38 protein-coding genes and 1 riboswitch are annotated in these 41,330 nt (G+C 54.3%); of the genes, 18 read left to right on the top strand and 20 right to left on the bottom strand.

Annotation, left to right across the window (positions count from 1 at the left end; translation table 11 throughout):
- Positions 1 to 351 precede the first annotated feature (351 nt).
- Together Q7J88_RS03180 and Q7J88_RS03185 are read left to right on the top strand one after the other, a co-directional pair.
- On the top strand, positions 352 to 1,041 hold the full coding sequence (locus Q7J88_RS03180) for a carbonic anhydrase (RefSeq protein ID WP_303720705.1): 690 nt from the start codon (positions 352 to 354) through the stop codon (positions 1,039 to 1,041).
- A 57-nt stretch (positions 1,042 to 1,098) separates the two neighbouring features.
- Positions 1,099 to 2,154 carry a hypothetical protein gene (locus Q7J88_RS03185; protein WP_303720706.1) on the top strand — a complete coding sequence of 352 codons (1,056 nt, stop codon included), beginning with the start codon at positions 1,099 to 1,101 and terminating at the stop codon, positions 2,152 to 2,154.
- Positions 2,155 to 2,159: 5 nt separating this feature from the next.
- On the opposite strand, the gene Q7J88_RS03190 is transcribed toward Q7J88_RS03185, so the two are convergent.
- The 7 genes from Q7J88_RS03190 to nhaD all read right to left on the bottom strand — a co-directional run bounded on the left by Q7J88_RS03190 (position 2,160) and on the right by nhaD (position 11,761).
- Complete coding sequence (locus Q7J88_RS03190) at positions 2,160 to 4,049, bottom strand: penicillin-binding protein activator (RefSeq protein ID WP_303720707.1); 1,890 nt, start codon at positions 4,047 to 4,049, stop codon at positions 2,160 to 2,162.
- A gap of 37 nt (positions 4,050 to 4,086) precedes the next feature.
- Entirely contained in the window at positions 4,087 to 5,208 is a 1,122-nt protein-coding gene (dnaJ, locus tag Q7J88_RS03195; RefSeq protein ID WP_369681957.1) for a molecular chaperone DnaJ, read from the bottom strand.
- 67 nt (positions 5,209 to 5,275) lie between these two features.
- Positions 5,276 to 7,183: a molecular chaperone DnaK gene (dnaK, locus tag Q7J88_RS03200; RefSeq protein WP_303720709.1), complete on the bottom strand. Its 1,908-nt coding sequence runs from the start codon at positions 7,181 to 7,183 to the stop codon at positions 5,276 to 5,278.
- A 46-nt stretch (positions 7,184 to 7,229) separates the two neighbouring features.
- Positions 7,230 to 7,844, bottom strand: a complete 615-nt coding sequence (gene grpE / locus Q7J88_RS03205; RefSeq protein WP_303720710.1) for a nucleotide exchange factor GrpE — start codon at positions 7,842 to 7,844, stop codon at positions 7,230 to 7,232.
- Between the two features lie 19 nt (positions 7,845 to 7,863).
- Entirely contained in the window at positions 7,864 to 8,904 is a 1,041-nt protein-coding gene (gene hrcA / locus Q7J88_RS03210; RefSeq protein WP_303720711.1) for a heat-inducible transcriptional repressor HrcA, read from the bottom strand.
- Between the two features lie 185 nt (positions 8,905 to 9,089).
- Positions 9,090 to 10,226, bottom strand: coding sequence for a radical SAM family heme chaperone HemW (gene hemW / locus Q7J88_RS03215; protein WP_303720712.1), 1,137 nt, complete (start codon positions 10,224 to 10,226; stop codon positions 9,090 to 9,092).
- A gap of 68 nt (positions 10,227 to 10,294) precedes the next feature.
- Positions 10,295 to 11,761 carry a sodium:proton antiporter NhaD gene (gene nhaD, locus Q7J88_RS03220; protein WP_303720713.1) on the bottom strand — a complete coding sequence of 489 codons (1,467 nt, stop codon included), beginning with the start codon at positions 11,759 to 11,761 and terminating at the stop codon, positions 10,295 to 10,297.
- Positions 11,762 to 12,038: 277 nt separating this feature from the next.
- Between nhaD and Q7J88_RS03225 the strand changes: the two genes are divergently transcribed.
- Positions 12,039 to 12,827 carry a carbon-nitrogen family hydrolase gene (locus Q7J88_RS03225; protein ID WP_303720714.1) on the top strand — a complete coding sequence of 263 codons (789 nt, stop codon included), beginning with the start codon at positions 12,039 to 12,041 and terminating at the stop codon, positions 12,825 to 12,827.
- Between the two features lie 493 nt (positions 12,828 to 13,320).
- Here the strand turns inward: Q7J88_RS03225 and Q7J88_RS03230 are convergent, their stop codons facing one another.
- Complete coding sequence (locus tag Q7J88_RS03230; protein WP_303720715.1) at positions 13,321 to 14,652, bottom strand: MFS transporter; 1,332 nt, start codon at positions 14,650 to 14,652, stop codon at positions 13,321 to 13,323.
- A 4-nt stretch (positions 14,653 to 14,656) separates the two neighbouring features.
- A complete protein-coding gene (locus tag Q7J88_RS03235) occupies positions 14,657 to 15,016 on the bottom strand; it encodes a hypothetical protein (protein WP_303720716.1) in 360 nt (119 codons plus the stop codon).
- A gap of 142 nt (positions 15,017 to 15,158) precedes the next feature.
- Between Q7J88_RS03235 and trxB the strand changes: the two genes are divergently transcribed.
- From trxB to Q7J88_RS03285, 10 genes are all read left to right on the top strand, one after another.
- Positions 15,159 to 16,094 (top strand): thioredoxin-disulfide reductase, encoded by a 936-nt coding sequence (gene trxB / locus Q7J88_RS03240; RefSeq protein ID WP_303720717.1) that lies wholly within the window; start codon positions 15,159 to 15,161, stop codon positions 16,092 to 16,094.
- Positions 16,095 to 16,354: 260 nt separating this feature from the next.
- Positions 16,355 to 16,972: an ATP-binding protein gene (locus Q7J88_RS03245; protein WP_303720742.1), complete on the top strand. Its 618-nt coding sequence runs from the start codon at positions 16,355 to 16,357 to the stop codon at positions 16,970 to 16,972.
- Between the two features lie 145 nt (positions 16,973 to 17,117).
- Positions 17,118 to 17,636: a nitrous oxide reductase accessory protein NosL gene (locus Q7J88_RS03250; RefSeq protein WP_303720718.1), complete on the top strand. Its 519-nt coding sequence runs from the start codon at positions 17,118 to 17,120 to the stop codon at positions 17,634 to 17,636.
- A gap of 5 nt (positions 17,637 to 17,641) precedes the next feature.
- Positions 17,642 to 18,106: a nitrous oxide reductase accessory protein NosL gene (locus Q7J88_RS03255; protein WP_303720719.1), complete on the top strand. Its 465-nt coding sequence runs from the start codon at positions 17,642 to 17,644 to the stop codon at positions 18,104 to 18,106.
- Entirely contained in the window at positions 18,106 to 18,432 is a 327-nt protein-coding gene (locus Q7J88_RS03260; protein ID WP_303720720.1) for a hypothetical protein, read from the top strand. The genes Q7J88_RS03255 and Q7J88_RS03260 overlap by 1 nt, the downstream gene beginning before the upstream one ends.
- A complete protein-coding gene (locus tag Q7J88_RS03265; protein ID WP_303720721.1) occupies positions 18,432 to 19,586 on the top strand; it encodes an ABC transporter permease in 1,155 nt (384 codons plus the stop codon). Before Q7J88_RS03260 ends, Q7J88_RS03265 begins: the two co-directional genes overlap by 1 nt.
- A gap of 4 nt (positions 19,587 to 19,590) precedes the next feature.
- Complete coding sequence (locus tag Q7J88_RS03270; protein ID WP_303720722.1) at positions 19,591 to 20,277, top strand: ABC transporter ATP-binding protein; 687 nt, start codon at positions 19,591 to 19,593, stop codon at positions 20,275 to 20,277.
- A 2-nt stretch (positions 20,278 to 20,279) separates the two neighbouring features.
- Positions 20,280 to 21,287, top strand: coding sequence for a hypothetical protein (locus tag Q7J88_RS03275; RefSeq protein ID WP_303720723.1), 1,008 nt, complete (start codon positions 20,280 to 20,282; stop codon positions 21,285 to 21,287).
- 4 nt (positions 21,288 to 21,291) lie between these two features.
- Positions 21,292 to 21,858 carry an SCO family protein gene (locus tag Q7J88_RS03280; protein WP_303720724.1) on the top strand — a complete coding sequence of 189 codons (567 nt, stop codon included), beginning with the start codon at positions 21,292 to 21,294 and terminating at the stop codon, positions 21,856 to 21,858.
- 107 nt (positions 21,859 to 21,965) lie between these two features.
- Complete coding sequence (locus Q7J88_RS03285) at positions 21,966 to 23,411, top strand: DUF294 nucleotidyltransferase-like domain-containing protein (protein ID WP_303720725.1); 1,446 nt, start codon at positions 21,966 to 21,968, stop codon at positions 23,409 to 23,411.
- 60 nt (positions 23,412 to 23,471) lie between these two features.
- On the opposite strand, the gene Q7J88_RS03290 is transcribed toward Q7J88_RS03285, so the two are convergent.
- Complete coding sequence (locus Q7J88_RS03290) at positions 23,472 to 23,657, bottom strand: hypothetical protein (protein ID WP_303720726.1); 186 nt, start codon at positions 23,655 to 23,657, stop codon at positions 23,472 to 23,474.
- A gap of 154 nt (positions 23,658 to 23,811) precedes the next feature.
- On the opposite strand from Q7J88_RS03290, the gene nhaA reads away from it, so the two are divergent.
- The 3 genes from nhaA to Q7J88_RS03305 all read left to right on the top strand — a co-directional run bounded on the left by nhaA (position 23,812) and on the right by Q7J88_RS03305 (position 26,472).
- A complete protein-coding gene (gene nhaA, locus Q7J88_RS03295) occupies positions 23,812 to 24,978 on the top strand; it encodes a Na+/H+ antiporter NhaA (RefSeq protein WP_303720727.1) in 1,167 nt (388 codons plus the stop codon).
- A gap of 149 nt (positions 24,979 to 25,127) precedes the next feature.
- Entirely contained in the window at positions 25,128 to 25,874 is a 747-nt protein-coding gene (locus Q7J88_RS03300) for a C40 family peptidase (protein ID WP_303720728.1), read from the top strand.
- Positions 25,875 to 25,890: 16 nt separating this feature from the next.
- Positions 25,891 to 26,472, top strand: coding sequence for a flavodoxin family protein (locus tag Q7J88_RS03305; protein ID WP_303720729.1), 582 nt, complete (start codon positions 25,891 to 25,893; stop codon positions 26,470 to 26,472).
- 57 nt (positions 26,473 to 26,529) lie between these two features.
- On the opposite strand, the gene phoU is transcribed toward Q7J88_RS03305, so the two are convergent.
- The 7 genes from phoU to Q7J88_RS03340 form a co-directional block, all read right to left on the bottom strand.
- Positions 26,530 to 27,198 (bottom strand): phosphate signaling complex protein PhoU, encoded by a 669-nt coding sequence (gene phoU, locus Q7J88_RS03310; RefSeq protein ID WP_303720730.1) that lies wholly within the window; start codon positions 27,196 to 27,198, stop codon positions 26,530 to 26,532.
- Positions 27,199 to 27,215: 17 nt separating this feature from the next.
- Complete coding sequence (pstB, locus tag Q7J88_RS03315) at positions 27,216 to 27,989, bottom strand: phosphate ABC transporter ATP-binding protein PstB (RefSeq protein ID WP_303720731.1); 774 nt, start codon at positions 27,987 to 27,989, stop codon at positions 27,216 to 27,218.
- 16 nt (positions 27,990 to 28,005) lie between these two features.
- A complete protein-coding gene (pstA, locus tag Q7J88_RS03320; RefSeq protein WP_303720732.1) occupies positions 28,006 to 29,607 on the bottom strand; it encodes a phosphate ABC transporter permease PstA in 1,602 nt (533 codons plus the stop codon).
- Between the two features lie 11 nt (positions 29,608 to 29,618).
- A complete protein-coding gene (locus Q7J88_RS03325) occupies positions 29,619 to 31,844 on the bottom strand; it encodes an ABC transporter permease subunit (RefSeq protein ID WP_303720733.1) in 2,226 nt (741 codons plus the stop codon).
- A 95-nt stretch (positions 31,845 to 31,939) separates the two neighbouring features.
- Positions 31,940 to 32,917: a PstS family phosphate ABC transporter substrate-binding protein gene (locus Q7J88_RS03330; RefSeq protein ID WP_303720734.1), complete on the bottom strand. Its 978-nt coding sequence runs from the start codon at positions 32,915 to 32,917 to the stop codon at positions 31,940 to 31,942.
- Between the two features lie 130 nt (positions 32,918 to 33,047).
- The gene (locus Q7J88_RS03335) at positions 33,048 to 34,844 is read right to left on the bottom strand and encodes an ATP-binding protein (RefSeq protein ID WP_303720735.1); all 1,797 of its coding nucleotides are present in this window, start codon (positions 34,842 to 34,844) and stop codon (positions 33,048 to 33,050) included.
- Positions 34,841 to 35,539 carry a response regulator gene (locus Q7J88_RS03340; RefSeq protein WP_303720736.1) on the bottom strand — a complete coding sequence of 233 codons (699 nt, stop codon included), beginning with the start codon at positions 35,537 to 35,539 and terminating at the stop codon, positions 34,841 to 34,843. Before Q7J88_RS03340 ends, Q7J88_RS03335 begins: the two co-directional genes overlap by 4 nt.
- A 399-nt stretch (positions 35,540 to 35,938) precedes the next feature.
- Between Q7J88_RS03340 and Q7J88_RS03345 the strand changes: the two genes are divergently transcribed.
- The gene (locus Q7J88_RS03345; protein WP_303720737.1) at positions 35,939 to 36,151 is read left to right on the top strand and encodes a GSU3473 family protein; all 213 of its coding nucleotides are present in this window, start codon (positions 35,939 to 35,941) and stop codon (positions 36,149 to 36,151) included.
- 258 nt (positions 36,152 to 36,409) lie between these two features.
- Positions 36,410 to 36,491, top strand: a riboswitch (cyclic di-GMP riboswitch).
- 81 nt (positions 36,492 to 36,572) lie between these two features.
- Positions 36,573 to 37,076 carry a cytochrome c3 family protein gene (locus Q7J88_RS03350; protein WP_303720738.1) on the top strand — a complete coding sequence of 168 codons (504 nt, stop codon included), beginning with the start codon at positions 36,573 to 36,575 and terminating at the stop codon, positions 37,074 to 37,076.
- Between the two features lie 174 nt (positions 37,077 to 37,250).
- Here Q7J88_RS03350 and Q7J88_RS03355 read toward each other — a convergent pair whose 3' ends face one another.
- From Q7J88_RS03355 to Q7J88_RS03365, 3 genes are all read right to left on the bottom strand, one after another.
- Positions 37,251 to 37,652: a tetratricopeptide repeat protein gene (locus Q7J88_RS03355; protein ID WP_303720739.1), complete on the bottom strand. Its 402-nt coding sequence runs from the start codon at positions 37,650 to 37,652 to the stop codon at positions 37,251 to 37,253.
- Positions 37,649 to 39,940 carry a penicillin-binding protein 1B gene (mrcB, locus tag Q7J88_RS03360; RefSeq protein WP_303720740.1) on the bottom strand — a complete coding sequence of 764 codons (2,292 nt, stop codon included), beginning with the start codon at positions 39,938 to 39,940 and terminating at the stop codon, positions 37,649 to 37,651. Before mrcB ends, Q7J88_RS03355 begins: the two co-directional genes overlap by 4 nt.
- Positions 39,941 to 40,263: 323 nt before the next feature.
- Positions 40,264 to 40,833 carry a class I SAM-dependent methyltransferase gene (locus tag Q7J88_RS03365; protein ID WP_303720741.1) on the bottom strand — a complete coding sequence of 190 codons (570 nt, stop codon included), beginning with the start codon at positions 40,831 to 40,833 and terminating at the stop codon, positions 40,264 to 40,266.
- Between the last annotated feature and the right edge of the window lie 497 nt (positions 40,834 to 41,330).

The raw sequence follows: 41,330 nt of genomic DNA on the forward strand, positions 1-41,330 counted from the left end.
TCACCAGCGCCGAAAGGCCTACGTTCCTCCGGACAGTCGCAGACACTCAAATAAGTTTTTACCGGGCAAAGCGAGGCCGAGTATCGACAGTAGATAGAAATGTGCTCGTAAGGTTGGAGCGATCAACTTCTTCTTTTAGGCCGGAATGTTAGCTTGCTGAATCCAGCTATTAATTCGTCTTTTTTGAGAGGTTCGAACTGCACCGCATCTTTCATCTTCGTTCCAATTTGGACATCTATGGACACGTCATAAGAAATGGACACAATTGTCACCAGCTATGCGCTGCCAAATGCGTATTTTAAAACAGTTTTTTTATGTTAGAATGCCGGACGTCAAAGCGAAGGAGAAGTTATGGCTGATGTCACAAAATTCATTTCCGGGATCGCCAACTTTCAGCAGCAGCACTTCGGGGAAAACCCGGAGTTGGCCAGCACTCTGCTTTCCGGACAAAAACCGCAGGCGCTTCTGATTGGCTGCTGTGACTCGCGGGTAGATCCGGCCCTGCTGACCGACAGCGCACCCGGCGACCTGTTTATTCTGCGCAACATTGCCAACCTGGTCCCCCCCTACAGCAAGAGTGACGACTACCACGGAGTCAGTTCGTCAATCGAATACGCCGTCTGCTTCCTCGAAGTCTCCGACATAATCGTGCTCGGCCACTCCAACTGTGGCGGCATCGGCGCGCTGATGGATTCGGCCAAAGGCGAAAAAGTTGGCGAATTCATCGGGAAATGGGTCAGTATTGCCGCTTCGGCGCGGGACAAGGTTCTGACCGAGATGCCGCAAGAAGAGAAGGAAAAGCAGACCCGGGCTTGCGAGAAAGAAGCAATCTTGGTTTCGTTGAAAAACTTGATGACCTTCCCCTGGGTCAAAGAGCGAGTTGCCAAAGGTCAATTGAGCGTGCATGGCTGGTACTACAACATGGGCACCGGCCAGTTACGCTATTACAACCCATTGACCGGAGAGTTTGAGATTCTCGTCGAACGCTATTCGCCCGGGCAAAAAACCACAGAAGAGGAACAAGCCATAACGGAAAAATAATTCTTCCCCTTATCGCCGCCGTCAATTGCCTGAAAACGGAAGACATCGGAGTCATCCATGCCTATTGCACCTCCCGCTGAAAGCCTGCTCGACCAAGCTCCAATGAACCCGATGGAACTTTATGGACGGCTGCGCAACCTGACCGACCGGGCCGGTTTCAGCGAGACATTGCCGGCGATCTGGCAGTGCTCAGATGAAAGCCAAGCAATAAAAAAGGCGCTGTTCGGCTACATCTATAACTGCCCCACCTTCAACCTCGGCCGGGTCGGAGCCCTGCTCGATCCAGCCCGCATGACAACTGCCGCCCACCACGGCAAAGACCTGGTTATTTTCGGTGGCAGTCATATCGGGGCGAACGAGATAGGCGGTATCGGCTATATCCAGCGGATAACCGGTCAACAAGCTATCTGCTGCGGCATGCTGGGGCGGGTCTTGGATGATTATCTGCCAGTTTATCGGCGGGCAGCGAAGCTGATCAAGATCTTCTGCGATGGCAACAGCGTCAAAATAGAAATTCCGTACAAATATCTTTTTTCCAAACCGGCCACCAATGCGGTACGGATCCAGATCGATATCAACCGGTTAAAAGAGGGGGATGCCTTAGGAGAGGGGACCCTTGGAAAAATCTACAGTTTGCATCCGGAACTGATCAGGGTACTGCAGAAACGAACGACCGTTCCACAGGTTCCCGAACCGATCGGTTCGCTGTTGAAACAGGACTACTTCAGCTTCAAAAAGAAGCTTGATTTCGACAGCCACGAGCACAAAACAATGCTGGAGGTCTCGGTGTTTGACTTTCTTCCCGAAATCGTCACTTCAGAGCATCCGCACCGACGCCTGTGTAACATTAACACCTGGCGCGAGTTTCATCGCATCGCCGCCTTTATCACCGACGAATTCGACGGCCGTGGCCGGAATATCTTCATGCTGGCCGGTCTGACCATCGACCACTCAATCCGTCACAACACAATCATTCCACAATTCGGTTTCTGGATGGAAGGTGGCAACGCTCTGGAAGCGAAGTATTTCGGCCCAAATGAAATCAATCGCCTGCTATCGGAACAACAGATTTACAAGCCCCCGGTGACGTTTCTGGAATACGCAGGACTTTAGGCCAACTAACGCACCTCGACTATTTTTCTACCTTGGACCCCCAACAGGAAAGGCTGCTTGATCGCCTCGCCAAGGGCATCGAAACCAAGTGTTCCGGTCACACCGCGGAAACCGTGCAGCCCTGACAATTCCTGCCGCAGATCGTCACGGTTTTCAATCTGCGGATCGTCCATCCCCCGCAGCAGCATGTTGGCCACATCGAAGGCCTGGGCACTGAGAATGGTCGGCTCCTCCTGGTAGGTCTGCTGGAATAGTTCGACAAAGCGCTGCACTTCCGGCCTCCGGCTGTCACTGAAAAAACCGTCTATGAACACCGCGTCACCAAGGAAACGACCGGCCCGCTCTACTAACTCCGGCGAGTTCCAGCCATTGATCCCGAGCAGTGTGACATCCTTGATTCCGTAAAACATCAGCTGTGGCGCCAACATGCCGATCCGTTCAGCATAATCGGGGATGAACAGAGCATGGAAGGGAGCCAGTGGGTATTCCAACTCCGGCAACTCCTCCGACTCTTTGTCCGATTTGGGACCGACCGGTTTTGGCGGGATCTTCACCACGTGGTCTTCCCATAGCAGCGTCTGGATCTGCTTCTGGAAATCAGTGCCATCTTCCGGGTAGCTGACGGTATCGACAATCTCACCACCCAGTCTGCGGACCTCATCGACAAACAGGCGGGTCATCTCTTCACCGAGCCGATTTTCCGGATAGAGGACCGAATAGGATATATGCTGAGTGTCGATAGCGTAACGGACCAGGCTGCTGATCTGCTGTTCCGGCGTCAGGGAATCGCGGAAGACATATTCGCCAAGCTGCGGCAGCCCAGCCCGTTGCGACAACGTCAGCAACGGCACCATCTCCAGCTGGGCTCTGGAAGCCGCCTGTTCGGCACCGGCACCCAGCAGCGGACCAATAATCGCCATCACCTTATCGTCATCGGTCAAGCTGCTCACCAACTGGTCCGTGGAATTTCCTTCGACAGCCGTGTCTCGAAAAATCAGCCGAACCGGCAGCCGGGTCTGGTTATGCTCCTCTACCGCGAGCTCCAAACCCTTTTTGACCAGCTCCCCGTAGGAGGCATAACGACCGCTAAGCGGCAACAATACACCGATACTGTCACGGTTAACCCAGCTGTCAATGCTGGTCCGCTGCAATAGCATTTCCGCTTCCTGCCAGTAGGGGAAGGTGACCGTCGAACCAAGTACCTGCTGCAACAGCTGCTTGGCACGCTCCGGTTGTTGCCCCATAAATCGCCGAGCCAGCTGCAGGCGGGCATCCTGCCCGATCGCGGTCCCCTGCCACATGAATGCGGCTTCTTCAAGCTCGACAACACTTAAACGAGTCTGTAACAGGCTGTGAACCTGTTCAAGAATGCTGGCCTGATTTTCAACCAGCGGCAGAGCTTTCTGTAGAAAAACCAAGCCATTGAGCGGCTGCTGCAGATGAATCTCCGCATTGGCTAAGGCCAGCAACAGCAGCGCGGTATCGCCACTGGTGAAGGAGATTTCCAGCAGCGGCTGAAGTTGTGCCTGTCCGGATGCATAGTCACCTGTCTGAATCAGGCAGTAACCGCGTAGCAGGCTGGCCTCCGGTCCACGCAACTGCAGCGGAATCCGCTCCAGATAGAGCAGGGCATCCGAGTAACGTTTCTGTTCAGTAAAAATCCGGCCGATCAGCGTATACGCCTGGGCAGCATGTGGGTTCTGCGGGTAGCGCTGGACAAACGTGCGCAGTGTTGCCAAAGCGTGCTGCTGATTTCCGGCATGAAAAAGCTGCTGGCCTCGCTCGAACTCGGCAGTGGCTTCAGCAGCTAAATCTTCAGCGGCGAAGGAGGGGAGAGTCATAGGCAGAGCCAAAAAGAAAAAACACAACAAGAGCAGGCAGACGATCCGCTTCATTCGCAATCCATTCAGTCTGTTTGGGGAAAGATGAAGGTCAGTCGAACAATTCCTTCATCTTATCAAAGAATCCACGTCCTTGGGGATGAATATCTTCACCGCCCTCCCGGGCAAACTCCTCCAGCAGTTCTTTTTGGCGAACATTCAGCTTGGTCGGCACCTCAACCCGCAGCACGACCAGTTGATCGCCACGCCCATAGCCCTGCAGCGAAACAATCCCTTTTCCGGAAAGCTTGAAAACTTTGCCGGTCTGGGTACCAGGTGGGATCTTGAGGGTTAGCTTACCCTCCAAGGTCGGCACCTCCAGATCGCAACCAAGAGCCGCCTGAACAAAAGAAATCGGCACCTCACAGAGTACATCCTGCCCTTCACGCTGGAAGATCGGATGTTCGGAGACGCTGATCACCACGTAGAGATCGCCTGGCGGGCCACCGTTGGCTCCGGCCTCTCCTTCCCCCGACATCTTCAGGCGGGTACCGGTCTCGACACCGGCCGGAACCTTGAGTGAAACGGTCCTCTTCTGCTTGACTAAGCCAGTCCCGCGACAATCGGGGCAAGGGTCGGTGATGACCTTCCCCTCGCCACGGCAATCGGGGCAGGGCCGGGTCATGGTGAAAAAGCCCTGCTGGTAACGCACCTGACCGGCACCCCGACAGGTGCTGCAGGTCTGAACCTCAGTACCGGGGCGGGCCCCGGAGCCACTACAAGTGTCACAGCGCTGTTTGCGCGGCAGCTGCAGCTTTTTCTCGGCCCCAAAGGCCGCTTCTTCAAAATCGATAGTCAGGTTGTAACGCAGGTCGTCGCCACGGTGCCCCCGACTTCCACGACGCGAACCACCGCCGAAGATATCACCGAAAATATCGCCAAAGATGTCCTCGAAAGGGGTACCGCCGAAATCAAAACCACCGCCGGAGAAACCACCGCCGCCATTCACCCCGGCATGACCGAATTGATCGTAGGTGGCCCGTTTCTGCGAATCGGAAAGAACGGCATAGGCCTCGGATAGTTCCTTGAATTTGTTCTCGGCCTCTTTATCACCCGGATTCTTGTCAGGGTGATACTGGATTGCCAGTCGCCGGTAGGCTTTTTTGATTTCCGCCTCACTGGCATTCCTGTTGACCCCGAGAATCTCGTAGTAGTCGCGTTTTGACAAAACGATTATCCTGCGAATATAGGGAGCCGCCAGCAATAAAACCTGACCGGCGGCTCAACATGCAATAGAAAGATTACTTCTTCTCTTTGTCGTCGACGTCTTCAAATTCGGCATCAACGACATCGTTATCCGCTGCACCGGCTGCGGAGGTATCACCGGCAGCTTCACCCTCCTGCTGCGCCTTGGCGTACATCATTTCAGCCAGTTTGTGCGACGCCTGGGCCAGAGCTTCGCTCTTGGTTTTGATCTCTTCCGGATCATTCCCTTCCATGGCGGTCTTCAGCGCGGCCAGAGCATCCTCGATCTTCTTCTTGGTGTCACTATCAATCTTTTCGCTATGCTCGGCCAACGATTTCTCTGTGGTGTAGGCTAAACCGTCTGCCTGATTACGCGCTTCGATCAGCTCACGCTTCTTCTTATCTTCTCCGGCATGGGACTCGGCATCCTTGACCATGCGATTAATCTCTTCTTCGGAGAGACCAGATGATGCGGTGATCTGAATCGACTGTTCCTTCCCAGTACCAAGATCCTTGGCGCCTACATGTAGGATACCGTTGGCGTCGATATCGAAGGTAACCTCGATCTGCGGTACACCGCGCGGTGCCGCCGGGATTCCGACCAACTCAAAGTTACCGATGGTCTTGTTATCGCCAGCCATTTCCCGCTCCCCTTGCAACACGTGAACCGAAACCGCCGGCTGGTTGTCAGCCGCAGTGGAAAAAACCTGGCTCTTTTTGCAGGGAACAGTGGTGTTCTTCTCGATTAGCTTGGTCATCACGCCGCCGAGGGTTTCGATGCCGAGCGAGAGGGGGGTAACATCGAGCAGCAACACGTCTTTGACGTCACCAGTCAGAACACCACCCTGGATAGCAGCACCGATAGCAACCACCTCGTCGGGATTGACCCCCTTGCTCGGGTCCTTGCCGAAGATCTCCTTGACCTTCTCCTGCACCGCTGGCATCCGGGTCATGCCACCTACCAGAATGACTTCAGTAATCTCATTGGCTGCCAAACCGGCATCCTTCAGAGCCGTTTTACAAGGGGCCTCCAACTTACCGAGCAATTCGGAGCATATGCTTTCCAGCTTGGCACGGGAAAGTTTAATGTTCAGGTGTTTGGGGCCGGTGGCATCAGCAGTGATGAACGGCAGATTAACGTCGGTTTCCATCGAGCTGGAGAGTTCGCACTTGGCCTTCTCGGCCGCTTCCTTAAGCCTTTGCAGCGCCATCTTGTCGCCACGAAGGTCAATCCCCTGGTCCTTCTTGAACTCGCCGGCGACGTAGTCGATAATCATCTGGTCAAAATCCTCCCCACCGAGGAAGGTATCACCGTTGGTCGATTTGACCTCGAAAACACCGTCACCCAGGTCGAGGATCGAAACGTCGAAGGTTCCACCACCCAGGTCGAAGACGGCAATGGTCATCTCATCCTTCTTATCGAGACCGTAGGCGAGCGACGCAGCGGTCGGCTCGTTGATGATTCGCAGCACGTTGAGACCGGAAATCTTGCCGGCGTCCTTGGTTGCCTGACGTTGGGAGTCATTGAAATAGGCCGGCACAGTGATGACGGCATCGGTAACGGTTTCGCCAAGATAATCTTCGGCGGTCTGCTTCATCTTCTGCAGGATCATCGCCGAAATCTCGGGAGAGCTGTACTGTTTGTCTCGTGCCTCAACCCAGGCGTCGCCATTGTCAGCTTCGACAATCTTGAACGGACTGATCTCGATGTCCTTTTTGACCGCATCCGAGTTGAACTTGCGGCCGATCAGGCGCTTGATGGCGAACAGGGTGTTCTCCGGGTTGGTCACCGCCTGCCGCTTTGCCTGCTGGCCGACCAGCCGCTCACCACTCTCCGTGAAAGCGACCATCGACGGCGTGGTACGCGAACCTTCCGAGTTGGCGATAACAACCGGCTCGCCACCTTCCATGACTGCGACACAGGAGTTGGTGGTCCCCAGGTCGATTCCGATAACTTTACCCATCTTTATATCCTCCTTCTTGGATTCTTAAAACTATAAGCAGAGCGATTTATTTTTCGTCTGTTTCGGTTGACTCTTGATCCGCTTCCGGCTCCTTCACTTCGGGAGCTTTGGCAACCATCACCATCGCCGGTCGCAACAGGCGCTCGTTGAGCTGATACCCCTTCTGCATCTGCTGGGCAACTGTATTGACCGGATAATCTTCTGTTTCCAGCTGTCCCATCGCTTGGTGCAGAGCCGGATCGAAAGGCTGCCCGAGCGATTCGACCGGGGTCACCCCAAAACGGGTCAGCACCTGACTGAACTGGTCGAGAGTCATCTGCACCCCTTCCATCAACCCCTCACTGCTGTGGGCCTGCTCGGCATGTTCGACAGCGCGCTCAAGATTATCGATGACCGGCAAAATCTCGCGCAATATATTCTCGTTGGCAAACTTGGCCAGTTCTTCTTTTTCGCGCTGCGTCCGCTTGCGCAAATTTTCCATGTCGGCCAGCGTCCTGAGGTATTGTTCCTGATGCGACTTGGCCTCGCTGCGCACCTGCTCCAGTTCGAACAGCATCAGTTCTTCTTGACTCAGTTCTTCTTCGGCAACATCCTGCTCCTGTTTCTCCTGTTTGTTAGCATCAACCGCTTCCGGCTGTTCTTCTGGCTTTTTCTTGCCCACCTTGACAACTCCTTCTTTCTTATTCTACTTCCCGCTCCAAAATCCGACTGACCAACTGGGCGGTAAAATCGACGATCGGGATGACCTTGGAATAAGCCATCCGCACGGGACCGATCACACCGAGGGTGCCGATCGCCCCTTTCTTATTGGAAAAATTCGAGGTTACCAAGCTGCAACCCTCTATTTCGGCATGCTGGCTCTGGCTGCCGATGAAAATCTGGACCCCATCTGCCGCCTGCCCTCGATCGAGCAGTTCGATCAAGGTTTTTTTGCTTTCCAAAGTCTGAATGATCCGCTTCAGCCTCTCCGGAGCGTAAAATTCCGGTTGGTTCAGCATCAGCGAGGTCCCGGAAACGAAAACCAAGTTTTCCGCTTCGTCCTGCAAGGCCGCGCTCGACAAGCTCAACGCCTGCTTGCGCATCTGATCGTATCGGCTACGTTCATCGCGCAGATCTTGAACGATCTTCTCCCGAACTTCGGCGATACTCATGCCGTTTAATTCGCGGTTCAGATAATTGCTGATCTGCTCCAAGTCATGCTGGCTTAACTCTGGTGCCCCTTCGATCACCTTGTTCTGCACTAACCCAGTTTCAGAGACGTAGATTACCAACAGGCGACTGTGCGACAACCGAACAAACTCGATCTGCCTAAAAACCGTTGATGAAAACTTGGGTGCCATCACCAAACCAGTATAGTTGGACAGCCCCGACATAACCCGTCCCACTTCCTGCATGATGTCTTCCATTTTCATGCCTTTGAAGCGGTAATTTTTGCGTAGTCGGCTTTCTTCTTCCTTGCTCAGGTCGCGAACCTGCAACAGCGAATCGATATAGTAGTGAAAACCTTTTTCCGTCGGAACCCGTCCGGCAGAGGTGTGCGGCGAACAAAGAAATCCCATCTCTTCCAGATCGGCCATCACGTTGCGCACCGACGCTGGCGACAGATTGAAACTGTGTCGTTTGGTAATCGCGCGACTGCCGACCGGCTCAGCCGAGGAGATATAGTCTTCGACAATCGCCTCGAGAATATTTTGGCTGCGCTCGTTCAGCTCTTGGGCCATTGACTATCGCTCCGAAAAAAAGTGCCATACAAAAAATATGGCAGCAGCTTGCACATGTTAGCACTCAGTCAAGCCGAGTGCTAACATCACACATTATCAACGGGCCTTCTCTTTGTCAAGACGAATAGGGGAGGAAAAGCACGCCCAAAGGAGTGGTTCTTACCGGGCTCGACCAACAAACTAATTTACAGAAAATCGCTGATCAGATGATCATACAAAAGCCAGCCCTGCAGGTCGAAACACCAGCGATCGTCCTGTAGCGTCAAACGCTCGCCATGGCGGCGAAAAGCAGTCGGGAATGCGGCTTCCGGATAAACACCGAACTGCCGTTGGAAATCGGTCCGCGAAAGACCGTCAACCATCCGAAGCGCAAGATAAACCGTTTCCGCCATCGCGGTTTGCCGATCGAAGTCTTCCAGACGCTCCATCGGCAATTCTAAATGCTCCAGGCGTTCGCAGTAATTGGGCAGTGACGTATCGACCATCCAGCGCTCGCCCCAGCCATTCGAAAAAAAACTGTGGGCACCGCAGCCCGCCGCCAGACAGGTTTGGCGCCTCCAATATGCCTGATTATGCCGACAGCGAAAACCGGGGCGGGCGAAATTGGAGATCTCGTAATGTTCAAACCCGGCAGCGGTCAGCAAACGGTCAATCAGCAGATAGCTGTCGACATAAAACTGTTCGTCCGGCTCCGTGAGCTGCCCTAGGCTTTGCCGCTTGGCGAGCGGCGTTCTCGGCTCAAAGCTCAAACCATAGAGCGACAGGTGTTCCGGCTGCAACTTAAGCAGTTCGGCGACATCCTGCTCCAACTGAGGAAGGGTTTGTTCCGGCAGAGCGAAGATCAGGTCGAGATTCAGATTAGTGAAGCCTGCCTGCCGGGCCATTGCGACCGCTTGCTTGGCCTCAGCTGCCGAATGAATTCGCCCTAGTAAGCGCAACTGCACATCGTTCAGGGTCTGCACTCCGAGCGACAGGCGATTTACCCCGACACGACAATATCCCCGTAGCTTTTCTGCGGTAACCGTTCCAGGGTTTGCCTCAAGTGAGATTTCGCATCGTGATGCAATACCGAATCTGGCGTCCAGCTGACACAGAATAGAGTCGACCTGCTCGGCGGACAATAGCGAGGGAGTGCCACCGCCGAAGAAAACTGTTTCCAGCGGCCCGCGCATCGCCCATCGTTTGGCCAGCAGATCGATCTCCCGCAACAGCAGCTCGACATACCGTTGCAGTTCAATGTCGTTCTCCAGCGGTAGCGAGTAAAAATCGCAGTAGTCGCATTTTCGCTGACAAAAAGGAATGTGCAGGTAGAAACCGCTCATAAACAACACATAAAAAGGGCGAGGACCTTACCGCCTCGCCCTGCTCGTCTCTGCTTCGCTAAACTTAACTAGTGGAAATCGGTAAAATGGCTGGCATTAATCCACAGGTGCACAATGATGCTGACCGCATAACCGAGCGCGACCGCCCAAGTCCACTTCAAGTGATTGCCGAAGGTGTAAATGCCCCGGGCGGTCCCCATCAGGGCAACTCCAGCCGCCGAGCCGATCGACAGCAGGCTACCACCGACCCCGGCAGTCAAGGTGACTAGCAGCCACTGCCCATGAGACATGTGCGGATCCATGGTCAGCACCGCAAACATGACCGGAATATTGTCAACGATTGCCGAAAGAATACCGACTAGCACGTTGGCCCAAGTTGCTCCTAGCTGAGTGTACATGGCGTGAGATGCCACCGCCAGGTAGCCGAACTGCCCGAGTCCGCCAACGCAGAGTATGACGCCGTAGAAGAACAGCAAGGTATCCCATTCTGCCCGAGCGATCTTGCGGAACAGATCGAAGCCGGCAGTGTACACGTGACCATGAGCTTCCGGCGGCGGAACCTCACGGTGCTCATCCGGGTTGTGGCCGGTCATATCGAGCGGCTGATCACCAGTTCCAGAACGATGCTCAGCCTTCTTCAGCCAGTAACTGAAGAAGCCAAGATAGCCAAGCCCCAGCATCATCCCGGTCGCTGGTGGCAGGTGCAGAAAATTATGAAAAGAGACCGCAGTGACAATGGTACAGAGAAACAGAACCATGATCCGCTTGGCCCCCAGCTTCATCCCAACCATTTCTCCCAGCGCTTCCGGTCGTTCTTTGGCCACGGCCAGACTCATGAGAGCTGCAGGAATCACCCAGTTGAGGAGCGAAGGGACAAAGATGGCAAAAAACTCAGCGAAATCAACCTTGCCCTTCTGCCATACCATCAAAGTGGTAATATCTCCAAAAGGCGAAAAAGCCCCCCCAGCGTTAGCTCCAACAACGATGTTGATACAGGCAACCACCAAAAATTTACGGTTATCACCAGCAACCGCCATCGCGACAGCCCCCATCAGCAAGGCGGTGGTCAGGTTATCGGCGACCGGTGAAATGATAAAAGCCAGGAAACCAGTGACCCAGAAAACTGTGCGCAAGGTGAAGCCGCGGCTGACCAACCAAGAACGTAGTGCCTGAAAAACGTTCCGCTCGTCCATGGCATTGATGTAGGTCATGGCCGCCAGCAGAAAGAGGAATAGTTCGGCATATTCGATCAAGTTATGCTTGATCGCCTCGTGCGGGGTATGAGTATCGCCAACGGCGGAATAGGCAATAGCGACCAACACCCAGATGATCCCGGCGGCGAAGATGACCGGCTTGCTTTTGCGCATATGCAACTGCTCTTCAAAAATAACCAGGCTATACGCAGCGACGAACAGGACCAAAGCAAAGACCCCCAAACCGGTACCGGTCAGGTCAACAGCTTCCTCCCCACCACTAGCCAGAGCTGGCGCTGCCCCCAAAAGCAACAACAAGAATGTACAGAGTAGATTTTTCAACGGGTCACCTTCTTTGCAATAAAATTGGTTTTTATGCCAGCGGGTTTGCTGGCTGCTAAAAAATGTGAGATAAAAGTCCAAACGACATATAATTTTGATATAAAAGTCAAAACGCCATGATTTTTACCATTTCTGTTGTAATAGTGTCAAGAAAAACAGAACAGTGTAAAGTCCTTTACAGAACAGTGAATCCTATTAAAATATTTGATATTTTTTTAAAAATAATAACCATTCAACAATCAAACAAGAACGCTGTTTTATAATAATCGGGGGCAATATGAACAAACTCCTTCGCGCGGCGGCCATCCAATTCAATATTGAACTCGGCTACATCGATGCCAACCTTGACCAAGCGATTGCAGCTCTGCGGCGAGTATCTTCACAGGGCGCAAAATTAGCCGTGCTGCCAGAAATGTGGAGTTGTGGATACGATTATCGCAACCTGACAGAACTGGCCAAAGAGACGCCCCGCGTCCTCAAAGAAATCCAAACAGAATGCCGAAAGCTGGGCCTAGTGACGGTTGGCAGCCTTCCCGAACTGGAAAATGGATCGATCTACAACACTGCCTACATTATCGATAATGGCGAACAGGTCGATAGCTACCGTAAGTTGCACCTGTTTTCGACCATGCGCGAAGATCAGTTTCTCGGCCCTGGCAACCGGTCATTGGTGGTAAAAACTTCTCTTGGGCGACTAGGAATAGCCATCTGCTACGACTTACGTTTCCCCGAACTGTTTCGCAAGCTGGCCCTGGAAGGAGCGGAAATCATCTGCTTGCCCGCCGAATGGCCGAAACCGCGCCAAGAACACTGGAAAACCCTCCTGAGAGCCCGCGCGATAGAAAATCAGGTCTTTGTCGTCGCCGCCAACTGCTGCCGCGTACAGGGCAAGCTCGATTTTTTCGGCTTGAGCCAACTGGTCTCCCCCTTGGGCAATATTCTAGCGATTGCCGGAGAGGAAGACACCGAACTGGTTGCCGATTTCGACTTCACTGAAATGGAAAAATACCGTGCCCAGATCAATATTCTGGCCGATCGGCGGGCAGATATCTACGGTACCCCCTGAGCCAAAAACTAAAAAGTCTCCAGCAAACCAAATACCTTCAGGTGTTCACGCAGCCTACTCTTATCGATCAGCTAGACCAGCCAGGCTTCACACTGTGACTTGAATGCCTGCATGATGTTCTTTTTGTCGTTCAATGGTGAAATCATTATCACCTTGACAGCATCTTACCCATGATGGTTTTCCAAACCTTCTAGGACACGAATCTTCTTCAGCACCTGCTGCCCGTCTATATCCGGCATCATGATATCGAAACAAATCATATTTCTGACTAGTACCATTCCGACTGCTAACTCATCAATGTGCAACAACGCCATAAAACCAAATTCATCACAGAAAAAATTGTTCTGTTTTGTCCGCAGAAAGATATCTCACGCGTGGATTTCTTAAAACTCTGCAACCATTCAAGGCTATCTGAATTGCAAACATGGAATAAAGAACCTAACAATCAATTTTTTTGACCACCGCAAAGTCCAAGTGTTACTGGAGCCAGCGGCTAACGGTCGGGGCCTTTCAGCATCGCCCCTGCTTCCGGCATCCGCCCACAAGCGCGGATTCCGGCCAGCATGAGCAAACTGATAACCAGCAACATCGCCGTCGCCCCAAACCACTGGGCAATTAACCCGGCCAGCCCGCTTAAGATGGCGAGCAGGCCGATCAGGCTGTTGCTGAATGCCGTGTAGGTAGCCCTCTTTTCTGCTGGTGTGGCATCGACCAGATAGGTTTTGCGCCCCAGGCGCACGCCGGCTTCCGCCAAGCCGATCAGCATAAAGACAATCAGGTAGCCCAGATACTGCAGCGACCGGTTCGGCAAAATCGCCAGCAGCAGCGTCAGAAATACCGCTCCGGCAGCAATTTGCACACTGCGCAGCATCACCTGCCGGCTGGTGCTGTCGGCCATCCGCCCCCAAAAAGGGCTGCTGACAATCTGCGACAGGCCAACAGCAACCACCAATGACCCTACATTCTGTACGTTAAGCTGCAACAGCTGTCCGGCATGCAGTACCAGAAACGGAGCAACCAACTCGACAGTCAACAGCAGCCCTCTGGCGACAAGGAAACGTCTGAAACCGGGATAACGCCGGTAAAAATCGATCCCTTCGCGCGCCTCCGCCAGCGCATTGCGACCGCTCTGGACCGCTCCGGGCTTTTCACGGATCAAAGCAAAGCAGCCCGCCGCCAGCAGCCAAAGCAAAGCGGCAAAAAACAGCAGGAAGATCACCGCCGCCAAACTGTTTGAGCTGCCCTTCAGGCCACTGAGCAAAACTCCGGCCAGACCGGTCAGGATACCGCCGACAAAAGCGCGCTGAGCCAGCAATTTCCCCCTGTGCCCTTTATTGATGGTTTTGCCCAACACATCCTGAAACGCTACCGAGGCAGTACCGCTGGCGGCGCTGAACATCAGCAGCAGAAGCAACAGAAGAATTCCGGCAAGACTCGGCGAAAACCAAAGGGCAACCGGAATCATCAGTAACAGACAGAGACACTGCGACAGACCGGCCCCAGCCCAGACCCATTTGCGTACTGTCAGGCGACGGATCTGGCCAGCCACCAGCATCTGTGGCAACAAAGAAAAGGTCTGCTTGATCGGCAGCAGAAAGCCGAGCATCCAGACCGGGGTACCGATCAACTGAAATAACCAGGGAAGGATCAGGTTAGGGCCTGCAATCTGTTCGGCTAGCTTGGAGACCGCGCCGTTGCCGACGTTAACCCGGAAGTTCCAGCCGACCTCGCTGCAGGCTTCTTCCGGAATCGACATGCAGGCCCTGTCGAGAGCATCGTCCCCAGCCAGCACACCGAGCAGATGTTTTTTCAGGGCACGAATCATTCAGTTACTCCGCCAGTGGCTGAGCGTGCTCTCGATATCTTGCCGGTACCTGCTGCAGGCTGTCGGCGAACTGCAACGCTCCGGACTCGTCGACATATAGATAGCGCTGCGGCTTGGAGGACTTATCCGGGACTTGCTGTTGGGTCGCCTCGATCATCTGTTCGATCGATTGCCCCGACTTTTTGGCTGTCGTTTCAAAACCAAACAGATTGAGCAACCGCCCCCGGAAATCGATATAAAAGGTCTGTGCCTGCGTTACCCCCGGGATCTCAATCGGCACCAGCACCAGCAACCGATCAACAGCAGTAAGCAGCGCAACACTCAATAAAAACCAGGCAAATAATTTTAACAACTTAAGCTTCAAGGGTGTCTCCATCCAGCACGTGATCCGGCAAGTGTACCGCCGCACACGGGCAAACTCAACACCTGCCTTACAGTTGCACTTTCGCATAGCGATGTGCAAGAATAGCTAGCTTTGAATATTAATGAATCAAGGAGCTCGAAGAATGAGTGAATCACAATATGACGTCATCATCATTGGCGGCGGCCCGGCAGGTATGACCGCCGGCCTATATGCCTCCCGTGCCATGCTGAAAACCCTGATGCTAGAAAAAATGATCATGGGCGGTCAAATGATGACCACCACCAAGGTGGAAAACTGGCCCGGCTATCCTGGAGGAATCGACGGCCCGGAGTTGATGATGAAGTTCCAAGAACACTGTGTCGAGTTCGGCCTGGAAACCGGTTACGGCGTGGTAGAAAAAATCATCGACAACGGCGACAGCAAAACGCTGATCGTCGATGGAAAGGAGCTTACCTGCCAAGCTGTGATCATCGCCACTGGGGTCATTCCGCGTAAACTAGGCCTCGATGGTGAAGAAGGGCTGGTCGGTCGCGGTGTATCCTACTGTGCCACCTGCGACGGAGCCTTTTTCCGCGACGTGCCGATCGCGGTGATCGGCGGCGGCGACACCGCTGCAGAAGAGGCCCTGTTTTTGACCAAGTTCGCCAGCAAGGTGATCATGGTCCACCGCCGTGACGAGTTACGCGCCACCAAGATTCTGCGCGACCGGATCGCCAAAAACGAGAAGATAGAAATAGCCTGGAACTCGGTGGTCGACAAGTTGCTCTTCGACAACACCGGTCTGACCGGTGTGGTGCTGAAAGATACCCAAACCGGTGAAATTCGCGAAGTCACCTTGAGCGGAATATTCGTCGCCGTTGGCGTTAGCCCGACAACCAGCTTTCTCAATGGCCTGATCGAACTCAACGAAGCAGGCTACATCAAAGCTGGCGAGGACACCCACACCAACGCGCCCGGCATCTACGCCGCTGGCGATTGCCGGACCAACATCCTCAAACAGGTTTCAACCGCAGTCGGCGACGGTGCTGTCGCCGCGATCATGGCGGAAAAGTATATTGAAGAACTGAAACATGCCTGACATCGTCAGCTAACTTAACACCTTGATGAAAGGGGCTCTGCAATGAGCCCTTCATCTGTTCAGGAGGGGGACAGATGCTCTCTCACCTGCATTAAGTTAGAACGATAATAGGCCAAAACATCTGGTGTATAGCTTCGCTCTTTTGCCTCGGAATCTAAATATTCGATTTTAACCGGCTGTTCTTCAAAAAACCTTACGGCCAAATTGAAGTCGAGAAGAATATTGGAATTTTTCAGTTTAATCTTGAAACTTCCCTATCTATCCGATACGAATTCAAAAAGAACGTGCTGGAGATGTTGCGCCAGCCGCTTGAGGACGGTCGGATCAGCATCAGCCGGGCGGCGCTCAGCCTGACCTACCCGGCCGATTTCATGCTGGTGGCAGCGATGAACCCCTGCCCCTGCGGTTTTCTGGGGAACACCAACCAGAAGCATCCCTGCACCTGCACGCCGATGATGATCCAGCGCTACCGCAGTCGCCTGTCTGGGCCGCTGCTCGACCGGATCGACCTGCACATCGAGGTGCCGCGGGTACCGCACAAGGACCTGAGCGCAACAACCTCTGCCGAAAGCAGCCCCACCATTCGCGAACGGGTCAAACAGGCACGCCATGTTCAGCGGGAGCGCCTGAACGAATTCGGCCTGCATACCAACTCACAGATGCAAAGTCGTCATATCGGCCGCTTCTGCCAGCTCGATGATGCCGGGGAGAAGCTGCTGGAACAGATCACCAGCCGCCTCGGCCTGTCGGCGCGCAGTTATACCCGTATCCTCAAGCTGTCGCGGACCATCGCCGATCTGGCCGGACAACCGCGGATCGAGCGGCATCACCTGGCCGAAGCGGTTCAATACCGGGGTCTGGACCGAAAAACCTGTTAGTATGCTCGCAGAACAGTAAAATCCTTTTACAAGATAAATATTTGTGAATTTATCTATTTATTGATATCTTGTTACCACTCACACTAAACATTGTTATCCATGAAACATTAATATGATATTTGCATGGTTCCAAAGAGGTTCTCAGATGAAAAAAATCACCGTACTTGTTATCTCCGCCCTGTTACTGTCCGCTGGCCTGCTGGTTGCGATGGGATACGAGGACCAACAGCTACACGCTTCCTGCAACTACTGCGGCATGAACCGCGTCAAATTCGGCCACAGCCGGATGTTGATCGAGTACGTCGATCAGAGCAGTGTCGGCACCTGCAGCCTGCATTGCGCAGCGGTCGAATTTGCGGTAACTATTGACAAAGACCTGCAAACGATCAAGGTTGCTGATTTCAACAGCAAAGAGCTGATCGATGCGGAAACAGCATCCTGGGTGATCGGCGGCGACAAACCGGGCGTGATGACCTCACGTGCCAAATGGGCTTTCAGTGACCAGGCGGCAGCGGAAAAGTTCGTCAACAGCCACGGTGGTAACCTTGCCGACTTTGATCAGGTGATGAAAGCGACGTACGAAGATATGTACATGGATACCAAGAAGATCCGCAACAAGCGTAAAATGAAAAAAATGAACATGTCACACATGGAGCACAAGTAAATTTTATGCGCATCCTGATTTATCTTTTACTCTGCCTTTTGCTCTTTTCCAGCAGCTGCTTTGCCAAACAGCCGCAGCAGCCGGACAAGAAAGAACGCTGCCCGGTTTGTGGGATGTTCATTTCGCCCTACCGTGACTGGATGGGAACCATTCTGTTCAAAGATGATTCGCAACTGTTTTTCGACGGCGCCAAAGACCTGTTTCGTTATTATTTTTCCCTGCCGAACAAAAACGATTCCCGAACCCGCGACGATATCGCCGAGATTTATCTGACAGATTACTACAGTGTGCGCCTGCTGCCGGTCAACCAGCTGTTCCTGGTGCTGGGCAGCGACGTCTCCGGCCCGATGGGACATGAGATGATTCCTGTCACCGGAGAAGAGGCTGCTAAAACCTTCGCCAAAGATCATAACGGGCAGAAGATTATCTCCTTTGAGCAGCTGACCCCGCAGTTGATCCCGAAAGATTGATGCAACGCTCACTAGCCTTCGGCGCTTACCTACTTTTTTCCAGCCTACTGCTGGCGCTGTTACTCTACAGCGGCCGACAACAAGCAGACACGGTCGCAGAGCATTATTTCCCGGCCAACCGCCAGCTGGTTAAACAGCTCGGCCTGACCGATCTGTCCATCTGGAGCGAAGCCCGCTACACCCGTCATCCTTCACAGGCCGATCTGTTCACCGCCTTTCAAGACTACCCCGGCGCCTTCGACCACTTTCCCGCCGGATCGATTATCGGCCCCGGCTGCCTACAAGGCAGCCCCAGCCTTTCCTTCCAGAAAAGGGGGCAACCCTGATGTCGGCCAGGCTGAAAATCCTTGAACACGCGCTCGCCTCCATGGCCCGCCGCAAGCAGAAGAATTTTGCCATTATCGCCGTTTATACCTTAACGGTGGCAACACTGGCCTCGATCCTTTTTTTGACCCAGGCGCTGCGCAACGAAGCGGCCAATGTCCTGCTTGGCGCTCCCGACTTGGTGGTGCAGCGGCTGCTCGCTGGACACCATGATCTGATTCCCAAGCAATATGCCGAGCAAATCGCCAAATTGCCAGGAGTCGGCAAAGTCACGCCACGGGTCTGGGGCTACTACTACGACAGCCTGAAAAAGGTCAACTTCACCCTGCTCGGCGTCAACGACGCAAGCGAACCACCGTTACTCGCCGGCCACCTTCCGACCAGCGGCCGCCAATGCGCCCTCGGCAGAGGGATCGCCGATACCTACGGAGTGGAGATCGGTGACAGCCTGGTGCTGGTCGACTCTAAAAACCGGACCCTCCTGTATGAAATTACCGGCCTGTTCAGCCATCAATCGAGCCTGCTGACTAACGACCTGATCCTGCTCCCCGAAGCGGAACTGCGCCGCTTCTTTGCCTTGCCCGACAGTCAGGCCAGCGACCTGGCGGTACAGGTCTACAACGAACAGGAAGTCTCGACCCTGGCGAAAAAGATCAAACACCAGCTGCCCGACACCCGCCCGATCGGCAAAATGGAGATCCTGCATACCTACGATACCGTGTTCAACTGGCGCAGCGGTATCATGCTGACCATCTTTTCTTCAGCGCTGATCGCCTTCTGCATCCTCGCCTGGGACAAAGCCACCGGCATCAGCGCTGAAGAAAAGCGGGAGATTGGCATCCTCAAAGCGATCGGCTGGGAGACAAGTGATGTGCTGCTGCTGAAATTCTGGGAAGGACTCGCGGTTTCACTCTCCTCCTTCCTGCTCGGCACCATCATCGCCTATCTGCATATTTTCTTTTTCGGCGCCGGCGTGCTGGGTCCGGTGATTCAGGGCTGGTCGGTGCTGTTTCCGAAGTTTGATCTGACCCCGGCGATCGACCTCTACCAGATCTTCGCCCTTGCCGGCCTGACCATTATCCCCTATATCGCCTGCACCGTGATCCCCTCATGGAAAAATGCCGTGACCGATCCCGACAGCGTGATGAGGAGCTGAACCGATGGCCGCCCTGATTCAAGCGCACACGCTGAGCAAAATCTACAACCGCCATCAGGCCGACGAAGTCCGAGCGCTGAGTGAGGTCACTTTTTCGGTCGAAGCAGGGGAGGCAGTGGTCCTACAGGGCCCGAGCGGCTCTGGGAAAACTTCGCTGTTGAGCCTGATCGGCTGCATGACCCGCCCGACCTCCGGCCAGCTCAGGATCGGGGAAAAAGAGGTCTCCAGGCTGCCGGAACCGTTTCTCGCCCGGGTTCGTCGCGAGACCTTCGGCTTCATCTTTCAGCAGCTTAACCTGCTGCGCGACCTGAGCGTACTCGACAATATCCTGCTACCACTCTACCCGGCTGATCTGAAAACGGCCGAAATGCATTCGCGGGCGGAACGGGTGCTGGAGCAGCTCAACCTGCTCGAAAAACAGCGAATGAAAGTTGCCCAACTCTCTGGCGGCGAACAACAGCGGGTCGCCATCGCCCGTGCATTGATCAACCAGCCGGAGATTATCATCGCCGATGAACCGACCGCCCACCTCGACAGCACATTAAGCAAAGAGTTGCTGGTGATTCTGGAGCACCTGAAGAAGGACGGCAAAACGATCGTCTTCGCCACCCACGATCCATATGTTTATCAGCATCGACTGGTCGACCGCCGTTTCTCTATGCATGACGGTGTCCTACGGAAGGCCGAATAACTGTGCTGCTGAACCCCGGTATTCTCGCCCTGCTGCTCGGCTGTTCGCTCGCCTTTGCCATGCTGCTCTATGCCGCCTGGCTCGGCCTGCGGATCCTTTCGCGCTGGGACCCGCAAAGCAGTTCGGAAGCCCAGCTACAGCTGGAGCGCAGAACCTACCTGGTCTCCACCCTGACCAATTATGCCTTTAGCTTTGAAATACTCTCCGGGCTACTGTTCATCTTCACTCTTGAGGACATTCACAGTCTGTTCATCGGCGCCATGTGCGCTACCGGTACGCTCAACGCCAACCAGATCGGCTGGCTGGTCCTGCTGATCAAAATCGTCCTGTTTTTCACTGCTGCGATCTGGGTGCACTTCAACCGGCTCGACCAGCGCACCGAAGATACCCCACTGGTGCGGCCCAAATATCTCGGGCTGCTGTTGCTGACTCCGCTGGTCGGCCTCGACCTGCTGTTGCAATACAGCTACTTCACCGGATTACAGCCGGAAATCATCACCTCATGCTGTGGCTCACTGTTTACCCTCGGCAGTGACAGCGTCGCCAGCGAACTGGCCGGCCTGCCGGTGGAACCGACGATGCTGACGTTTTTCCTGGCTGCCGGAATCTTTCTGATTCTTTTGGTGCTCTGCCTCAGCTCCAAGCTAGCGCTGTTCCGCTACCTACTGTTCGTTGCCAGTTTGGGACTGTTCTTCGTTTCTCTGGCCGCGATCGTCTCTTTTATCTCGCTCTATATTTACCAGATGCCGACTCATCACTGCCCCTTCGACATGCTGCAGGCCAACTACGGTTTCATCGGCTACCCTCTCTACGGCGGGTTGTTTATCGGCTGTCTGTACGGCTTGTTGCCCGGGCTGGCACAGCTGTTGCCGAAGACGCTTTCGCTCCACATCGAGATCGAAAAAACCGAGCGCCGGTGGCTGTTGCGGGCGTTTTTCGCTATAGTGATCTTTTTGCTGATCGTTGCCGGTCCGATCCTGCTCGGCCCCTTTATCCTGTTGAGCTACTGAATCGATGAAAACCAAAGCTATCCTGTCACTGCTGGCCATTATCGCCATCACGGCCCTGCTCTATTTCCTGACCTTGGATGAGGAGCGCTACCACCGTACCCAGGTCGATTATCCGATTCCACCGGTCACCCTTCTGGACGAGCATGGCCAGCCGGTGGTTTTGCGTGATTTTCTGCTGGTCGACAAGCCGGTTATGCTGGAATTTCTTTTCACCTCCTGCACCACCCTCTGCCCGAATCAGGCAGTGCAGTTTGCCAACTTCCAGAAAAAACTGCCGAACAGCGAACAGGTCCGGCTGGTTTCGATCACCGTCGATCCGGAAACCGACACCCCGGCAGTGCTGAACCACTACCTGCACCAGTACCAGGCGCTGCCAGGCTGGGACTTTCTGACCGGCAGCAAGTCCGACATCAAGCAGGTGATGACCGCCTTTAACATCAAACCTTCCGACATGATCACCCACGATTCGTCTCTGCTGCTCCGCCATCCAAAAACCGGCCAGTGGACCAGAATCGACGGCCAACTGAGCAGCCAGGACTTCATCCACGAGCACCAACTCCTGCTCCAATAAGCCCGCCCTTCACACTGAACTTTATTTTTCCGCTAAAGATTGACAGCTGCCGGCTATAACGTAAAACTTTTTATGTCTGCATGCTTTGCCCCCGGGAGTTGTCCGACATGCCAGAAGAGAACACCTTTTTCCTGCCGGTCAAAGACCACTGTCACCGCGGCCTGATCACCTGCCACATCGAAGACAAAATCATCGACGCCAGCATCATCATGCGCGATAAAAGCATCTCCAGCATTATCGCCTGCGATGATAAGGGAGAGCCGGTTGGCATCATGACCGATCGTGACCTGCGCAACAAAGTGGTGGCCGGGCGGGTCGATCCGGAAAAATCGGTGGTGCGGGAACTGATGACCGCCCCGGTCATTTCGGTCAGGGAAGAGGACACCCTGTTCGAGGTGCTCTACCAGATGTCGCGGCACCGGATTCACCGGGTCGGCGTCATCGACGGTCAGAACCGGCTGGTCGGCATCATCAACGAATCGGACATCATCCGCCTTCAGAACCGCTCACCGCAGAAGCTGCTCCGCTCCATCGACGAGGCGACCAGCGTCGATGACCTGAAAGAAATCCACGATCACATGGAAGAGCTGATCGTTTTTTTGCGCAGCAGCGGGGTTTCGACCCGCGATCTGGTGCGGCTGATCTCGCTGCTGAACGATCAGATCAACCTGCGCCTGATTAATGTCCTGCAGCAGGAGAACTTCCCCGCACTGCCAGAAAGATGCGCCTATCTGGTACTCGGCAGCGAGGGGCGCCGTGAGCAGACCCTGAAAACCGATCAGGACAATGCCATCATCTATGCCGACGAACTGACACCGGAAGAGATCGACAAGCTCCGTGATTTTTCCCAGGTGCTGATCGATGCCCTGATCGAAATTGGGGTCCCGGAATGCCCCGGCGGTATCATGGCTAAAAACCAGTTCTGGCGGCGCAGCATCAGCGACTGGAAAGACACCATCGACAGCTGGATCGCCACCCCGAGCGGCGAGAATATCCTCAACTTCAGCATGTTTTCTGACATGCGCACCCTCTGGGGGGACTCCTCCCTGGAACTCGATCTGCAGCGACACGTTATCCAGCGCGCCAGCGAGAACGGCATCTTTCTCGCCCACATGGCGGCCAACGTCTGTCGCTTTCCACCCCCACTCGGCATGTTCGGACGGATCAAGGCTGAAAAAAACGGGCCACATATCGGCATGATCGATCTGAAAAAGGGCGGAATCTTCGCCATTACCGAAGGGGTGAAAACCCTGGCGCTGGAAATCGGGGTTCTCGAAGGGAGTACCACCGACAAACTGAAGGTGTTGCAGGAGCAGGAGGTGCTCAACGAAAAACAGGTTGGCGACCTGGACGCTGCCTTCAATCTGCTGACCTTTTTTCGCCTACGCAGCCAGATCGCCGCGCGCGTCGCCGGCCGCGATCCGGACAATCACATGGCCCCCAGTTCATTGAACCGGGTGGAACGGGGAAGACTGAAGGTCGCCCTGGAAGTGGTAGAGTCGTTTCAGGGGTCGCTCAGCTCACACTTCCAACTGAACATGCTGCGCCGCTAATCCTCTTTGCTCCAGGTTGAGTTATTTAGCCAGTGGCCTGATCTAGTCCATGTTCTCCCGTCATCTGAAACGCTTCCGGATCACTGCGATCTCCTCTTCCGGCAACTGCAGCCACTGCAGAAAGCTCTGGTGGGCCTGCGGGTAGTGGGCCTCAAACAGCCGATGCCACCGCTCCATCATCTCCTCGCTTAAGTCGGTTTGCCGAAACAACTCGACCCATTGTGTTTTTCCAATATCCTCCGCCATTGTCAGACTCCTTTCTCGCCGCTGAAGTTAGCTGATAATTCTAACTTAAAGTGTGCCGCGGTAGTCGGATCAAGGAGAAATCAGGAAAATGCGACTGCCTTTATGTTAAAATTTTTCCTCATCTAATTTCCTTTCTGATAACGGGCACTAGCAAATGGAAAATTTCAAATCTTTTTTCAAAAAAGAATCGACTGCCGGTATCCTGCTGATTTTTTCGGCCATATTCGCCATTATCCTGGCCAACACCCCCCTAGCAAACTATTACGAACTGCTGATCAATACCCCGGTGGCTGTACAGATCGGCAAGCTGGAAATCGCCAAGCCGCTTCTGTTGTGGATAAACGACGGCTTGATGGCGGTCTTTTTCCTGCTGGTCGGCTTGGAACTGAAACGGGAAATGCTGCAAGGGGAGCTTTCACAGCTGAGCAACGTAATTCTGCCAGGGATTGGCGCAATCGGTGGCATGCTGGTCCCGGCTGCAGTTTACCTGCTCTTCAACTATCAGAACCAGACTGCGGCCCAAGGGTGGGCGATCCCGGCGGCCACCGATATCGCTTTTGCGCTCGGCGTGCTTTCGTTACTCGGCTCACAGGTTCCGACCAGCCTGAAAGTGTTCCTGACGTCACTGGCGATCTTCGATGATATCGGCGCCATTCTGATCATCGCCATTTTCTATACCGCCAACATCTCTTTTTCCGCATTGCTCATAGCGACCACCTGTCTGATTTTATTGTTCATTATCAACCGTATTGGTGTACATGAGCGGGCGCCCTATTTTGTCATCGGCATGATCATGTGGGTAGCGCTGCTCAAATCGGGTGTGCACGCGACCCTTGCAGGAGTATTGTTGGCCCTGTTCATCCCGATTAAACCCGATAAAGAGCACGCGGAATCGATGCTGCATGAGCTGGAGCACGAACTTCACGGTCTGGTCGCTTTCGTGATCTTACCGTTGTTCGCTTTTGCCAATTCGGGAATCAACCTCGCCAATGTGGGGCTTGACTACCTGCTGCACAACGTCCCGCTGGGGATCGCCTGCGGGCTTTTTTTCGGCAAGCAGATTGGCATCTTTTCTTTCTGCTGGCTCGGCATCAAGCTCAACCTGACCCGCCTGCCCCAGGGGATGAGCTGGACCAGCCTGTACGGTATCGCTCTGTTGTGCGGGATCGGTTTTACCATGAGTCTGTTCATCGGCTCGCTGGCCTTTGAAGAGACCGGCACCAACCAGCTGTTCGATGAGCGACTCGGGATCATCATCGGCTCGCTGCTCTCCGGAATTGTTGGCTACTTGGTCCTCAAGCGGGTGCTCAAGCACGGATAAGCAGAATCAACTGTCCTGCGTCCGCAGGAAGAATGCGCCATTGACTGACAAACAGCATCTGCTATGCTCGGCGCATGATTCGACTGTTACTTCTCTCTATTCTTATTCTTTTGTGCTCCTGCAGCACCCGGCAGCCAGCGGCTGTGCCAGTGAGTGGATCCGACCCGATCTCGGGCCTGCTGGAACAGGTCCCTCCGTTTACAGAGACAATACCGCAGCCAGAATCGAAGCAGCAGTCAACCAAACCTTTGCAAAAAATGGGTTTTTCAACCCAAGTCGGCGCGTTCAGTCAACTGGACAACGCAGTGCGACTGGAGAACTCGTTGAAAGGGCTGGGGGTAGATGCCTATTATTTCCGACATGATGACGGCCTCTACAAGGTTCGTTTCGGTAACCACCGCGAATACTATGACGCCCGCAGCGAAGCGGAACAGTTGCAGCAAAGCGGTGTTATCGACAAATTCTTCATCGTCATTCCCGAGGACTATGCGGTAGCAAAAATCGCCAAAAGCGGCCATGGCAACCTGCGTGATGAGTTGGTCAAAACCGCTCAGCGCTTTCTCGGCGTACCGTACCGCTGGGGTGGCGAAGATCGCAAAAACGGCTTCGACTGCAGCGGCCTGACCATGGTCAGCTACCGCCTGAACGGCCTCAACCTGCCGCGCAATTCGCGCATGCAGTTCAACGCCGGACGCTCTGTCGCCAAAAACCGGCTGCAAAAGGGCGATCTGGTGTTCTTCGCCACCAAAGGCGGAACGCGCGTGACCCATGTCGGCATGTACGCCGGCAACAACCAGTTCATTCACGCGCCGCGCACCGGCAAAACCGTCCGCTTCGCTAGCCTGGCAAATAAATTCTGGAAAAGAACCTACGTCGGCGGACGCAGTTATCTCTGAAATGAAAGAAGAAAAGATGAAGCTGTTACATATTTACGGCAGCCCCCGCCAGCAGGGCAACACCGCCGACATTTCGGCGGTCTTCTGTAAAGTGGCAGAACGCCATGGGGCGAGCGTCGAATGTTACGATTTGAACCGGCTCAGCTATCGCGGTTGTCAGGCCTGCTTCGCCTGTAAAAAGAGTTCCGAACGCTGCGTGCTGCAGGACGATATCACCCCCGCCCTCGATGCGATCCAAGAAGCCGATGTAATCCTCTTCAGCAGCCCGGTCTATTACACCGATGTGACCGCGCAGCTGAAGGGCTTCATCGATCGCACCTTCAGCTACTTCGTCCCCGACTACTGGAAACATGAGAAGAAGAGTCGCCTGCGACCGGGCAAACAGCTGGTCTTCCTGCTGGTGCAGGGTGCAACCGACGAAGAACGTTTTAATGACATCTTTCCCCGTTACCGGGAGATCTTCTCCTGGCATCCCTTCAAGCAGATCCACCTGCTGCGCGCCACCGGGGTCTACAGGCCGGGGCAGGCGGCAAAACGGCCGGATATAATGCTGAAAGCGGAACAGCTCGCCGAGCGAATTTTCACCAGAGGCACTTAAAACATAAGCGCCCCCGCTCTTACGAACGGGGGCGTTTATGTTTGGACAAAGTCTATTTTACAGGCAGGTCTGGATGCCGCCGTGGCGGATGATTTCGCCATCGACCTGATAGACAACATCCTCGGCGATGTTGGTTGCCAAGTCGCCCATCCGCTCAAGGTAGCGGGAAATCGACAGGTAATAGACCAGCCCATCGAGATAGGTTGGGTCCGACCTGATCGCCTCTTTCACCCTGGTAAAGTTCCCCTTGTGCATCGCATCAACATCATCATCCAGCTTGATGGTTTTGCGCGCCAAGTCGGTATCCTTTTCGACCAGTGAATCGAGAGCCATCTTCAGCATTTTTTCCACCAGTTCGGCCATCCGGGCGATATCGTAGGGACACTCGATCCTGATTGCGCCGCCCAGGTCGATGGCGCGATCAGCGATGTTGACAGCAAAATCGGCGACCCGCTCCAGGTCGTTGTTGATCTTGAGGATCGAAACGATAAAACGCAGATCGGTGGCGACCGGCTGGTGCAGAGCCAGCACCTTCAGGCATTCCTCCTCCAGTTCGATTTCCATGTTATCGATTTGGGAATCGCCTCCCTTAACCCTCTCCGCCAGCTTGCGGTCGCTGGTCAGCAAAGCCTGCACCGCTTGCTTAACCCGTCCCTCAACCTCGGCGCTTAACGCCAGAAGCTGCTTTTTCAGCTGATCAAGTTCCTGTTGCATTAAAACTGCCATGATTCATTTATCCTTTCTCAACCGAACCGGCCGGTGATGTAATCTTCGGTCTGTTTGTTCTGCGGCTTGACGAACAGCTGTTCGGTCAATCCGTATTCGATCAGGTTCCCCTCGAACAGAAAGGCGGTGTTATCGGAAACCCGCGCCGCCTGCTGCATGTTGTGAGTAACGATGATGATGGTGAAGTTCTCGCGCAGCTCGCCGATCAGCTCCTCGACCCGGGCCGTCGATTTTGGATCGAGCGCGGAGCAGGGCTCGTCCATCAAGATCACTTTCGGGTTGACGGCGATCGCCCGGGCGATACAGAGCCGCTGCATCTGCCCGCCGGAGAGGCCCAGCGCGCTGTCGTGCAGGCGGTCCTTCACCTCGTCCCACAGGGCCGCGCCCTTCAGGCTGGTTTCGACCCGTTCGTCGAAAAAGCTTTTGTCCTTTTCGCCGGCGATCCGCAGGCCGTAGATGACGTTCTCGTAAATCGACTTCGGGAACGGATTCGACTTCTGGAACACCATCCCGACCTGGCGGCGCAGCTCGATGATGTCAGTATTTTTATCGTAGATATCCTGCCCGTCGAGCAGTACCTTCCCCTCGACCCGGCTGATGTCGATCAGATCGTTCATCCGGTTGAAACAGCGCAGCAGGGTACTCTTGCCACAACCGGACGGGCCGATCAGGGCGGTAACCTGTTTTTCCGGAAAGGCGATATCCACACCGTGAATCGCCCGCGAGTCACCGTAATAAAAGCGCAGGTCCTCAACTTCGATGACCGGGTTCTCTATCTTAATAGGTGTCATAGTCTCTCATGCTCTCCTAAAAGGTGCCAAAAGTGTAACGTTTTTTCATCTTGTTGCGCAGGCGGATCGCCACGCTGCTCATCAGCAGGACAATCAACACCAGCAACAAAGCGGTGACAAAAACCATCGGCTTGGCCGCTTCGACGTTCGGCGACTGGAAGCCGATATCGTAGATGTGGAAACCGAGGTGCATGAATTTGCGATCGAGGTGGAGAAAGGGGAAGTTACCATCGATCGGCAATGTCGGGGCCAGCTTGACCACCCCGGTAATCATCAGCGGGGCAACCTCGCCGGCGGCGCGCGCCATAGCCAGGATCAACCCGGTCATAATGCCGGGCGAAGCCATCGGCAGCAGCACCCGCAGCAGGGTCTGGAACTTGGTGGCGCCGAGGGCGTAAGAGCCTTCGCGCATCTCCCGCGGGATGGCGCCGAGCGCTTCCTCGGTAGAGACAATCACCACCGGTACGGTCAACAGCGCCAGTGTCAAACTGGCCCAGAGCAGGCCGCCGGTGCCGAAGGTCGGGGTCGGCAGCCGCTCCGGGAAGAACACCACGTCAATGCTGTGGCCGATCCCGTAGACGAAGAAACCGAGGCCGAAGATGCCGTAAACGATCGAGGGGATACCGGCCAGGTTGTTGACGGCAATCCGCACGATCCGCACCAGTAAGCCTTCCTTGGCATATTCGCGCAGATAGACTGCGGCAATCACCCCCAGCGGGAAAGAGAAGAGGCTCATGACGAAGATCAGCATCACGGTGCCAAAGATCGCCGGGAACAGTCCCCCTTCGGTATTCGACTCGCGCGGCTCGCCGCTGACCAGCTCCCACAGTTTGGCCACGTAAAAACGGGCCTTGTCGGCACTACTCATGGTGTTGGGGGTGTAGACCTTCAAGATGTCGGCCAGCACGATCTCTTTCTGCTGCCCGTTTGCGTCACTGAACACCGCAGTGCGGGCATGAATCCTGTTCAGCCGCTCGCTCTGCACCTTGACCAGACGCTCAAATTCGTCGGCTTCGGCCTGCTTCTCTGCGCTCAATTCGATCCGCTGCGGTTCATTGGCTGCCACCTGGTGATAATCGATCTTCAGCAGTTTCAGCCGCAATTGCTCGCCCCGGTAGCTGATTTCGATCAGCCGCTGATCCAGTTCGGAGAGTCCCGCGCGGGCAGTTTCAACCTGGTGCAGCGCCTGTCGCAGCTGATCGAGAGAGGCCGGCTTGCCTTCAAGCGTCTGTAGCCGGCCGAAAAAATCGCCGTACTCAGCACGCTCCAGCACCAGCAGGTCGGCCGGGGTGCTACTGGAAACGATCTGCGCTTCATCGATCCAGCGAAAATCGAGACCGTTGAGATCACGGTTGGCAATCTTGTACTGGCGGCGCATCCCGCTGTGGTCGGCGGTCTCTTCGACTTGGGTCTGCATGCCGACCAGCAGGCTGCCGTCTTTCAGTTCAAGCTGCTGCAACGGTGATGGCCAGAAGACCCCCAGCCCGCTGACCATGATGACGAGCAGCAGGATAGCGGCGGACAGCAGGGTGAGCGACAGCGCCGCGCCCGACAGCCAGACCATCGGCTCGCCAACCCGCCAGTATTTATTCATCTCTTTCGGGGTTCGATTAAACATAACAGCTATCCTTAAAAACGGCCGTACTTGGCGCGCAGCCGCTGACGAACGATTTCTGCCACGGTGTTGACGATAAAGGTGAGGATGAACAGGATCACCGCCGACAGGAACAGCACCCGGTACAGCGAACCATCCACTGGGGCCTCCGGGATCTCGACGGCGATATTGGCCGACAGCGGCCGCATGCCGTTGAAGATCGACAAGTCCATGATCGCAGTGTTGCCGGTCGCCATCAGCACGATCATCGTTTCACCGACCGCCCGGCCGAAGCCGATCATGGTGCCAGCGAAGATGCCGGGAGAAGCGGAGGGAAGAATCACCCGCCAAACCGTCTGCCAACGGCTGGCGCCGAGCGCTAGGGAGGCCGCTTTGAGGCTGTTCGGTACGTTGGAGAGGGAGTCCTCGGCGATGGTGAAAATGATCGGGATCACGGCAAAGCCCATGGCAAAAGCGATAATGATGCAGTTACGCGGATCGTAGCGGGTCCCCAGTTCGGAAAACAGCCATTGCTTCAGGTCGCCGGCGAACAACCACTGTTCAAGCCCCGGCCCGAGAGTGCTGGCCAGAGCCACCGCACCGATGATGATCGGGATCACGGCCAGAAACTCATAGCCGCGCTCGACCTGTTTCAACGGTTCTAGTTTACGCGCGGCCTGCCAGAGCAGGATACACAGCATCAATGCCGCTGGCAGCAGCACGAGACTGAGAAAGACCGAGCCGAGCGAGCTTTCGATCAAAGGCGCCAGCCAGAGGGCGGCAAGAAAACCGATGATCACCGTCGGTACCGCGGCCATGATCTCGATCGCCGGTTTAATCATGCCCCGCAGTTTCGGCCGGGCGAACTGGCTGGTGTAAATGGCACCGAAGATCGCCAGCGGCACCGCGAACAACATGGCGTAGAAGGTGCCTTTGAGAGAGCCGAAAATCAGCGGCGTCAGACTCAGTTTCGGTTCGTAGTCATCGCTCGCAGCCGACGACTGCCAGACATACTCGGGCTGGTCGTACCCCTCGTACCAGACCTTGCCGAACAGGGTCTTGAGGCTGATCTCCGGATGTGGAATGAACAAACGCCAACTCAACAGGTCGCCGTTCTCGCCGAGGGCGACCAGTCCGTCGCCACGGGCGGTCAACGCATAGCGGCTGATCCCGCCGGGCGGATTGAAACCGAGCAGGAAGCGTTCACTGGTCATATAATCGAGGTGCAGACCGTCCCCGCTACGGCTGAGTACGGTCTTGTCGCGCAGCGAGTGGGATAATTTGTCCACCGGCGCAGCATGCCCGGTCAGCTGGTGAATGCGGGTCAGGGTCCGTTTGCCGCTGCTGTCTCCGCGCACGCCGAACCAGGTCGAAACCTGGCCGCGCTCGTCACCGACCGCCAGCGAAACATCGCCGAACACCATCGACAGCGCGGTGATCCTGCGCTGGTCGGCAAACGCCTGCAGGTGGTCGACCAGGTTCGCCTCTCCGGACTCTTCGAGGCTCCAGTGCAGCAGTTCGCCGGTGGCAGTGCCTGCGTAGAGCTGGGTGCCACTATCGTTGAGCACCAGCGCGGACAGCTGTCCGGCACCGTTAAGCTCAAGGATCTCACTGCTTTCCGTCACTTCCTCCTCGCCGAGGAAGTTTTCCGTCACCTCACGCTGCTGGACCTCCAGCCTGCCATCTGCAAACAGGTCAACCCGGGTCTGGCGTCCCTCATCGTTGACGCGGGCCAGACTCTGCTCGACTTGCTGCGGCACTGCGGGAAATTCCCCACGCGACTCCAGCGTATGGCGGATACTGCGGCGGTTATTATCGGCGGCATCGTAGAAGGGGCTGAACTTGACCTGTTCGACGCTCAAGGAACCGTCGTCCCAGTGCAGAACATGGTTGAGGCGGCCGAAGTTCTCCACCGCCAGCAAACGCTTGTCCGCTTCTGCAGGGCGCAAGCGAATCTGTTCGAGTTCGCGCCCGTCCGCCAGGTTGATGAAACGGATGGTGCCGCCGGCGTCGATGGTATAGGCGGTTTCGAGGTAGTCATCCATGCCGACCGCCAAGACCTGAACATTCGACGACACGAAGCCAGATTCGACCCGCGCGATTTGTCGTGCCGTTGGCGACATGAACAACGGCAGCGAAACCTCGACGATCAGGACGAGAATGAAGATCACGCAAAAAATAATCGCCAGCCCGCCGATGGAGATGGCCCAGCTGGCGAGGCGATCGTTGCGTTTAACCTTCTTCAGATAAACCGGTTTCATATAGTTTTCTCTCAAGCTGTAAAGACGAAAACAGGCCCTGTCCCCTTTACGGGGACAGGGCCGGGGTTCACCCTTGGATCAAGATCTGCTTGGGATCAGTCGAGCAGGGCAAGTTGCTTTTGAGCCACCTCGGCCGGCAACGGCAGGAAGCCATCCTTGACCACCACTTCCTGCCCCTCTTTCGAGAGAACGTACGTGATGAATTCCTTGACCAGAGTTGGCAGCGGCTGGTTCGGCTGCTTGACGACGTTGATGTAGAGCATGCGACCGAGAGGATACTTGCCGCTCAGCACGTTGTCGTAGTTCGGCTCGTAAGCGGTCTCGCCGTCCTTGTCCGACAACGGCAAGGCGTTAACACCGGAGGTCACGTACCCCATTCCGGAGTAGCCGATCGCGACCTTGTCTTCGGTGACGCCCAGCACGACCGAGGCGTTACCCGGTTGCTCCTTGACGATATCCTTGTAGTCACCTTTTTTCAGGGTGTGCTCTTTGAAGAAACCGTAGGTTCCCGAAGCCGAGTTACGACCGTAGAGGCTGATCGGTTTGTTGGCCCAGCTGCCGGTCAGGCCGAGCTGGCCCCAGGTGGTCACGTCAGCACCCCCGCGCTTCTGGGTCTTGGAGAAAATCGAGTCGACCTGGGTCATCGACAACTGTTTCAGCGGGTTGTCTTTGTTGACAAATACAGCCAGGGCATCTAGAGCGACACCGATGGTGGTCGGCTTGAAGCCATACTTGGCCTCGAACTTTTCAACTTCTTTCTTCTTCATCTTTCGGCTCATCGGACCAAGCTGGCTGGTCCCTTCGATCAGTGCCGGGGGAGCGGTCGAGGAACCTTTGCCCTCGATCTGGATGTTGACATTCGGGTACTTCTTGCGAAAACCTTCGGCCCAGAAAGTCATCATGTTGTTCAGGGTATCGGAACCGACGCTGTTGAGGTTGCCGGCAACACCCTGGACCTTGACATAGTCACTGAGGTTAACGTCGACCTTGATCGGTCCAGCAAAGACGATAGTGGCAACAACCAGAGCCAGCACGGTCAGGCTCAGGCTTTTGAGAACAGTTTGCAGCTTCATTGTGTGCATCTCCATAAATATGTTTTTGTCATTAGTTGATGCGAGAAGAATGCACTTACAATGTTAGGTTTGTGTTAGGAGAACGTGAGGAGTTCACTAAAACAGCGATGTCGCAAAAAAGGACTCCGTCCTACTCGGAGTTCCTTCCGGCAACGGTTCGGGGCAAAAGAATCGTAAAAATGCTCCCTTCGCCAAGATTGCTGGAGACCGAAACTTCGCCCCGGTGTGCCTGAGCGACATGCTTGACGATCGCTAGGCCGAGGCCGGTGCCGCCAAGGTTGCGGCTACGCGCCTGATCGACCCGGTAAAAACGCTCAAACAGACGGGACAAATGCTTTTCCGGAATGCCGCAACCGAAATCGCGCACCCGGATGGCTACTTGCTCTTTCAGCAACTCGGCTTCGAGCAGTACCCGCCCACCGGTATCGCTGTATTTGATCGCGTTGGTCAGCAGGTTGATGATTGCCTGTTCGAGTAACGGGGCATTGACCCGCACCTGCAAATCTTCAGGACAGGTAATTTCAAGTTCAATCTGCTGTTCGGCCAGCAGGCTATCACAGGCGGCACCTGAGCTCTCCAACACCGGCAGCAGCTCTTCGACCTGCATCTCCCAACTTCCACCTATCACCCCCTGCTCAATCCGCGAGAGATCGAGCAGATCCTCGACCAGCGCGTTCAGCCGGTTGTTCTGCTTGAAGATGATTTCCAGAAAACGCTGGGTGGCCGGATCGGAAGAGTCATCATCAATGAGTGTCTCGACGGCACCACGAATAGCGGTGATCGGAGTCTTCAACTCGTGGGAGACATTGGCGACGAAATCGCGTCGCACCGATTCCAGCTGCCGCAGGCGGGTCAGGTCGTGCAAGACAATCAAGACGCCGATCCGCTCCTTTCCGGCGCCCGTCAGCGGTGCGGCCTGAGCATGCAGGTAGCGCTGCTGCGGTCCGTGCAGAACCAGTTCTTCCTCGATCGGCTCCTCATGCACCAGCGCCCGCCGGACAAAACGCTGCAATTCCGACTGGCGGATCACCTCTTGGATTGGCCTGCCCGGCTGCAGCTTGTTTGAAAGCTTGAACAGCTCGGCCGCCGCCGAATTCAAACGGATCACCCGCTCGTTGTTGTCAACCGCCACCAATCCTTCAATCATACAGCCGAGGATAGCTTCGATCTCACTACGCTGACCGATTTCCTGTTCAATCAGATCGGACAGTTTGACCGCCATCTGATTCATCGCCGCAGCCAACCGACAGCTCTCATCAGAACCGGCCTCTTCGAGGGTTACAGCAAAATCCCCTTGCGCAAAACGTTGTGCCCCAACCGTCATCTGCTCAAGCGGACGACTGATCCGCCGTGACAGGTACCAGCAGATTGGCGCAGCCAGCAAAGCGATTACCACCCCCCCACCGAGCAGCTTCCAGTAAATCGTCTGGAAGGTTCGATCGATATCGGCAAGCGGAATTGCCGTGCGCACGCAGCCGATCAATTGATCTTGCTGATAGACCGGCAACGCAACGTACATCAAGGTCTGACCGAGGGTCCGGCTGAAACGGGTCGAGACCCCTTCGTTACCAGCAAAGGCTTGAAGAATCTCCGGACGCTGACCATGATTATCCATCAAGCGCGGATCTTCATCCGAATCGGCCAGTACCCGTCCATCAGCAAGAATGATGGTAATCCGCGTTCCGGAACGATCACCCAACCGGCTCACCATGTCCGTTAGCCAGACTTGGCGAACTTGATCAATATCTCCGGTCAACTGTTCAGCGATCAGCTGGGTCCTAGCGCGCAGTTCTTTGCTGGTCTGCTGATAATGAAAATCGCGCAGCTCGTTAAGCACAAACCAACTGACCGCCAGAATGACCAGTAAAATCAGAAACAGGTAAGCAGGGTAGAGCTGCCAGATCAGGCGGCGTCGTTTAAATTTCATAATGTTTCCCGGAAGCGGTAACCGACTCCGCGGACGGTTTCGATATAGGCTCCGCAGCCCCCCAGCTTTTTCCGCAAACCGGCAATTTGGACGTCGACGGCCCGATCGGTCACCGCATAATCTTCGCCACGGACCGCGTTGACGATCTGGTAGCGGGTTAACACCCAGCCGGGACGATGGGCCAAAGCGACCAGCACCCGAAACTCGGTATAGGTTAACTCGACGATGTCGCCGGAAACCTTCACGATATTTCGCCCAAGGTGGATCTGCAACTCCCCAAAGACAATCACTTCATTCTGGTCAAAATTATCAACGTCCCTGTTGCGGCGTAAAACCGTCTGAATCCTTGCCAATAGAATCTTGATGCTGAACGGCTTGGTCATGTAATCATCAGCACCCAGCTCGAGGCCTTTGACCACATCCGCTTCTTCACCACGCGCCGTAAGCATAATAATTGGTAACTTTGCTGTCTGCTCTTTCGCGCGCAGCTGTCTACAGATATCGAGGCCGCCAATGCCGGGCAACATTAAATCTAGGAGCAGCAAGTCGGGCTGATTCTCTTTGATCTTCTGCAACCCTTCTTCGCCGTCAGAAGCACACTCAACCTGGTAACCGACCTTGAGCAGGTTAAAATGCAGCAGGGCGAGGATATCTTCCTCATCCTCAACGACAAGGATCGTTTTATTTTCACCCATTAAAAACCTCACATTCTTCTTAGCGTAATTTCGCTGTAAGTTCGCTTAATATTGTTAGCGTTATGTGAGCAAGAGCTTAATTTTCTCATCTTCCAGACAAAAGAATCAAATCTAGCACGATTTGCCGCAAAAAAAACAAGGGCTCTCTTTTTAAGAGAGCCCTTGTAATTTATGTCTTTGGAATTGGGGATAATTTGTCCGAAAATTAAGTATAAGATCGCCACTTTTGTCTGTGTTAGACACCCTTGATAACATTCAGCATAGTGCTAAAGTCTTAGGAAATGGGTAAAGGTTTATGAGAGGAAGGGGCCGCTTGTTTATTCGTCAAGCAAGCAACGTACCGTGGGAAAACTTCAGGTCTTTCGCCATCAAATAAGTTGGTTGAAGAAGGAGGGGCTTATGAAAATCCCTGTCATATTTAAAGGTGGTAAGAAGCGATCTCTTAGCAAGGCCCAACTGGACTGTTGGCTGTCTGCGGGGCTAGTTTCATCTTTTATGCGATCTGATGGTTGGGTGGAAATCGACCGTGATAAATTGCGCAATAGTAGTGGCCCTTTTGTGGGAGAAGATCGTCGCACACATGGACCATTTACGGAAGAATATTGGTATTAAATTATATGGCTCTAGACTAGTTAACATAAAAAAATATGGAGTTTTAGTTTTGTTGGGTTTGTCGCCATCCAGACCGCCAATTACCAATAGTAGTGACATAAATAAGCCCCGGTCATCGTCGGGGTATTTATGTTTCGAGTTACTTTGGCGTTGAGCCGGTTCATACTTTTGAATCCGGCATATCATTTATTTTCTCCACCACCTTGACTTCACATCAAGTTCTGATATTTCGTTTAATATAATCTCGGAAGTGAATAATCCCGAAAAAGCCAATCCTTCCGTGAGGGGGGGGAGCGGAAAGCTACGGATCTTTAAGGGCAAAGATGGCCGAGCTGCCGAAGGATATCGATCCTGGGTGTGCTCGGTCATTGTATTGTGTGACCTGCACCTCTTACTTTCTTTGCTGGAAAGGGAGGTGACCATGAAGCATTTATTCCCGCTAGCTGTTTTGATGTTTCTTATGGCATTCACTGTTTTGGAGGGAAGGGAGAATGAAGGGCTGGCAAACACTCACTCCGTTATTGCAACTTGCATATCTCTGGAGGATTTTACCTGTAGTGGTATGTGCGCCTTTTGCCATACTCCTTCTGCTTCGTTGTCGGAGTTTTATACCAAGCTTTATCAAGATGGCGATGCTGAACTTTGCAAACCTTGCCATGTAGAAACAGCAGTTTTCCATAATTCCAATTTCCTGTCTTACGGGAACCACCCTTCGCAAATTGTTTATAATCCGCAGGAAGGTCAAAAACTTAAACCGGTTACCAGCGTCCCGTTGTTTTGTGCAGGTGGGGTATTCACCGACATCCAGTCCGGACCTTGCAAGATGTTGTGTTCAACATGCCACGATGCCCATAAGGATTCTTCAAAGAGTCTGAGAATCGATAACAATGGTTCCGCCTGGTGTAAAGACTGTCATGACCTGTAAATCTGGTTAACCGAGCTTTTCCGACCTAATATTTTTATGAAACACGCTACTCGTCAGAATCTTTTTAAGTGCATTATGGTTGGCGAAGTTGACATTTTCGGGTTTCGAAATTCGTGACTTAAACCCCATGTCGATCGATTACCTCTGCTCCTACATTATTGACTGCCACTCTGATCATTTCCCCGAGGCCCGGTCGAGGGCTGCTTGTGCCCCTTTGTCGTCTCCTTGGTTTCTTCGTGCTTCGGCGATGAGCCGCCAGTTTTTTTCTCGCATCGAGCGGTTGCCCTCAGCGAGAGCATTTGATTTCGCGGCCATATTTTCCGCTTGCTGATAGCGTCCCTGAGCGATCCGCACTTGAGCCAACTCCTGCCACAAGGCAGGATTAAGCGGCTCGATTCGCATGGCTCGTTCCAGCGATGCACCTGCCTGGTCTAACTGGCCAGCGGTGATCTGGTTGTTGGCCTGATCCAACAAGGAAAGTACCGCTCGGTTCTGCGAGGGGCTCGGCGGCAGGAGTGCACAGCTCGCCAGCAGCAGACTGGCTGCCAGTAAAGGAAATAGACGTTTCGTTGTCATCGGTCGAATATCCTTTCGAACCAGCCTTTTATCGATTTGCCAACCGAGGGCCTACTGCAGGGGGCGAACTCGGTCGGCGCCGAACCAGTAACAAAAGGCAGTTTGATTGCGTCACGGCACCCTGCTCCGCTGCGCAACCCCGAGACCGGATCGACCCAGATTTGCTCGACATTCTCCGGTTCCGGTAGGATCAGCGGTTCGGGGTTCAGGTCAGCCATCATTGTCCCCCATACGGACATGGCGCCGGAGGCGCCGGTAAGGCTGGTCGGCTGATTGTCATCGCGGCCGACCCAGGCCACCGCTAGGTGATCCCCGGTAATGCCGGCGAACCAACTATCACGGAAATTATCGGTGGTCCCGGTCTTTCCGGCGACCTCCAGCGCTGACGGTAAATAGGAACCGAGGTTGGACGCTGTTCCCCGCCTAACGACCTCCTGCATCGCAACGGTCACCAGGTAGGTTGGTGCACCCTCTACGACCTGCTCGACTACAAGCGGATAGCGCTGCAACGGTTTCCCCTCTGCGGTCAGGATCTCGCGGATCGCTTTTAGGGGGGCATTGAAACCGCCGCTGGCGATGGTTTGATAAATTTGGGTGACCTCCAGGGGGGACAGAGGGGTTGCACCGAGCATGCTCGAAGCGTACTCTGGAACTTCACGAGCCAAGCCGAACTGTTTCAGGTTGGACATCACTTTGGAGACACCGAGCTTAAGGCCGAGGCGGACGGTGGAGACATTGTATGAGTTGCTCAGGGACTCCAGCAGAGTTACTTCGCCGTGGAATTTTTGGTCATAATTCTCCGGAGCCCAGTCTTTGGTACCCGGCTGTTGCAACACCAGCGGACTGTCGTCCAGCCGCGTCATCAGAGTGTAGCGTTCCGGATACTGCAGGGCGGTGAGGTAGATGATCGGTTTAATCAGCGAGCCGATCGGTCTTCGGGCGTCGAGAGCCCGATTGAAGCCTTCAAAGCGCGGATCACGTCCACCCACCACCGCCTGAACTTCGGCATTCTGTGTGCTAGTGACCAACAGCGCCCCCTGCAGGCTATTCGGCTGGATGCCGCGGGCTTTTTCCAGCTGGGGTAGGCGCCTGCTTAAGGCGCGTTCGGCGGCACGCTGGACTCTGGGGTCGAAGGTGGTGAAGATCTGCAATCCTTCCGAGCGCAGGTCCTCGTCACGGTAATCCTGCCGCAACTGGCGATGTACTAGGTTGAGGAACGCTGGATAGGGTGAGGTGCCGCGGGACTGTCGCTCAACCACGCCAAGAGGTTCCGCCTGAGCCGCGATCAGCATTCCCTCGGTGATAAAAGCTTCATCAGCCATCACTCTCAGTACCAGGTTGCGCCGCTGTAGAGCGCGCTGCGGGTTGCTGCGCGGATTATAGTAGGATGGCCCTTTAAGCATTCCCACCAGCAGGGCCGCCTCGTGAAGGTCGAGTTGACTCACCGGTTTGGCGAAAAAGAAACGACTGGCCAGGCCGAAACCGTTAATCGAGCGGTCGCCGTCCTGACCCAGATAGACCTCGTTGAGGTAGGTTTCGAGGATTTCCAGTTTATCGTAATGCAGTTCCAGCAGCAAAGCCATTACCATCTCAGTCAGCTTGCGCTGCAGGGTGCGTTCAGCACTCAGGTAGAAATTTTTAACCAGCTGTTGGGTTAGGGTGCTTCCCCCCTGCACGCTGTCTCCTGTCGAAGTGGCGACGATGGCCCGACCAATGCCTCTCAGATCGATACCGCAATGGGAGAAAAACCGCCGATCCTCCACGGCGATCAAGGCATCGAGAACTGGGTCGGAGACTTGATCCAGTTTCACCAGCACCCGATCTTCTTTCTTGTCGGGATAGATCCCGCCGATGAGGGCCGGGTCAAGGCGCACCAGAGGCAGGGGCTTTTTACTGGTCCTGTCACTCAGGCGCTGCACGCGATCGCCGGAGAAGAGAATACGCAGACTGAGAGACTCTTGAAACCCGTCTCCGAAGGGGAACGGCCGGCTGACAAGGTCGAGGGTGCGGTTGTTCCAGCAGTAGCTGCCAGGCTCCTCCGGGGAAGCCGTTTCGCGGTAACCGAGGAGGGTAAGCTCAGCGTTCATCTCCGTGACCGTTAATTTCAGGCCGGGGTATAGTTCGAGCGGGCGGGCATAAACTTTGGCCGGCAACTCCCAGCGCTTGCCTTCAAAACGTTCGCGAACGGCGAAATCGAGGTAGAGGGTGTAGCTGGCAGCCAGTAGCAATCCGGCAAGCACGATTTTGATAAGCAGCCTCTTGCTAGGGCGCAATCCGGTTGCCTGCATTTGTTCTGATATTCATAGACGAGTTACTTTTCATTTTAGTGAACCTTGGGCAGTCAACTAAAATTCAGCTGAGTGCGATCTAAGTATTTTACGCTAATCTGAGTGCGTTGCAAGCCTCATTTATCAACATGATAGACAGGGAGAATGAAGAGGACTCCAGAGAGAAGGTCAAGAGAATAATTCGTTAGGGTCAAAGGCTGATTGCAGGTTGCAGATCTGGTCGAATAGACCTTTTTTCGCGTCTCGATTATCGTAATCTTTATGAGGCATAATAGAAAAGAAACGGGCAGGTGAGGCAATAATACCTTCCTGCCCGTTTTCTATTAACGAGTTTTTCTGAATTTCAGCAGATAATTGAAATCTCCAATTTCATCGTAGGATATTTTTTCAAATCCTAAAGGAAGGACCAGTTCGCTGACTTCAACCTCATCGATCCTAATGTTGTTAGGTGGGCCTGGTCCGTCATCCAGTTTCTTGAACTCAATAATGTTGAAGCACCCGTCAGGTTTTAGAACGCGAGCAACTTCTTCGATTACATTTGGTCGGGTCGAGTGTGGCAAATCGTGAAGCGCCGTTGCTATCAAGCAGGAATCGATAGAGGAATCTGGTAACGGAAAAGGAGTTGTGGCATCTGCTTGAATGGCCTCGATATTATCAATTTCTCTTTTTGCAGCCACCTGCCTCAGGCTTTCTAAGCCTTCCTTCCAAAGGTCTAGAGCGTAAATCCGACCACTCGCGGAGATGAAATTGGTTGCCTGCAGGCTGTAATTGCCAATACCGCAAGCCAGGTCGAGAAAATGGGTGTCCGGTTGTAAATCGAGAATGGTGAAAGTTTTCTCTACATCAATAAGGTTGAAGCTGCTTTTCCCGGCAGCAACTAGCTTGTTGTTCATAGTGTTCATCTCCTGAAGAAAAAGTGGATATGCGAAAAATAATATATTATTGCTGATCGTCAAGGAAGGGTAATGATTCGTAATTAGTTCAATTAGGTAATATAGAGTCTCATATACGTAGGTAGCGGTTTGAGGAGATCGATCTGATGCAGGTTTTGGTACGCTGACCGTTCGGATTTGAAATTTGGGCCTATTTCGTGTCGAACAGAAGGCACAAAAAAACCAGCTAAAAAGCTGGCTTTTTTGAACGCCCCTAGATGGAACGAGTTTAAAATTTGCGGAGCAGATTGGAATATAACAAACTTTCTAAATATTTGAAATAATGGTTAATTAATAATATAAATATCAATTGTTACCCCTAGATGCTTCCTGCTTTTATATATCACTGCTTATTCTGATGAATACCATCCATCAGTTCTTGCCTAATCCAGTCCAGCGATTGTTGGGGAATTCCTTCCGCCAATTATCACTTAAAGCCACCCACCGGTTCTGATTGG

Source organism: Malonomonas rubra, assembly GCF_003247215.1.
In the GTDB taxonomy this organism is placed as follows: Bacteria; Desulfobacterota; Desulfuromonadia; order Desulfuromonadales; family Geopsychrobacteraceae; genus Malonomonas; species Malonomonas rubra_A.

Bases quoted from the DNA above. Each gene is read 5' to 3' on its own strand.
- pstB (WP_303720731.1), bottom strand. From the start codon at position 27,989: ATGACACCTATTAAGATAGAGAACCCGGTCATCGAAGTTGAGGACCTG.
- Q7J88_RS03180 (WP_303720705.1), top strand. From the start codon at position 352: ATGGCTGATGTCACAAAATTCATTTCCGGGATCGCCAACTTTCAGCAG.
- mrcB (WP_303720740.1), bottom strand. From the start codon at position 39,940: ATGCAGGCAACCGGATTGCGCCCTAGCAAGAGGCTGCTTATCAAAATC.
- Q7J88_RS03340 (WP_303720736.1), bottom strand. From the start codon at position 35,539: ATGGGTGAAAATAAAACGATCCTTGTCGTTGAGGATGAGGAAGATATC.
- Q7J88_RS03280 (WP_303720724.1), top strand. From the start codon at position 21,292: ATGAAAACCAAAGCTATCCTGTCACTGCTGGCCATTATCGCCATCACG.
- dnaK (WP_303720709.1), bottom strand. From the start codon at position 7,183: ATGGGTAAAGTTATCGGAATCGACCTGGGGACCACCAACTCCTGTGTC.
- phoU (WP_303720730.1), bottom strand. From the start codon at position 27,198: ATGGCAGTTTTAATGCAACAGGAACTTGATCAGCTGAAAAAGCAGCTT.
- Q7J88_RS03190 (WP_303720707.1), bottom strand. From the start codon at position 4,049: ATGAAGCGGATCGTCTGCCTGCTCTTGTTGTGTTTTTTCTTTTTGGCT.
- Q7J88_RS03230 (WP_303720715.1), bottom strand. From the start codon at position 14,652: ATGATTCGTGCCCTGAAAAAACATCTGCTCGGTGTGCTGGCTGGGGAC.
- hrcA (WP_303720711.1), bottom strand. From the start codon at position 8,904: ATGGCCCAAGAGCTGAACGAGCGCAGCCAAAATATTCTCGAGGCGATT.
- pstA (WP_303720732.1), bottom strand. From the start codon at position 29,607: ATGTTTAATCGAACCCCGAAAGAGATGAATAAATACTGGCGGGTTGGC.
- Q7J88_RS03290 (WP_303720726.1), bottom strand. From the start codon at position 23,657: ATGGCGGAGGATATTGGAAAAACACAATGGGTCGAGTTGTTTCGGCAA.
- Q7J88_RS03270 (WP_303720722.1), top strand. From the start codon at position 19,591: ATGGCCGCCCTGATTCAAGCGCACACGCTGAGCAAAATCTACAACCGC.
- hemW (WP_303720712.1), bottom strand. From the start codon at position 10,226: ATGAGCGGTTTCTACCTGCACATTCCTTTTTGTCAGCGAAAATGCGAC.
- Q7J88_RS03365 (WP_303720741.1), bottom strand. From the start codon at position 40,833: ATGAACAACAAGCTAGTTGCTGCCGGGAAAAGCAGCTTCAACCTTATT.
- Q7J88_RS03225 (WP_303720714.1), top strand. From the start codon at position 12,039: ATGAACAAACTCCTTCGCGCGGCGGCCATCCAATTCAATATTGAACTC.
- Q7J88_RS03335 (WP_303720735.1), bottom strand. From the start codon at position 34,844: ATGAAATTTAAACGACGCCGCCTGATCTGGCAGCTCTACCCTGCTTAC.
- Q7J88_RS03330 (WP_303720734.1), bottom strand. From the start codon at position 32,917: ATGAAGCTGCAAACTGTTCTCAAAAGCCTGAGCCTGACCGTGCTGGCT.
- Q7J88_RS03265 (WP_303720721.1), top strand. From the start codon at position 18,432: ATGTCGGCCAGGCTGAAAATCCTTGAACACGCGCTCGCCTCCATGGCC.
- Q7J88_RS03305 (WP_303720729.1), top strand. From the start codon at position 25,891: ATGAAGCTGTTACATATTTACGGCAGCCCCCGCCAGCAGGGCAACACC.
- Q7J88_RS03185 (WP_303720706.1), top strand. From the start codon at position 1,099: ATGCCTATTGCACCTCCCGCTGAAAGCCTGCTCGACCAAGCTCCAATG.
- Q7J88_RS03285 (WP_303720725.1), top strand. From the start codon at position 21,966: ATGCCAGAAGAGAACACCTTTTTCCTGCCGGTCAAAGACCACTGTCAC.
- Q7J88_RS03325 (WP_303720733.1), bottom strand. From the start codon at position 31,844: ATGAAACCGGTTTATCTGAAGAAGGTTAAACGCAACGATCGCCTCGCC.
- Q7J88_RS03255 (WP_303720719.1), top strand. From the start codon at position 17,642: ATGCGCATCCTGATTTATCTTTTACTCTGCCTTTTGCTCTTTTCCAGC.
- nhaA (WP_303720727.1), top strand. From the start codon at position 23,812: ATGGAAAATTTCAAATCTTTTTTCAAAAAAGAATCGACTGCCGGTATC.
- Q7J88_RS03345 (WP_303720737.1), top strand. From the start codon at position 35,939: ATGAAAATCCCTGTCATATTTAAAGGTGGTAAGAAGCGATCTCTTAGC.
- trxB (WP_303720717.1), top strand. From the start codon at position 15,159: ATGAGTGAATCACAATATGACGTCATCATCATTGGCGGCGGCCCGGCA.
- Q7J88_RS03350 (WP_303720738.1), top strand. From the start codon at position 36,573: ATGAAGCATTTATTCCCGCTAGCTGTTTTGATGTTTCTTATGGCATTC.
- Q7J88_RS03355 (WP_303720739.1), bottom strand. From the start codon at position 37,652: ATGACAACGAAACGTCTATTTCCTTTACTGGCAGCCAGTCTGCTGCTG.
- Q7J88_RS03250 (WP_303720718.1), top strand. From the start codon at position 17,118: ATGAAAAAAATCACCGTACTTGTTATCTCCGCCCTGTTACTGTCCGCT.
- Q7J88_RS03260 (WP_303720720.1), top strand. From the start codon at position 18,106: ATGCAACGCTCACTAGCCTTCGGCGCTTACCTACTTTTTTCCAGCCTA.